Source organism: Holophagales bacterium (assembly GCA_016719485.1).
Taxonomy (GTDB): Bacteria; Acidobacteriota; Thermoanaerobaculia; order UBA5066; family UBA5066; genus UBA5066.
Window position 1 is genome coordinate 288,357 of sequence record JADJZB010000004.1, and the last position, 57,671, is coordinate 346,027.

At 71.6% G+C, this 57,671-nt stretch carries 38 protein-coding genes (2 of these 38 cut by a window edge); 26 read left to right on the plus strand and 12 right to left on the minus strand.

Translation table 11 applies throughout. From position 1 onward, the window contains the following. Positions 1 to 766, minus strand: the 5' portion of a protein-coding gene (locus IPN03_04265) for a pseudouridine-5'-phosphate glycosidase (protein MBK9372943.1). Its footprint begins 164 nt before the window's first position; 766 of the gene's 930 nt are visible here — the first part of the coding sequence; it begins with the start codon at positions 764 to 766; its stop codon lies beyond the left edge, outside the window. 129 nt (positions 767 to 895) lie between these two features. On the opposite strand from IPN03_04265, the gene lipA reads away from it, so the two are divergent. After that, positions 896 to 1,837 carry a lipoyl synthase gene (gene lipA / locus IPN03_04270; GenBank protein MBK9372944.1) on the plus strand — a complete coding sequence of 314 codons (942 nt, stop codon included), beginning with the start codon at positions 896 to 898 and terminating at the stop codon, positions 1,835 to 1,837. 12 nt (positions 1,838 to 1,849) lie between these two features. On the opposite strand, the gene IPN03_04275 is transcribed toward lipA, so the two are convergent. Continuing rightward, the gene (locus IPN03_04275) at positions 1,850 to 2,083 is read right to left on the minus strand and encodes a ferredoxin (GenBank protein ID MBK9372945.1); all 234 of its coding nucleotides are present in this window, start codon (positions 2,081 to 2,083) and stop codon (positions 1,850 to 1,852) included. A gap of 15 nt (positions 2,084 to 2,098) precedes the next feature. On the opposite strand from IPN03_04275, the gene IPN03_04280 reads away from it, so the two are divergent. Both IPN03_04280 and IPN03_04285 read left to right on the plus strand, forming a co-directional pair. After that, on the plus strand, positions 2,099 to 2,458 hold the full coding sequence (locus IPN03_04280; GenBank protein MBK9372946.1) for a cytochrome c: 360 nt from the start codon (positions 2,099 to 2,101) through the stop codon (positions 2,456 to 2,458). Next, positions 2,458 to 3,114 (plus strand): LON peptidase substrate-binding domain-containing protein, encoded by a 657-nt coding sequence (locus tag IPN03_04285; GenBank protein MBK9372947.1) that lies wholly within the window; start codon positions 2,458 to 2,460, stop codon positions 3,112 to 3,114. Before IPN03_04280 ends, IPN03_04285 begins: the two co-directional genes overlap by 1 nt. Positions 3,115 to 3,139: 25 nt before the next feature. On the opposite strand, the gene IPN03_04290 is transcribed toward IPN03_04285, so the two are convergent. Continuing rightward, the gene (locus IPN03_04290) at positions 3,140 to 4,642 is read right to left on the minus strand and encodes an AAA family ATPase (protein ID MBK9372948.1); all 1,503 of its coding nucleotides are present in this window, start codon (positions 4,640 to 4,642) and stop codon (positions 3,140 to 3,142) included. A gap of 31 nt (positions 4,643 to 4,673) precedes the next feature. Here IPN03_04290 and IPN03_04295 point away from each other — a divergent pair, with 31 nt between their 5' ends. Continuing rightward, on the plus strand, positions 4,674 to 6,158 hold the full coding sequence (locus tag IPN03_04295) for a pentapeptide repeat-containing protein (GenBank protein MBK9372949.1): 1,485 nt from the start codon (positions 4,674 to 4,676) through the stop codon (positions 6,156 to 6,158). Between the two features lie 65 nt (positions 6,159 to 6,223). Here IPN03_04295 and IPN03_04300 read toward each other — a convergent pair whose 3' ends face one another. Genes IPN03_04300 through IPN03_04315 form a run of 4 tightly spaced genes read right to left on the minus strand, consistent with a single transcriptional unit; the run spans position 6,224 to position 10,848 of the window. After that, positions 6,224 to 7,657: a DUF4340 domain-containing protein gene (locus IPN03_04300; protein ID MBK9372950.1), complete on the minus strand. Its 1,434-nt coding sequence runs from the start codon at positions 7,655 to 7,657 to the stop codon at positions 6,224 to 6,226. Between the two features lie 10 nt (positions 7,658 to 7,667). Further along, a complete protein-coding gene (locus IPN03_04305) occupies positions 7,668 to 9,107 on the minus strand; it encodes a GldG family protein (protein ID MBK9372951.1) in 1,440 nt (479 codons plus the stop codon). Next, entirely contained in the window at positions 9,107 to 9,844 is a 738-nt protein-coding gene (locus IPN03_04310; protein ID MBK9372952.1) for an ABC transporter permease, read from the minus strand. Before IPN03_04310 ends, IPN03_04305 begins: the two co-directional genes overlap by 1 nt. Then, positions 9,841 to 10,848 (minus strand): ABC transporter ATP-binding protein, encoded by a 1,008-nt coding sequence (locus tag IPN03_04315; protein MBK9372953.1) that lies wholly within the window; start codon positions 10,846 to 10,848, stop codon positions 9,841 to 9,843. The genes IPN03_04310 and IPN03_04315 overlap by 4 nt, the downstream gene beginning before the upstream one ends. Before the next feature lie 96 nt (positions 10,849 to 10,944). Here IPN03_04315 and IPN03_04320 point away from each other — a divergent pair, with 96 nt between their 5' ends. Further along, complete coding sequence (locus IPN03_04320; protein MBK9372954.1) at positions 10,945 to 11,862, plus strand: DMT family transporter; 918 nt, start codon at positions 10,945 to 10,947, stop codon at positions 11,860 to 11,862. Here the strand turns inward: IPN03_04320 and IPN03_04325 are convergent. From IPN03_04325 to gatC, 3 genes are read right to left on the minus strand one after another with little or no spacing between them, the layout of a single operon-like run. Beyond that, a complete protein-coding gene (locus tag IPN03_04325) occupies positions 11,859 to 13,838 on the minus strand; it encodes an N-acetylmuramoyl-L-alanine amidase (protein MBK9372955.1) in 1,980 nt (659 codons plus the stop codon). The two genes, IPN03_04320 and IPN03_04325, sit on opposite strands and share 4 nt — an antisense overlap. Beyond that, complete coding sequence (gatA, locus tag IPN03_04330) at positions 13,835 to 15,316, minus strand: Asp-tRNA(Asn)/Glu-tRNA(Gln) amidotransferase subunit GatA (protein ID MBK9372956.1); 1,482 nt, start codon at positions 15,314 to 15,316, stop codon at positions 13,835 to 13,837. Before gatA ends, IPN03_04325 begins: the two co-directional genes overlap by 4 nt. Beyond that, a complete protein-coding gene (gene gatC, locus IPN03_04335) occupies positions 15,313 to 15,606 on the minus strand; it encodes an Asp-tRNA(Asn)/Glu-tRNA(Gln) amidotransferase subunit GatC (protein MBK9372957.1) in 294 nt (97 codons plus the stop codon). Before gatC ends, gatA begins: the two co-directional genes overlap by 4 nt. A gap of 63 nt (positions 15,607 to 15,669) precedes the next feature. Here gatC and IPN03_04340 point away from each other — a divergent pair, with 63 nt between their 5' ends. The 21 genes from IPN03_04340 (at position 15,670) to IPN03_04440 (ending at position 55,022) form a co-directional block, all read left to right on the plus strand. Then, a complete protein-coding gene (locus IPN03_04340) occupies positions 15,670 to 16,923 on the plus strand; it encodes a CCA tRNA nucleotidyltransferase (protein ID MBK9372958.1) in 1,254 nt (417 codons plus the stop codon). 22 nt (positions 16,924 to 16,945) lie between these two features. Beyond that, on the plus strand, positions 16,946 to 18,397 hold the full coding sequence (locus IPN03_04345; protein MBK9372959.1) for a PilT/PilU family type 4a pilus ATPase: 1,452 nt from the start codon (positions 16,946 to 16,948) through the stop codon (positions 18,395 to 18,397). A gap of 64 nt (positions 18,398 to 18,461) precedes the next feature. Next, positions 18,462 to 20,213: a tetratricopeptide repeat protein gene (locus IPN03_04350; GenBank protein ID MBK9372960.1), complete on the plus strand. Its 1,752-nt coding sequence runs from the start codon at positions 18,462 to 18,464 to the stop codon at positions 20,211 to 20,213. A 1,026-nt stretch (positions 20,214 to 21,239) separates the two neighbouring features. After that, positions 21,240 to 22,109 (plus strand): hypothetical protein, encoded by an 870-nt coding sequence (locus tag IPN03_04355; protein ID MBK9372961.1) that lies wholly within the window; start codon positions 21,240 to 21,242, stop codon positions 22,107 to 22,109. Next, a complete protein-coding gene (locus IPN03_04360; protein ID MBK9372962.1) occupies positions 22,106 to 24,424 on the plus strand; it encodes a hypothetical protein in 2,319 nt (772 codons plus the stop codon). The genes IPN03_04355 and IPN03_04360 overlap by 4 nt, the downstream gene beginning before the upstream one ends. Then, a complete protein-coding gene (locus IPN03_04365; protein ID MBK9372963.1) occupies positions 24,424 to 32,013 on the plus strand; it encodes a hypothetical protein in 7,590 nt (2,529 codons plus the stop codon). Before IPN03_04360 ends, IPN03_04365 begins: the two co-directional genes overlap by 1 nt. After that, positions 32,010 to 33,527, plus strand: a complete 1,518-nt coding sequence (locus IPN03_04370) for a hypothetical protein (GenBank protein MBK9372964.1) — start codon at positions 32,010 to 32,012, stop codon at positions 33,525 to 33,527. Before IPN03_04365 ends, IPN03_04370 begins: the two co-directional genes overlap by 4 nt. Further along, on the plus strand, positions 33,524 to 35,239 hold the full coding sequence (locus tag IPN03_04375; protein ID MBK9372965.1) for a hypothetical protein: 1,716 nt from the start codon (positions 33,524 to 33,526) through the stop codon (positions 35,237 to 35,239). Before IPN03_04370 ends, IPN03_04375 begins: the two co-directional genes overlap by 4 nt. A gap of 9 nt (positions 35,240 to 35,248) precedes the next feature. After that, a complete protein-coding gene (locus IPN03_04380) occupies positions 35,249 to 35,752 on the plus strand; it encodes a hypothetical protein (protein MBK9372966.1) in 504 nt (167 codons plus the stop codon). A 148-nt stretch (positions 35,753 to 35,900) separates the two neighbouring features. Further along, positions 35,901 to 37,109, plus strand: coding sequence for a hypothetical protein (locus IPN03_04385; protein ID MBK9372967.1), 1,209 nt, complete (start codon positions 35,901 to 35,903; stop codon positions 37,107 to 37,109). Next, a complete protein-coding gene (locus IPN03_04390) occupies positions 37,102 to 38,112 on the plus strand; it encodes a DUF362 domain-containing protein (GenBank protein ID MBK9372968.1) in 1,011 nt (336 codons plus the stop codon). The genes IPN03_04385 and IPN03_04390 overlap by 8 nt, the downstream gene beginning before the upstream one ends. Positions 38,113 to 38,231: 119 nt before the next feature. Next, a complete protein-coding gene (locus IPN03_04395) occupies positions 38,232 to 39,965 on the plus strand; it encodes a 4Fe-4S dicluster domain-containing protein (GenBank protein ID MBK9372969.1) in 1,734 nt (577 codons plus the stop codon). A 35-nt stretch (positions 39,966 to 40,000) separates the two neighbouring features. Continuing rightward, a complete protein-coding gene (locus IPN03_04400; protein MBK9372970.1) occupies positions 40,001 to 41,212 on the plus strand; it encodes an aldo/keto reductase in 1,212 nt (403 codons plus the stop codon). Between the two features lie 531 nt (positions 41,213 to 41,743). Beyond that, on the plus strand, positions 41,744 to 44,662 hold the full coding sequence (locus tag IPN03_04405; protein ID MBK9372971.1) for a TonB-dependent receptor: 2,919 nt from the start codon (positions 41,744 to 41,746) through the stop codon (positions 44,660 to 44,662). A gap of 131 nt (positions 44,663 to 44,793) precedes the next feature. Then, entirely contained in the window at positions 44,794 to 46,965 is a 2,172-nt protein-coding gene (locus tag IPN03_04410; GenBank protein MBK9372972.1) for a sulfatase-like hydrolase/transferase, read from the plus strand. A gap of 149 nt (positions 46,966 to 47,114) precedes the next feature. Beyond that, on the plus strand, positions 47,115 to 47,306 hold the full coding sequence (locus IPN03_04415) for a hypothetical protein (GenBank protein ID MBK9372973.1): 192 nt from the start codon (positions 47,115 to 47,117) through the stop codon (positions 47,304 to 47,306). 120 nt (positions 47,307 to 47,426) lie between these two features. Next, positions 47,427 to 48,683, plus strand: coding sequence for a ChaN family lipoprotein (locus tag IPN03_04420; protein ID MBK9372974.1), 1,257 nt, complete (start codon positions 47,427 to 47,429; stop codon positions 48,681 to 48,683). Continuing rightward, on the plus strand, positions 48,680 to 52,129 hold the full coding sequence (locus IPN03_04425) for a M20/M25/M40 family metallo-hydrolase (GenBank protein ID MBK9372975.1): 3,450 nt from the start codon (positions 48,680 to 48,682) through the stop codon (positions 52,127 to 52,129). Before IPN03_04420 ends, IPN03_04425 begins: the two co-directional genes overlap by 4 nt. Before the next feature lie 52 nt (positions 52,130 to 52,181). Further along, positions 52,182 to 53,828, plus strand: a complete 1,647-nt coding sequence (locus IPN03_04430) for a mechanosensitive ion channel (protein ID MBK9372976.1) — start codon at positions 52,182 to 52,184, stop codon at positions 53,826 to 53,828. Positions 53,829 to 53,841: 13 nt separating this feature from the next. Next, positions 53,842 to 54,081, plus strand: coding sequence for an acyl carrier protein (locus IPN03_04435; GenBank protein MBK9372977.1), 240 nt, complete (start codon positions 53,842 to 53,844; stop codon positions 54,079 to 54,081). 5 nt (positions 54,082 to 54,086) lie between these two features. After that, positions 54,087 to 55,022, plus strand: coding sequence for a ketoacyl-ACP synthase III (locus tag IPN03_04440; GenBank protein MBK9372978.1), 936 nt, complete (start codon positions 54,087 to 54,089; stop codon positions 55,020 to 55,022). Here IPN03_04440 and IPN03_04445 read toward each other — a convergent pair. Next, positions 54,985 to 56,418 (minus strand): hypothetical protein, encoded by a 1,434-nt coding sequence (locus IPN03_04445; GenBank protein ID MBK9372979.1) that lies wholly within the window; start codon positions 56,416 to 56,418, stop codon positions 54,985 to 54,987. The two genes, IPN03_04440 and IPN03_04445, sit on opposite strands and share 38 nt — an antisense overlap. Positions 56,419 to 56,425: 7 nt before the next feature. After that, positions 56,426 to 57,671 carry the 3' portion of an MBOAT family protein gene (locus IPN03_04450; GenBank protein ID MBK9372980.1) on the minus strand. Its footprint extends 170 nt past the window's final position, so 1,246 of the gene's 1,416 nt are visible here — the last part of the coding sequence; the start codon falls outside the window, past its right edge; its stop codon occupies positions 56,426 to 56,428.

Here is a 57,671-nt window from a genome sequence, read left to right on the forward strand (position 1 = left end):
CCTGCGCCGCCCGGAGGCTCCGATCGATCGCCTCGTCGACGTCCTCCCTCGCGAGCGCCGCCTCCACCGGGACCGGGTTCGCGACGAGGACGCCACCCGCCGAGGGCCAGGCCCAGTGCGCGAGAACGGCCCGGGCGACGTCTCCGGCGTCCTCGCAGCAGGCCTCGAGAGGGAGCCCCGAACCACGGACCCAGAACGCCGGAAAGTCCGCCGTAGCGAATCCGTAGACCGGCACGCCGAGCGTCTCCAGGGCCTCGAGAGTCTTCGGAAGGTCGAGGACCGCCTTGGCTCCCGACGCGACGACGACGACGCGCGTGCGGGATAGCTCGAGGAGATCGGCCGAAACGTCGAAGGTGTCCCTGGCGCCGCGGTGGACCCCTCCGATGCCTCCCGTGGCGAAGACGCGGATTCCGGCGGCCGCGGCGATGGACATCGTCGCAGCGACCGTCGTCGCGCCGCTCTGGCGCCGCGCGGCGAGGAGCCCGAGGTCACGCGTCGTCGCCTTCGTCACCGTGCGCCCCGCCCGCGCGAGGCTCTCTGCCTCGGGGCCGGAGAAACCCGCGCGCGCGCGCCCTTCGACGACGGCGACGAGAGCCGGGACCGCGCCCTCCCGGCGCACGGCCTCTTCCGCAGCCCTGTGGGTCTCCAGGTTCGACGGGAACGGCAGGCCGTGGCAGAGAATCGTCGACTCGAGCGCCACGACGGGCCGCCCGTCGGCAAGCGCCTGCTTCACTTCGGCCGAGAGGGCGACCCTCCCGACGGGCATCGCGGACTTCCGTCCCGGGTCCGGTTCCGATGCGCCGTTCACGTTCCGCTCCTCTCGATTCCCCCGAGGAGGCCCGGGGCGTCTTCGGGGCGTGGGTACCGGAGGCTACACTCCGCCCGCGTGAGCGACCTGCCTCTTCCCCGATTCGTCCCGAGCCCGGAACGGCCCGTCTACGGGGAGACCCCCCGCCCCGACTGGCTGAAGGTGCGGCTCGTCGACAACGACGACACCCGCGGCATCCTCGATCTCGTGAAGCGCAAGCACCTCAACACGGTCTGCCAGGAAGCGCAGTGCCCCAACATCTTCGAGTGCTGGGGACGCGAGCGGACGGCGACGTTCATGCTCATGGGCGACGTCTGCACCCGGCGCTGCGGGTTCTGCGCGGTCACTCAGGGCATCGGCCGCGCTCTCGACCCCCAGGAGCCGCGGCACGTCGCCGAGGCCGTCCGGGAGCTCGGCGTGCGACACGCCGTCATCACGTCGGTGAACCGCGACGAGCTCCCCGACGGCGGTGCGGCCCATTTCGCCGCGACGATCCGCGCCGTCCGGGAGCTGAACCCCGGCGTGACGGTGGAAGTCCTGGTCCCCGATTTCCTGGGGAACGCCGCGGCACTCGAGACGGTCCTGGCGGCGGCGCCCGAAGTCCTGAACCACAACACCGAGACGGTGCCGCGCCTCTACCGCCGGGTCCGGCCCGACGCCGTCTACGAGCGGTCGCTCGAGCTCCTCGCCCGCGCCGCTTCGTGGCGCGACGGGCGCGTTCCTTCGATGCGCGTCAAGAGCGGGATCATGGTGGGGCTCGGGGAAACGCTCGACGAGGTGCTCGAGACCATGCGCGGCATCCGGGCCGCGGGGACCGACGTCCTCACCATCGGACAGTACCTTCAGCCGCACGCCAGGAGGCTGCCCGTGGAACGTTGGTGGACGCCGGCAGAGTTCGCGGGACTGCGCGAAGAGGGGCTGTCCATGGGATTCGCCGTGGTGGAAGCAGGCCCGCTCGTCCGCTCGAGCTACCACGCCCGGGCGGCGCTCGGCGCCGAAGGGGGCGGCGAAGCCGCCGCCCCGCTCTGAAGATGGGCGGCGCTACTCCCCGTCGTTCCCGATCGCCTCGACCGGGCAGGAGTCCATGGCCTCCTGGCACTGCGCCTCTTCTTCGGGCGTCTCGGCCTGCTTGGTCACGAAGGAGTAACCCTTCTCTTCCTCCCGGCCGAAGTTGTTCGGAGCGGTCACCCGGCAGACGTCACAGTCGATGCACTGCGTATCGACGTAGAACTTTCCGGGAGCGTTGTCGCTGTAACGGTCGTCCTTGTTCGCCATGGCCGAAAAGATAGCATGAGGAACGCGCTCCGGATGGCCTCTCTCTCGATCGTCCTGTCGACGGGCGTCCTCCCCGCCTGCGCGCCCGAGCCCGTCCCCGGCGCCCGGCTCTGGCGGAAGAAGTGCTCGGCCTGTCACGGCCCCGACGGCGCCGGCCGAACCCGCTTCGCCGAAGGGCGCCCGTTCGCCGACCTGACCGACGGCCGCTGGAAGCACGGCCCCGACAGGGATTCCCTCCGCCGGCTCGTGGCCGATGGCGACCCGGCCAGCACGATGCCCCCCTTCGCGGGCCGGCTGACCCCCGCGGAGATCGACGCCGTCGTCGACCACGCCCTGACGCTCGCAGCCGCCGGTCCCCCGGAAGCGAAGCCGTGATGCGCCTTCTCCCCCTCTTCCCCCTCGACGCCGTGCTCCTCCCGCAGACCCACCTTCCGTTCCACGTCTTCGAGCCCCGCTACCGGACGATGCTCGCCCACGCCCTGGCCGGTGAACGCCTGATCGGGCTCCACACGCTCGACCCCCAGGCCCCGCCGCTGCCCGATGGCGCGCCGGCGCTTCTTCCGTTCGGCTGCGCCGGGGAGATCGTCGAGCACGAGGCGCTTCCGGACGGTCGCTCGAACATCGTCCTGCGCGGCGCTTTCAGATACCGCCTCGGGAGGGAGAGACCGGGCCGGGTCTACCGCCTCGCGGAGGTCGAAGAGGCGCCGATCCAGCCCCTCCCGCAGGGACGGGAGGGAGGCCCGGGACGACGCGACCTCAGGAAGCTCCTCGCCCTGGCCGTGGAGCGGCTCGCCGTCTCGGTCGGCCGGACGGAGGCGCGCCACCTTCCGGGGAGCCTCTCCGACGAGGGGCTCGTCAACGAGGCCGCCAGCCGCCTCGGCCTCGGCTCGGACGACCGCTACGCCCTGCTCGGCATGGACGCCCTCGGAGACCGGTACGCCTGGGTCCTCGACCACGTCCGGAGCCTGCAGATGCGCGTCGACCTCCTCTCCCCGTTCCGCCGGGGGGAGATCGACCCCCGCTGGAACTGACACCCGAGAAGTCCGCCGGCAGCCCTCAGGTCGCGCTGTCGCGCGACGCCGAGACCGCCCGATTGTGGGCCCAGCTCTTGATCGCCTTGATCTGCTCGTCCATCGTCCGCGAGAGCGCGACCGTGTTGGTGATCACCCGCGACACGTCGTTCTCCGTGACCGCTCGCTTCTCGTTGTAGGCCTCGATCGCCGCCGACTGGACCATCGCCTCGATCTCCGCCCCGTTGAAACCCTTCGTCGCCTTGGCCAGGAAGACGGCATCGAACTGCCCGAGGTCGGCGTTCTGCTTCTTCAGGTGGACCGTGAAGATGGCCTTCCGTTCCGTTTCGTTCGGCAGGTCGAGGAAGAAGACCTGGTCGAACCGCCCCTTTCGGATGAACTCCGCCGGGAGGAGGTGGATCCGGTTCGCGGTCGCGGCGACGAAGACGAGCGCCTCCTTCTCCTGCATCCAGGTCAGGAACGTCGAGAAGATCCGGCCGAGGGCCGGGTCACCGCCCCCCGCTTCGCGGCCGCCCGTGATGGCCATCTCGATCTCGTCGATCCAGAGGACCGCCGGCGCGAGCCCCTCGACGGTCTTCAGCGCCCTGTGGAAGCTCGCCTCCGGATTCGAGGTCCCGAAAACGAGGTTCATGTCGAGGCGGAAGAGAGGGAGGTTCCAGAGGGCCGGGATCGCCTTGACCGAGAGGGACTTTCCGCAGCCCGACATCCCCATCATCAGGAGCCCCTTCGGGACCGGCAGTCCCGCCTCGGCCGCCTCCCTCGTGAAGAGGTGCTGCCTCTTGCGGAGCCAGTCCTTGAGGTTCTCGAGCCCGCCGATGTCGTCGAGCGTGAAACGGGGAGACACGTACTCGAGGACTCCCGCCTTGCGCGACGCCTGCTCCTTCTCTGCGAGGAGCTCGTCGAAGGTCGCCTCGTCGAACCTCGGTGTCCGGGCGAAGACCTTCGCAAAGACATGCTCCAGCTCGTCGAGCGTCTGGCCGCGGAGGACCGTGACCACCCGGTCGGCATCGACGGGCGAGAGCCCCCCCTCGCCGAGGTACCTCTTCCCGAGGATGCTGACCGCGTTCCTCACCTCCGCCTCGTCCGGCAGGTCGTAGTCGACGATGAAGACTTCCTTGTTCAGGTCCTCCGGCAGGAGGAGGCGCGGCGAGACCATGACGACGAACTTCCCTTTTCCCTTGAGCTGCCGGTAGGCGTCCCGGAGCTTTCGGACGACGTCGGGCCGGTCCTGGAGGAGGGAGGGGAGGTCCTTCATCAGGAAGAAACCGGGGCCGCTCGCCTGGAGGACGACGTCCAGGGCACGGAGCGGGTCCCGGGTGTCGGCCGGGGCGTCCGGGAGCCCTGTCCAGCCGTCGACGCACGTCCAGACGGCGAACGCCACGGGCTTTTCGTAGAACTTCTGGGCGAGAACCGACAAGGCCCGCTCGACGCGGCCCTCTTCCCACGACTGGACGTAGAGGAGGGGGTAGGAGCCGAGGAGGGCGCGGCGGATCCTCTCGGCCCCGCGGACGGGAACTGTGGCGCTCATGGAAGGATTCTAGACGTTAGACTCTCCCGCTATGGCGAGCACCGAGCACCTCGAGGTGCTGAAGTCCCCCGACTGGAACCAGTGGCGTGCCGGGCATCCCGGGATCACGCCCGACCTGACCGACATCTCCCTCGTCGAGCTCGACCTCTCGGGCCGGGACCTCTCGGGCGCCGACCTCTCGCGCTCGAAGCTCGACGGATCGAAGCTCGACGGCGCGAGCCTCGCCCGCGCCCACCTGCTGGGGACGTCCCTTCGCAGCACGAGCCTCCTTCGTGCGGACCTGTCCGACACCGACCTCGAGTACCAGACGCTCGACAAGGTGCAGCTCGTCGGGGCGTGCCTCAAGGGGGTGAACCTCAAGAACGCCTCGGTCCGCGAGGCGAACCTCACCGCGTGCGACCTCTCGGGTGCCAAGCTCGAGGGAACGACGTTCACGGGTACCGTCTTTTCCTTCGGCCGGCTCGTTGCGGCGAACTTCCGGGGCGTCACCATCGACGGCTGCGTCTTCGAGGAGTGCGACCTCTCGCAGGCCGTCTTCGACGGCGTCACCTACCAGCGGGGCCGGTTCGACAAGTCGACCCTGACGCTGGCGTTCTTTCGCGACGCCAAGCTCGCGGGTACGAGCTTCAAGGGAGTGAAGGGGCAGCGCATCACGTTCCGGGGCGCCAACCTCACGGGTGCCGATTTCGGCGGGGCCGACCTCGCGTCCTCGGACTTCGAGAGGGTCATCGCCCAGGCCGCCGATTTCTCCGACACCAATCTCAAGAAGGCCTGCTTCAAGGGAGCCGACCTGAGGCGCTCGATCCTCCTCGGGGCCGTCCTCGAGGAGACGGACCTGACACAGGCGAACCTCGAGAAGCTCGACCTCAGGACGCCGAAGCTGAAGTTCCCGAACTTCACGGGCGCGAAGCTCACCGAGGCCATCGGCATCGGCGCGAACCTGCGCGGAGGGAACTACACGGAGGCGGACCTCTCCCGCGCCGACCTGACCGAGGCGAACCTCGAGGGCGGCGTCTTCCAGCGCGCCCATCTCGACGGCGCTACCCTTCGACGGGCGAACCTGAAGCGGGCCCGGATGACGGGGGTCATGGCACCCGCTGCCGATTTCTCCGGGACGAACCTCGTCGGGGCCGAGTGTCAGGAAGCCGACTTCTCCGGAGCCGATTTCCGCTTCTCGAACCTCGTCGGTGCAGTCCTCGAAGGGTCGCTCTTCAAGGGGGCGAACGTCTCCCACGCCGATTTCTCCGAGGCGAAGCTCGGCGGGTCGAGCTTCGTCGGAGCGAAGGGCGAGGGGGCGAAGTTCACCGGCCAGCTGGGCCTGCGGCTCGTCCTGGCGGCCGGCTCCCTCCTGAGCTCGTCGAAGAAGAAGGTCGACAAGGTCGAGGACCGAAAGGAGCTCGAGAGAAAGGCGCGCGTCGCGCAACTCGAGCGGCAGGCCTCCGAACGCGACCGTTCCGTCGCGACGCGCCCGCCCAGGTCCGGCGAGGACGACGGGTCGCCGGGGCAGAAATCCTGACGGTCGCGGGAGGCTCTTCCCGCCCTCCGGGAGCCTGACGAGCCAAGGTCGCCGCGATGCGGCTCCTACCGGGGCTGCGCCTTCAGGGGAGCCTCCGGTCCCTCCGCGGGAAGGCTCGCCGGGGCCGTGGCCTCGGGCGCCTGCGCCGCCGAGGCGGTCTTCAGGCGGCTCGCCAGGGAACGGAGGTCGTCCCAGACGAGGGCGTCGACGACGAGGGTATCGCCACGGCCGGAGACCTGGACGGCGACGAGCTTGTCGGGTTCGAGCTCCTTCGGGACGAAGAAGACCGCCCGGACCGGCTCCTTCGCCTTCTCGAGGAGGACCTCCACCGCGCCCGCCGGGACCGGCGCCTTTCGGCGAACCGTCGCCAGACCGATCGAAGCCAGATCCTTTGCCGGCACGAACCGGCGGACCTCGGCCCTGGAAACCCGCTCGATCACGTCGTCCGCGAACCGGCCCTCGACCTCGCGCCCGGCCGAACGCCACGTGCCCTCGATCTTCTCGGCTCCTGCCCGGAGCGCACCGCTCTCGAAGACGACGCGGCTCACGAGCCACGGGTCGAGAGGGAGGAGCCTCACCTCGCGAAAGGCCGAGAGCTCCTTGCCGAGACTCTCCTGTGCGCGGTCGTCGACGACCATGACGACCCCGTCGCGGCTCGCGAAGAGCTTTCCGGCGGCATCCGCCCTCGCGGCTCCGAAGGCGAGCCGGGAGACGACCTCGCTCCCCTTCTCGAGGACGACTTCGGCCGTCGGCGGCGCGAGGCCTATCCGTGACATGTCTGCCGGCCCGACGGCCGGGAACTCGGTGGCGCGTACCCCGGCGAGATCGGCGAGGAGCTGGTCGACGAAGGACCTGGATGCGAGGTCGCTCACCGGCTGCTCGAGCCTCCAGCCTCCGGATCCGTCGCGGACCGCCACGACCCGGTTCGGGCCCCTGGCGACGGTGATCCGCGTGACGTCGGCCGTCGGGACGTCGACGAGGCTCCTGGAGCGGTACTCGTCGTAAGGCTTCGTCAGCTGGGCGATCGGGGCGAACTTCACGGACCCCAGCCGCCCCCCCTCGACGGCCGCGGTCGCGTCGGCGCCCGGGATCGCCTCCCCGAAGAGGATGGTCCGCGAGGAGCCGTCCTTGAGCTTCACCGTGACCTTCGCCTTCGGCGCGTCGAGCCCGAATTCCTTCGGATCGAAGCTCGACCGCGTCTCGCCGAGAAGGTCGAGACGCGCGAGGTCGGACACGAGTCCGTCCGCGGTCACCGCGTCGGCGGCGCCCCCCTTCGGCCCCTCGAGGATCCAGCGTCCGCCCTTCCTGACCAGGGTCACCGGCTGCTGGTCGGGACGCTCGACGGAGAGGCCCTCGAAGTCTTTCACGTCGAGGTCGAGAAATCGCTTCTGCGTCCTCGCCTTCTCTTCCGAGGTCGGCTGGTGCCGCTCCCAGAAGACGACGAAGGCGAGCAGCGCGAGGAAGACGGCGGTCAGGATCAGGAGCTTCCGAGTCGACATGGCGCGTTCCTCAGCGGCGCCTCTTGAACCAGACCACGATGCCGAGCCCGATCGCACAGGCGGGCAGAATGAGGAGGACGAAGAGGGTGATGCGGGCGATGTCGCCCCTCGAAAGGACGACGGCGACCTGGTCGGTGGATCTGGGCGGGATCGAGACCAGCGTCTCCCTCTCGAGCAGCCAGTTCACCGCCGAGGTGACGAGGTAGAGGTTCGCGGCGTTGGCGATGCCACCCGTCGAGGCGAAGTCGGCGTCGCCCATGGCCACCAGCCGGGTCTTTCTCCCGGTACCGGCCTCGACGGCGACCGCCAGCGGCACCGGACCGGCGACGTCCCTGTCGTCCTTCTCGACCTTCGTCTCGAGATCGGCGAGATTCGTCTCGCCCCAGCCCTCCGCCGAAGTCTCGATGACGACCTGGGCCGTGACACCCTCCGGGCTCGGCTCGACGACGCCGACGGACCGGGCGACCGGAAAGACGACCGGGAGCCCTTCGAGGAGCTTCGTGACCGTATGGCTGCGGAAGCTCCGCGCGACGACGGTCTCCGGCCCCATCAGGGGCAGGGCGTTCTTCGGGTCGACGACGATGTCGTCGCCGAGGCGGACGCCGTAGGCGTCGAGGACGGGCCCCAGCCCGAGGGCGGCCATCCGGTTCCCGGCTCCAGGAGCGAACTCCGGGTCGAGAAGGAGGAGCGCCCGCCCGCCGTCCGCGAGGTACGCCTTCAGGGCGTCGGTCTCGGGAAAGGTGAAGCCGGTCCGCGGTCCGGCGATGACGACGAGGTCGGTCTTGTCGGGGACCTTCTGGTCGACGAGGCTGTCCCACTCCTCCACGGAGCAGTTGTCCTGCTTCAGGGCCTCGACGAGCCGCTCGAGCCCCTCCCGCGAACGCCCGGCGACCGGGCGCTCGCCGTGACCCTTCGTGAAGACGACTCTCGGGCTCTTCTCCTGCGTCACGGTCAGGATCGCCGCCGTGAACTCCTGCTCGCCCTTGAACGCCTTCAGGGCGGGCTCGCCCCCCATCTGGGCGCGCTGGAAGTCGAACTCGGCGAGCTGCTCGAGGGAGACGGACTTCTTCTTCTCCCCCGAGCGGAAGACCACGGAGAGCTGCATGACCCCCGTCTCTTTCAGGAATGCCTGCGCGCGGGCCGGGTTCCGCTCGGGATTGAGGGTCTCGACGGTGACGAGCGGCGAGGCCGCCTGGTAGCGCCGGAGCAGCTCCTGGGTCTCGGCGTAGAGCGGCGATCCCTCGGTCATGAAGACCGTCACCGCGACGGGCTGCCTCAGCGCTTTCAGCACCTGGGTCGACTTCTCGGACAGCGTGTAGAGGCCGGAGCTCGTCCAGTCGAGCCTCCGGTAGTGGCGGGCACCGATCCAGTTGACGAGGCCCAGTATCCCGATGCCGAGGAGGATCGCGAGCCCGAGGTTGATGCGTGAGGCCGTCTTTCCCTCGCTCACTATTTCCCCTTGTTTCCCTTCAGGACCCTGGCGGCCAGGAGAAGGAAGAAGACGACGGAGGAGACGACGTAGACGATCCGGCGCGTGTCGACGATGCCGCGCGCGAAGTCGTCCATGTGCTCGATCAGGTTGAGGTAGGAGAGAGCCTCCTTCAGGTTCGGGTCCGTGGCGAGCTCCCGGAAGATCCCGGCGAGGAAGATGGCGAGGATCATCACGAAGCTGACGATCGCCGCGATGATCTGGTTCTTCGTCAGCGACGAGGCGAAGGTCCCCGCCGCGATGAAGAGCGCGCCGAAGAGGGCGATTCCGAGGTAGCCCGAGGCGATGGGGCCGAAGTCGATCCTCCCGTACCGCGAGAGAGCGACCGGGTAGAGAACCGTCGGCAGCCACAGGAAGAGGAAGAAGGTGAAGCCGCCGAGAAACTTCCCCGTCACGACGGTTCCCTCGCCCACCGGGGCCGTCAGGAGCGCCTCGATGGAGCCCGACTTGCGCTCCTCTGCGATCAGGCGCATGGCCACGATCGAAGAGATGAGCATCATGAAGATCCAGTAGAAGACGTTCTTGAAGAAGAGGGCCATCAGCTCCTGCCGCGACGTCTCCGGGCTGTTGAGCGACAGGAGGATCGCGTAGAAGACGTATCCGTTGATGAAGAGGAACGCCGTCAGGACGACGTAGGCCAGGGGAGAGAAGAAGTACGCGAGGAATTCGCGCTTGAGGATCGCCAGGAGCGCCTTCACGACCGGCCCTCCTCGCGGGACTCGCTCTCCTCGACGGCGGCGGGCAGATCCTCGGACCTCTCGGCCGCCTCGGCGTCCCGGGTCGCGAGGAGCCGGACGAAGACGTCCTCGAGGGTCGCCTGCCGGGGGAAGAGCTCGAGGACCGTCCAGCCGCGGGCGACGCACTCGCGGAAGACGCTCTCGCGCAGGTCGGCCCCGCGGTCCGCCTCCAGGAGAACCCGCGTCTCGCCCCCGGCGCCGATCCGCGCGGCGCGGACGACCCCCGGCAGCTGGCGGAGGATCCCGTCGGCGTCGGGGATCTCGCCCTTGAGGCCTACGGCCAGGCCCGGCGCCTGCGTCAGCTGCTGGCGGAGCGTCTCCGGAGTGCCGGTGGCGACGATCTTTCCCCGGTCGATGATGACCACGCGGTCGCAGACGAGCTCCACCTCGGGGAGGATGTGGGTCGAGAGGAGGATCGTGTGGTCTTTCCGGAGGTCGCGGATCAGCTCGCGGACCTTGACGATCTGCCTCGGGTCGAGGCCGACCGTCGGCTCGTCCAGAATGAGGACCTGCGGGCCGTGGACGAGCGCCGCCGCGAGGCCGACGCGCTGCCGATAGCCCTTGGAGAGGTTGCCGATCGGCTTCCCTGCCACGTCGTCGACGAAGCAGGTGGAAAGGGCTTCCTCGACCCTGGCCTTCGTTTCCCGCCGTGGAACGCCGCAGAGCTCGGCGCGGAACTTCACGTACTCCCGGACCCGCATCTCCGGGTAGAGGGCGAGGGTCTCCGGGAGATATCCGATCCGGGCCCTCGCCTCCCTGGGCCTGGCGGCGGCATCGATTCCGTCGACGGTCACCTTTCCCGAGCCCGGCTCGAGAAACCCGGTGATCATCCGCATCGTCGTGGTCTTCCCGGCACCGTTCGGACCGAGAAAGCCCAGGATCTCCCCGCTCTCGACCCGGAACGACACGTCGTCGACGGCCACCGTTCCGTAGAACGACTTGCGGAGCGCTTCAACCTCAAGCATCGTCGTGCAGTCCCTCCGCGGACGGGCAGAACGCGACGCGGGAGATGCGCCGCCTTCTACCGAAAAAGCCCCTGAAATATAGCAGAGGAACCCTCCGTGCCCTCACCCGCAAGCGCCCGTTCGAAGGCCCTCCTCGGCGTCGTTCTCTGCGTCGTCGTCTGGGGCGTGAACTACCCGGCGACGAAGATCGCCTACCGCGAGTTCTCGCCGCTCGCCTACACCGGATGGCGGTTCCTCATCGCAGGGGCGCTGATCCTCGGCTGGGCGTTCCGGAACGGCGCGCCGATCCTTCCCCCGCGCGGCCTTCGCCGCCACGGGTTCTTCCTCGCCATGGCCGGCATCGGCATCTACCAGCCGATCTTCGCCATCGGGATCGCCCGGACGAGCGGATTCGCGGCCGCGCTGATGAACTCGGTCTCTCCCCTCCTCGCGCTCCTCATCGTCGCCGCGCTCGGGTACGAGCGCATCTCCCGGTTCGCCGTCGCCGGCACGGCCGTGGCATGGTGCGGGGTGGTGGGGTTCCTCGTGGCCGCTCACGGCTCGGTCGACCTGGGCGGCCGCTCCGGGAATCTCCTCTGTTTGTGCTCCGCGGCCTTCTGGGCCGTCTACAGCGTGGCGTCCTCGCGCCTCTCGACCAGGATCCCGCACGCCACGGCGCTCGCCACGACCTTCGCGTTCGGGATCCCGGTCCTCCTCGCCTACTGCGCGCCCGCGATGCGTGCGCAGGATTACCGCGGCGTGTCGGCCCTGACCTGGGTCATCCTCGTCCTCTCCGCCGTCTTTCCCCTCTATGCCGCCTTCCGGCTCTGGGCGCACGCCCTTGCGGTTCTCGGCGTCGCGGCCACGACCCGGATCGGCGTCCTCGTCCCGGTCGTCGCGGGGATCTCCTCCGCCCTCTGGACCGGGGAACGCTTCTCGGGCGCGAAGGTCGCCTCTGCTGCCGTAGTCCTCGCCGGGCTCGCGCTCGCGCGGCTCGGGGCCTCCCGGTCCGAACCCCCGCGAGCCTCCGGCTAGCGGCGGCGGGGTGTTCTCTTCGGCGTCGGCGTACGCGTCGGCTTACGCGTCGGCTTACGCGCCTGCTTCAGCGTCGGCTTCGGCGTCGGTGTCGGCGATCGGACTTGCGCAGCGGCCGGGCCGGGCTCGACCCGGCGCGGCCACGGGCCGGCGATCTGGGGCCAGGGCCCGGCGATCTCGCGCGCGGGCGTACCGGCGGCCGGATCGGCGGGGACCGTCGGGACGACCGTCGGCCGACCGTTCGCGGAGGGGACCGGCGTCTCCTCTGGCGGTGGAGGCGGCGCGTCCCCTTCGGGGACTCCGGTCCCACCGAAGAAAGCCAGGAGCCCGTCCGCAAGGGCCTCCGCGGACTGCTGCCGGAAGGCGCGCGTCAGCGTGAGCCCGCGATCCTCGTCGTTCGAGAGGTTCGAGAGCTCGAAGAGGACGCGATTCGGGATCTTGTTGTAGCGCAGGACCGCCGGCACCCATTCCCGCCCCGAACGGATGACGTGCGTCCGCACCGGCCGGAACTGGTGAACGGGCAGGCTCCGGCGTCGGAACGCGCCGATCAGCTTCTCGGCCAGCGAGGTCGACGCCCCCTCTGCCAGGACGCGCTCCTTCTTCGTGAAGGAGACGACCGGCTCGTCGCGCACCTCGCGGAACCTCCGGTAGAACGGCGTCGCGCGGCCGTAGCTCGAGCGCAGGAAGCGCTCGCCCGGGACGTACGCCATGGCGCCCCGGACGGAGGGGTGGAGCGAGTCCGCGTGGAGGGAGAGGAAGACGGTGCGCTCCGGCGGGATCGGCCTGCCGCCGGGACCGGGCCGTCTCAGTATGGCGTTCGCCAGGTACCACCGGAGGTTCACTCCCGCCGTCGGGTCCGTGAGCGTGTAGGGAGGATCGGTCAGGAGGACCCGCGCCTTGCGGTCCGGTAGCCGGTCGCGATCCGGAACCTCCCAGCCGATTCCCGGCTCGCGCGTCATCATGACGACCTCCGCACGGGTCGTCTCGAGGAGGACCTTCCGAAGGCGCGAGGCGACGTCGTAGACGTAGGTCGACTCCCAGACGCCGTGGTGAAGAGTCCCGGTGTCGCGGCCGCCGTGCCCCGCGTCGATGACGACGCGCACTCCGGCGAGACCCCGGGCCTTCGCGGGAGCGGCGAAGAGAGCCGCCTCGGCCCGCTCCTTCTCCCTCGCCGCGGTCTTGGGGTCGTCCGGCGGGAGGTACTCCTCGGAAAGGAGCTCGAGCGGGATCTTCACCGGGAATCCGACGGGAATCCCGTGGACGTCGTCGATGCCCGACCGCAGGGCGATGTCGAGCGCGAGCTGGATGACGTCCTCGGCGTGAAGGCGTCCGGTGAACCTCACGACGACGGCGGAGTACAGCGCCTCCTTCCTCTTCAGGCGGTAGACGGCGTACTTCCCCTTCGCGTCGGAACCGTACTCGAGGCGCGGCGGCTCCTCGTCGGGAATCGGCTCGGCGTCGCGGAACGGCGCGAGCAGGTACTCGACCGGCACCTTCACCAGGGTCCCGCGAGTGACGGACCGACCCGTCAGGCCGTTCAGCTCCGCGAGCCGGCCGGCGAGGCGCTCGTCGCCCGTGAACCAGGAGGCGATCGACGCGAGCGGCTCGGTCCCCACGGCGACGTGCAGCCAGCCGATCGTCGCGCGCGCGTCCGAAGGAAAGAGGGCGCGGACGGCCGCGAGCCGGGTCTCGTCCGAGAGGCCCGCGTAGGGCAACAGGATCGTCCGCGTCCGCGACGGGGGCGTCGCGAGTCTGAGGAGCGTCGCGGCCGCCCCCTCGTCGCGGGAGACGCGCCGCGCGAAGTCCGCGACGGACTCGCCCTCCAGCGGACGCACCTCGACGACGATCGCGCCTTCGTCGAGGACGGCCGAGAAATCCTCGGAAACGTCGACCCGCTTCGGCGGCTCCTGCGCGCCGAGGAGACGCGAAAGGAGCAGCAGCGCCAGGGCGAGGAGCCGGAGGGGGGACCTCGTCAACGGATCGCGCCCGGTGGACGGCCCCACTCGCCCGCCGCCCGCTCGACCTCGTGGCCCAGGGCCAGGAGCAGGGGCTCGGAGCCCGCCGGTCCCGCGAGCTGCATCCCGATCGGGAGGCGGTCTCGCGAGAGCCCGGCGGGGACCGAGAGCGCCGGGAGCCCCGCGAGGCTCGCCGGCACGGTGAAGACGTCGGCGAGGTACATCGCGAGCGGATCCTCGGCCTTCTCCCCGATCCGGAACGCCGGCTCGGGCGCCGTCGGGCAGAGGATCGCGTCGCACGAGCGAAAGGCCTCCTCGAAGTCGAGCGCGAGCAGGGCGCGGACGCGCTGGGCACGCTCGTACCAGGCCTCGCGGTAGCCCGACGAGAGCGCGAACGTCCCGAGGAGGATCCGGCGCTTCACCTCCGGGCCGAAGCCGGCGGAGCGCGTCGAGCGGTAGAGCCCCGCGAGCCCCTCGCCTTCGCGCCTCGCCCCGTAGCGGACGCCGTCGTAGCGGGCGAGGTTCGACGAGGCCTCGGCGGTCGCGAGGATGTAGTACGCGGCGACCGCGAGCGCGATGCGCGGCACCGAGACCCGGACGAGCGTGGCACCCGCAGACTCGAGGAGCCGCGCCGTCACCTCGAGCGCCGCGGCGACGTCGGCGTCGAGGCCCCCCTCGGGCGCTTCCGCCTCCGCCAGAAGCCCGATGCGCGCTCCCCGGGCACCGTTTCCGACGCGGCCGAGGAGGTCGGGGGGGGCGGACGACAGAGACGTGGAATCGCGCGGGTCGGCTCCCGACATCGCGGCGAGAGCGAGCGCCGCGTCGCGCACGTTGCGGGCGAGCGGCCCGGCCTGGTCGAGCGAGGAGGCGTAGGCGAGAAGGCCGTAGCGCGGGACGCGCCCGTACGTCGGCTTGACGCCCACCAGGGAGCAGAAGGCCGCGGGCTGCCTGACGGAGCCTCCCGTGTCCGTCCCGATCGCGAGAGGTACCGCGAGGGCCGCCACGGCCGCGGCCGACCCGCCCGACGAGCCGCCGGGAACGCGAGCGAGATCCCACGGGTTGCGGACCGGCCCCCAGGCCGACGTCTCGCTCGAGGAACCCATCCCGAACTCGTCGCAGCTCGTCTTGCCGACGACGACGCATCCGGCAGCCTTCAGCCGGGACACGCACGTCGCGTCGTCGGCCGCGACGAAGCCTTCGAGGATCCTCGACCCGGCCGTCGACGGGAGGCCGGCCACGTTGATGTTGTCCTTGACCGCGAGCGGAACGCCGGCGAGCGGCAGGGTCTCGCCGGCCGCGGTCCGCCGGTCGACCTCGTCCGCCGCCGCGAGGGCCGCCTGCGGTGCGACGTGAAGGAAAGCCCCGTGGAGGGCCCGGCTCTGCTCCACGCGCGCCAGCGAGGCTTCCACGGCCTCGCGCGCGGAGATCCCGCGGGCAGAGACCGCGGCCGCCAGCGCGTGGGCCGGCCCGTCGAGAAGGCGGTCGAGGTCCGGCGTCATCCGTTCCTCGAGACGACGCGAGGGACGACGAAGTGCCCGTGCGCGGCCTCCGGCGCGTTCGCGGCGACGAACGCGCGCTCGCCGGGCTCGCCCGACGGGACGTCCTCGCGCAGTGGCGTCGCCGGAGGCGCCGGCAACGGGGGGAGGAGCGCGTCCGGCACGCGTCGCAGGGCCTCGAAGTGCTCGACCACCCGGGTCAGCTCCTCCGCGAGCCGGGCGTCTTCCCCGTCGGCGAGATCGAGCGCGGCGAGCCGGGCCACGCTGCGGACGAGCTCGCGGTCGATCTTCACGGAGTCGAGTATAGCCAGCGGCTTGACGGCGCCCTCGGCGCTCCCCTACCGTCGATTCCTGCCGTGAAAGCGCTACCCGACATCCGCGCGGCGCTGGGACGCCTCGCGCGCCGCCGGACCATCCGCCTCGCACGGTCCGCGTCGGCGGAGTCGGGCGTGCCGTTCCTCCTCGTCGGAGGCGCGGTCCGCGACGCCCTCCTCGCCCTGCCGTCGGGAGACGTGGACCTCGCGGTGGCACGCGAGGGAGCGGCGGCGTTCGCCGACGCTCTCGCTCTCCTCGGCGGTTCGCGCGCCGTCTCGATCGGGCAGTCACCGCGCCGCATCCTCCACGTTCCGCTCGGCTCATCGTCCGTCGACATCTGGGAAACCGACGGCGACCCCGTCACGGACCTCTCGCGCCGCGATTTCACGGTCAACGCGCTCGGCGTCGCCTTTCCCGGCGCGCGACTCGTCGCACCCGACGGCGCGCTCGACGACCTGCGCGCCCGTCGACTGAGACTTCCGCGGGCCGGAGTCCTCGTCGAGGACCCGCTTCGCGTCGTCCGCGCCGCCCGCTTCCTCGCACGCCTGCCCGGCTTTCGGCTCGACCCCGCGGCGCTTCCCGAGCTGCGCCGCGCGGCCGTGGGCCTCGGCTCCATCGCGCCGGAGCGCCGCCTCTCGGAGCTCGACGCCATCCTCGCGGCGGGTCCCATTCCGGCCGCGCTCGCCCTGGCACGACTCGAGGCGTGGGGGGCGCTCGAACCGCTCCTGCCCGGCCTTTCCGCAGCGTCGCGGCTCCGCGGGACCCGGCTCGTCCGCGCGGCCGAGGCCGGGGCCTCCGTTGCCCTGCTCAGGACGCTCCTCCTTTCGCCATCCGGCCCCGCACCCGCCGCCAGCGCCCTCGAGGCGCTCCGCGCGAGCCGCCGGGACCGCCGCCTCGCGCAGACGCTGCTGGCCCTTCCCCGACCGGCGCGTGCACCCACCCGTCGCGACGCGGTTCTCCTCCTTCGACGGGCCGCCCCGTTCTCCCTGGAGGCCGTCGCCTTCTCCGCCGCGGCGCGGGGTGCGGCGGGGCGGACACTGGCATTCGAGGCGCGTCGCCTCCTCTCCGGGAGGGGGGCCCTCGGCCGGATCCTCCATCCCCGGCGACCCCTCTCTGCCGAGAACGTCGCCCGACTTCTCGGAGTGTCGGGCGTCGCCCTCGGCATCGCGCTCGCGAGCCTCGACGAGGCCGTCGCGGCGGGCGAGGTCCACGACCGGCGCGAGGCCCGGACACTCCTGCTCGCCGGGGACCGCAGACCGGGCCGGGACGACCGGATCCCCCCCGGAACGGTATAAGCTTCGTGCGAGGATCTGGAACATGGACCTGACCGAACTGTTGAAGTTCGTCACGAAAAAGGAGGCGTCGGACCTCCACCTCAAGCCGGGGCGACCGCCGCTCCTGCGGATCAACGGCCGTCTCGTCCCTCTGAAAACGGACCCTCTCACTCCGAAAGAGATCGAGGAGATGGTCCTCACGATCCTCACGCCCCACCAGAAGGACAAGCTGACGGCGAACTACGCCGTCGACATCGGCTACGGCATCCAGGGGCTGGCGCGCTTCCGCGGCAACATTTTCCTGCAGCGCGGGAGCTGGTCGGCCGTCTTCCGGCGGATCCCGTTCACGATCCCGGGCGTCGCCGAGCTGCACCTGCCCGACGTCGTCAACACGTTCTGCGACTACCCCGCTGGCCTCGTCCTCGTCACCGGACCGACCGGCTCGGGCAAGTCCACGACGCTCGCAGGCATCATCAAGGGCATCACCGAGAGGCACCCGGTCCACGTCGTCACCGTCGAGGACCCGATCGAGTACCTCTTCCAGGACAACCTCGGCTCCGTCTGCCAGCGCGAGGTCGGAACCGACACCACCTCTTTCCAGGAAGCGCTCAAGAACGCGATGCGGCAGGACCCGGACGTCATCATGGTCGGCGAGATGCGCGACTGGGAGACCATGCAGACGGCGATCACGGCCGCCGAGACGGGGCACCTCGTCTTCTCCACCCTCCATACGAACAACGCCGCGCAGACGATCGACCGCATCATGGACAGCTGCCCCAACGGCCAGCAGAACCAGGTCCGGCGTCAGGTCGCCCTGGTCCTGCGCGCGATCTGCTCCATGCAGCTCATCGAGCGGATCGACGGCCAGGGGCGGATCGCGGTGATCGAGATCCTCGTCAACTCCCCGAAGATCACCAAGCTCATCGAGGAAGGGCAGACCAACGAGATCCTCGACGAGATCGAGTCCTCGGTCACCTACTACAGGATGCAGTCGATGAACCAGTCGCTCATCGCGCTCCTCGTGAACGGCGCGATCGACTACGACAAGGCGATGCAGCTGACGGCGGACCCCGAGGACCTCTCCCTCAAGCTCCGCAAGCTCTTCCCCCAGATCGAGGAAAAGTTCCGAGGAGGCATCATGGCCCCGACCGCAAACGACTTCTCCGCCATCACGGAGCTGATGGACATCAAGAAGCTCTACGAGGAGGCGGAAGAGAAGTGGAAGATGCGCATCCAGGAGAAGGAGGATGCGATCGTCAACCTCGAGTCCGACCTCCAGGCCAAGGACCGGATGATCGAGTCACACACGATGGGGAGCCAGGAGCTCGAGGGCGAGCTGCAGAAGGCCCGCCAGGAGAACGAGCGGATCCGCCAGGAGGCCGCCGCGCGCATCGCCCAGCTCAACGACCGGATCAAGGAGCTCAACAGCCGGATCATGGGCGGCTCGGGAGCGGCCCCGCCGGGAACGCCGCAGTCGGGCTTCTTCAAGCGGTAGAGACAGCCGCCCACGCCCCGGAACCCGTAGTGGGGCCTCCGGCGCAGGGTCTTGAATCCGCCACGTGCAGAAGAAGATCAGCGCGGTCCTTCCGGCAGCGGTTCTCGTCGCGCTCGTCGCCGCGTACCTGCCGGTGCTCCGTTCCGGGTTCATCTGGAACGACCACACGTACGTCACCGAGAACGCGACGCTGGACGGCCTGGCGGGTCTGGCGCGGATCTGGACCGACCCGTCGGCCAACGAGCAGTATTACCCTCTCGTCTTCACGTCCTACTGGATCGAGAAGCGGCTCTGGGGCCTTCACCCGCTCGGGTATCACCTCGTCAACGTCCTGCTCCACGCCGCCGGCGCGTTCCTCCTCTGGCGATTTCTCCGGCGCCTCGCCCTCCCCGCCGCCGGGCTCGCCGCGACGGCCTTCGCGCTGCACCCCGTCTGCGTGGAGTCCGTGGCCTGGGTGACGGAGCGAAAGAACACTCTCTCCCTCGTTCTGGTCCTGCTCTCGGCACACGCCTGGCGCGCGTCGAGGGACGCTCTCGCGGCGCGAGAGGCCCGGCAGGTGTCGAAGAAGAAACGGGCGCGTCCGGAAGCCCTCCCGCTGCTCGAACGGCCGGCCCTGCTCTATGCCGTGGCGCTGGCAGCGTTCACCCTCGCCCTCCTCGCCAAGACGACCGCGAGCGTCCTCCCGGCCGTTCTCCTCGTCCTCGTCTGGTGGATGGGCGGCCGGCTGCGTGCGTCCGACGTGCGGCCCCTGTTGCCGTTCTTCGCGGTCGGCATCGCGCTCTCTCTCCACACGGCCTGGCTGGAGCGGACCATGGTCCGCGCGACCGGGGACGAATGGGCCCACGGCCTCCTGGAGCGCGTCGTCCTCGCCGGGCAGACGACGACGTTCTACGCGGCCAAGATCCTCTGGCCGGAAAACCTCTCCTTCATCTACCCCAGGTGGGACCCCGACGCGGGGGACCTCCGGCAGTGGCTGCCCGTCCTCGGCTGGACGGCCGCGCTCGCGGTCGCAGGGCTGCTCGCGCGCCGGGGACGGCGGGGACCGCTCGCCGGGCTGCTGCTCTTCGGAGGTGTCCTCTTCCCGGCGATGGGGTTCTTCAACGTCTACGCGATGCGGTACTCGTGGGTCGCCGACCACTTCGCCTACCAGGCCGTGGCCGTGGCGGCGGCGAGCGTCCTGTGCGGCGCAGCGACGCTTCTCGAGCCCCTCCACGCGCGATGGCGCCGGTCGGCGGTGGTTTTCGCCTCGGCCGGTCTCTTCGTCCTCGCCGCGCTCACGTTCCGTCAAGGGCGGGCCTACCGGAACGAAGAGACCCTCTGGCAGCACACGCTCGAGAGGAACGCCGACTGCTTCATCTGCCTCACGAACTACGGCAACCTGCTTCTCGAGGCCGGAAAGACCGACGAGGCCCTTCCGCTGCTGACGCGATCCCTGGCGATCAAGCCCGACGCCCTGCCGACTCTCCTGAACCTGGCCCGCGTGGCCGAGGAGCGGGGACGCTTCGAAGAGGCCGCGTACCGCCTCCGGAGCGCACTCGCCGTCGAGCCCGAAGACGGGGAGGTTCGCGTCCACCTCGCCACGATCTACACGAAGGCCGGGCGGCTGGAGGACGCGATCCGGGAATACCGGGAAGCCCTGCGGGTCCCCTCCCAGGAGGACTTCCTGGCGCACAACGGGATCGGCGTCGCTCTGGTGAGGTCCGGCCGGCCCGCGGAGGGCGTGGAGCACCTCCGGACGTGCGTCCAGCTCCGCCCGGACTACACGCCCTGCAGGGCGAACCTCGAGGCGGTTCTCCAGGCCGCCGCCAGCCGCTGAGGGAGACGCCCCCGCGGGCGTTTCGCCGCTAGACTCGACGCAGCATGCCCGTCGTTTCCCGCCGAACGCTGGCCCTGGTGGCCGGTGTCTTCCTCGCCGCCGGCGCTGGCGCGGGCCTGACGCTGTACCGCCTCGACCGGACCGTGGCCCGGGAGGCGGCGCCCGGCCGCGTTCGCGCGGATCGGGTCCGGCCGCTCGCCTTCGTGACCAGCGAACGATCCGTGGTGAGGGGCGACGTCGCGGGCGACGGACAGGTCCTCGGCGCGGCCGAGGTGGCAGGCGTCCTCCACCTCGCCACCGGCTCGGGGCTCACGGCGGCAGACAGGCTCTTCGACGTCGGCGACGGCCTCCCCTCCCTGCGCGTCTCGGCCGTGGCCTCCTGGCGGGGCACGGCGGTCTTCGCGCTCGAGAAGGGAGGCTGGGGCCGGCTCGGCGCCACGGGGCCCGAGCTGGCGACGACGGGGTTCGGCGATCTCGAGGTGAGGGCCTTCGGCGAGACGGAGGGAGGCGAGCTTCTCGTCGGCTCCCGCCAGGGGCTCTACCGGGCTCCGTTCGGTGCCGGAGAGATCGAGAAGCTCGACGACGCTCCGGTCCGGTCCATCGCGCTGCCTCCGGGAGGCGAGATCGCCTCGGGCGGCGAGCAGGGGCTCCGGCTCGTCTCCCGCGGAGGCTCGGCCCCCCGCCTCGTCGCCACGCCCGACCCGTGGGTGGAGAGCGTCGCGGTCCTCGGGGACGAGCTCTGGGTCGCGACGGCCGCGGGCGCGGCGCGCGGACCGCGCGACGCAACGCGCCTGGCTCCCGTGACCCGAGGCGCCGACGCGACGTCTCGGCGTCGCCTGGGACGGCGCCCTTCGCTTTATCCCCTCCGGCGGCCCACCGCGCGTCTCGGCTCTCCTTCCCGACGGGTCGCGGCGCGAGACGCCGGCGCCAGAGCGGTTCCGCCGCCTCCTCGTCGTCGCGGGTCGCCTCCTCGCCGACGGCCCCTCGGGCCTCAGCCGCTTCGATCCTGCAAGAGGGTTCGAGCGCGTGCGGGAGGCGCCACCGTCGCTTCCGAATCCCCACGTCAACGCCCTCGCGACCGACGCGGCGCGCCTCTATCTCGGCTTCTTCGACGGCGGTCTCGCCGTCGCCGACCCGCGCGGGGCGCCGCTCAGCGCGAGCGCGTTCCCCTCGGGGGATGCCTGGGGCGTCAACGCGCTGCTGCCGATGGGCGGCGTCGTCTACGCCGCGACGCTTCGTGGCGCGTTCCGGATCGCGGAGGGAAAAGCCCGCCTGCTCGAGGGCGCAGGGGCGGCGTTCTCCCTCGCCGCCACCGGTTCCGGCCTCGCAGTCGGCTACGGCCAGGGAGTCCTCCTCCCCGGCCCGAGGCTCCTCTCGGCCTTTCACGGCCTCCCGGGAAACCAGGCCTACGCCCTCGCCGCGAGCGGCGAGGCGCTCTGGGTCGGCACGCCCACCGGCCTCGGGCGCGTCGAACGGCGGCGCGTGACGGAGCGCGTCCTGCCCGGCGAGGGGAAGCTCCCTCACCCGTGGGTCACGGCGCTCTGGACACGCGAGGACGGACTCTGGGTGGCGACCTACGGCGGCGGTCTCGCGGTCCGCCGCGCGGGGGACGAGGGCACTGCGTGGGAGAGCTTTCCGGAGACGCGCGGGCTGAAGGTGAACGCCGGCGCGCTCCTCGGCCTTCCCGACGGCCGCCTCTGCGCCGGGACGCAGGGCTCCGGCGTCTGGTGCTCCGACCGCTCGCGCTCGCGCTTCGCGCGCGTCGATCTCCCCCTTCCGTCGCCCGACGTCTTCGCCCTCGCGGCCTTCCCGAGAGAATCTCCCGACCTCCTCTTCGTCGGCACCTCGGAAGGGCTCCTTCGCCTTCCGGCCGACGCCCTTCCGGAGACACGATGAAAAGAGCCGCCCCGCTCCTCCTCCTCCTCGCCGGGCTCCCGGCGTTCGCGCAGACCGGCCTCCTCGTCCCGACCTCGACGGGAAGGCCCGACCCGCGCGTCCTCTCGCTCCGCGAGATGACCGTCGACGTCGGCGTGGCGCGCGGCGTCGCCCGCGTGAACGTGCGGCAGGTCTTCGAGAACCACACGGGGGAGATCCAGGAGGGAACCTGGCGCTTCCGCCTGTCTCCGTCCGGCGCCGTCGGCGACTTCGCCGTCTGGGACGGGCTCGTGAGGATTCCTGGCGTCATCGTGGAGAAGAAGCGCGCCCGCGCGATCTACGAGGAGCTGACGACGCGGCGGATCGACCCGGGCCTGCTCCAGCAGGGCGAGGAGGAGGACCCGGCGGGGGGCGGCTCTTCGCGGCCGTCCGGCGGCGCGGTCTTCTCGGTGAAGGTCGCGCCGATTCCCGCGTGGGGAACGAAGCGGCTCGAGATGCAGTACCAGGAGGAGGTGCCCTGGGCCGACGGCGTCGGGGAGCTCCGTATCCCGCTCCGTCCCGGCGAGGGAGAGCCGACGAGCGCGGGACGCCTCGAGGTGACCGTGACGCTCGAGGACGGCGCGTTCCTCGAGCCGCCCGCCGCGGCGCTTCCCCTCGCCGTCGCCGGAAAGACGGCGCGTTTCAGCGCGAGCGACGTGCCCCTCGCCAGGGACGTCGTCGTCCGCATCCGGCCTGCATCGTCCGCGCCGCTCGCCTTCTCGGCCTTCCGCAGCCCCGACGGCAGGCTCCCCGACGGCCTCGCCCTCGCGCCGTGGGAACGCCTCTCCGACGTCCCTCCCGAGAAGGACGGCTTCTTCCTCCTCGAGCACCGCCCCGCCGCGCACGCGGCGGCGCCAGGCGCCGCCGCCGCGCCGGCCCGAAAGCCGCTGTCCGTCGCGCTCCTCTTCGACACGTCCCTCTCGACCCGCTGGGGAAGCCTCGAGACGGGGTGGGCCTTCGTGAACCGGCTGCTCGCCCGCCTCGGACCGGCCGACCGCCTCGTCGCCGTCCCGTTCGACCGCTTTCCGGTGCCCGATCCGGCGGGCCTCCTCTCCGCCACCGATGCGACGAAGAGCGCAGCGCTGGCCACCATCCGCTCCCGGCTCCTCGCGCCGGGAACGGACACCGCCGCCGCGGTCCGCGCCGCCGCGGCGCTCCTCCCGAACGACCTCTCTGCCCGGCTCGTTCTCGTCACCGACGGAACCGAAGCGCCCGGCGACCTCGCGAAGGCCGCTCAGGGGCGGCCGCTCTTCACGGTCCTGACCGGCGAGGAGAGGCGCGAGGCCTTCCCCGCCGCCTCCCGCCAGGTCCTCCCTCTTCCGCCCGGCAGCGCGTCGCAGCCGCCGGCCGGAGAAGCGCTGTTCCTCGCGCAGCTCCTCGCCGACCTCCCGCGCGAGGGGGCGAAGGCACGCTCGGAGGCCGACCTTCCCTTCGCGGTGAAGGGGGCCGACCCGAAGCTGCGCGACGTCTACGGCGTCCTCACGCAGCCTCCTCTCGCCGGCTCCCTCTCCGGCTGGGTCGGCCGCTACGGACAGCCGGCGAAAACGACGATCGCGCTGGCCTCCGCGACGGTGCCGGCCGACTTTCCCGAGAAGGCCCTCGACGCGCGCGACCTGCCGCGCCGCTGGGCCCGGGCCCGGGTCGACGACCTCCTCCGCAGGATCGAGCTCGAAGGGGAGAAGCGCGAGTGGGTCGAGGAGATCCTCGAGCTCTCCCGCCGCTACAAGTTCGTCACGCCCTACACGGCCTTCCTCGCGGCTCCCCGCTCGCTCCTCCGGCCGCGCCGGATCCAGCCGGGAGACCCGATCCTGAGGATCGAGGCGCTCCCGGGAACGGCCGCGATCGCCGCCCTCCTCCCCTTCGGCCGGAAGCTCGACCTGACCCGCCGCCCGGGCTCGAACCTGTGGGAGGGGCGGTTCCTCGTTCCCGACCGCACCGCGGACGGACCGATGAACGTCCGGATCGTCCTCCGCGACGAAGGAGGCGCGACCACGGTCGAGACAAAGCGCGTCGTCGTCGACGGCACGCCACCGACCATCACGCCGACGCTTCCCGACGGCGCGACGGCGGGCTCGACCGTGACGCTCGCCGCGCGCGCCGACGCCGACGTCATCGCCCTCACCGCCCGCGTCGGCGACGGCCTGCCCGTGCCGCTCCGGTGGGACGGGCCGGCGAAGGCGAGCGTCGGCGAGCTTCTCCTTCCGCAGGGAATCACCGGCTCCGTTCCCGTCCTCTTCGAGGCGATCGACGGCGCGGGAAACCACGGGTTCGCCCGCGCGACGCTGAGGGTCCGCTGATGTCACGAACACTTCGCGCAAGGCGGCCGTTCTTCCTCCTTCTCGCCGGCTCGCTCGCCTTCTCGGCGGCCACGCGCCCCGCGGCGCTCGACGCGACGGCCTCGCTCGTTCCCTGGACCGACCTCACCGACGCCGACGCGCTCAGCTCGGCGCTCGTGAGGAAGGCGGTCGTCGACGGCCGGACCGTCCACTACCCGACCCCGACGAAGGAGCTCGCGGCCGAGCTCGAGGCACGCTCCGCCGCGGGAGGCGAGGTCGCCCTCGCCGCGCTGCGTCACCTCGCCGAGGCGCGCCGCGAGCTGGGCGATCTCGCGGGAGCCGAAGAGGCGCTCTCCCGCTGGGCCGCAGGAAGCGGTGGGAGGGCGTGGGCCGAGGCCGCCAGCTGGGGCGCCCTCTACCGTCGCTGGCCCTTCGCGTTCTCCGCCGCGAAATCGGCGATCGCCTCCGACGCCCCCGAGACGCTGCGACGCTCCGTCGCCACCGAGCGGATCGGCTGGGCCGACGCGGACCCGACGCTCGCGGACCCGCTCGCCCTCAGGGCCGAACGGGCCGCTCTCTTCCCGTCCGACGCCGGGTACGTCGAGGAGTGGATCCGTGCCCTCGAGAAGGCCGGAACGCTGAAGGAGGCCGACGACGCGCTCCGGGGCGCAAACGCGCTCCCCGAGGAGACGCGCCTCCTCGTCCTCTCCGACCTGAAGGGCGACCACGGCGATGCCGGCGGCGCCTTCTCCGTTCTCGAGGCGTTCGTCGCCGACCCGGCGAAGTCGCCCTCCTCGCGCGCCCTCGTGGCCTTCGCGCGCCGGGCCGACGCCGTGGCGCTCTCGCGGATGGAGGCCCTGCGCCTCGGCCTCGAGAAGGCCTTCGACGCGCGCTCCGTGACGCTCCTCGCCCGCTGGTTCGAGGGAAAGGGGCGGAGCGACCTCGCCCTCGAGCTCCTCGCGCAGGTCGAGCTGCGCCACGGGCCGGGCCTCGCCCGCGAGGGCCGCCTCGTCCTCGCGAGGCTCTTCGAGGCGCTCGACGCGATCCCCGAGGCCTTCCGCAGCCGCCTCGCCGCCGCGACGTCCGGGACGGAGGCGGAGCGGCTCGACGACCTCGCCGAGCTCGCCCGCCTCGCGCTCGCCGCCGGCTCGCGCCCCATTGCCTGGGGCGTCCTGAACGACGAGCCCTATCGCTGGGCGGCGCGCACCGACGTGACGCCCGGCTTCACCACGGCCGGGCTCTCCTTCCTCCTCACCGGCCTCGCCCCCGTGGACGCGCTCGCCGAGCTGGAGGCGCAGCGCCTCCCCGAGAAGACCCTCCGCGCCGGCCGGCTCCTCATCGCCGAGCTGCAGCGACGGAGCCCGAAGCACCCGGCACTGCCGGGCCTCTACGTGAAGGTGATGGACCGGCTCGTCCAGCGCGGCAAGGGCGAGGAGGCGCTCGGTCTCCTCGCGAGGGCCGAAGGCGGAAACGCGGCCACCCGCGCCGAGGCGCGCCGCGTGGCCCTCCTGGCGATGCGGCAGACGAAGGCGCCGCTCGAGCGGGAAACGCCGCTCTGGACCGAGCGGCTCGCGCTTCTCGCGCCGGACGGCAGCGTCCCGGGGTCCGGCGAGGGAGCCGGCGCCGAGACGGTTGAAGAGGGCACCGAGGGCGAAAGCGGCGAAGAGAGCGAAACGAAGAGCCGGCTCGCGAGCGGAGCCCGCGTGGACGCGTACGACCGGGTCCTGAACGAGGCGATCGTCCGCCTCGACGACCGCGACCGCTCGCACCGCGCGAGCCTCTCCCTCCTCCTCGGCGAGATGGACCGCCTGCCGGGCGCCGAATCCGTCTGGCTGAAGTCCGTCGACCGGATCTCCTCCTGGAAGCTCGACGACGACCTCGAGCCCCGCTATCGCAAGGCGATCGCCGCGTTCGAGGGGCCCGAATGGTGGAAGAAGCTCGCGCGGTGGTACGCGCGGCGGCAGAGGACGGCGGACCTGAAGGCTCTCGGAGAGGAGATCGTCGCGAGCTTCCGCGGGTCGGCCCTCTTCTCGCGCGACCCGATGCTCCAGGACGCCGTCGTGGCCCTGGAGCAGCAGCCGAACCCGTACGTTCTCTTCTCCGACTTCCTCGCCCTGCGCGCACTCCAGCGCTTCCCTTCGAGCCCGGCCGTCCTCGAGCGGGCCGAGTCCCGCCTGCTCGCGCGTTCGTCCTTCGACGCGCTGAAGGCGAAGCGGCCCCAGGACGTGAAGGACCGCGCCGTCGTCGACGACGCGCTTCTCGCGCTCCGCCGCGACGCCGTCCTCTGGGCCGACGCGCCGCGGCGCGGCCGCTTCCTCGACGCCCTCGTGCGGAAGGGAGCGCTCGAAGCGTTCCTGCGGCGTCTCGAGGAGACGCCCGCGAAGACCCCCGTCGAGAACCTCCTCCTCCTCGACGGCTGGGTGCGCCTGTCGCACTTCGAGAGGGCCGTGCCGTTCGCCGAGGCGCTCTCGGAGGCCTACCCGGGCGACCCGGTGCGGGCCTCGGAGGCGATCTCGCTCGAGCGTTCGCTCTCGGCGTTCTCCCCGGAGCGCGCCGCCGCCGCCGAGGGAATCGCCGCGCGGGCCGCCGCCGCCGCCGCGGACCCGTCGCCGTTCTGGACGCCGATCGGCGAGATGTGGCAGGACCTCGAACGCCCCGCCCCGGCGGGAGACGCGTTCCGGAGAGTCCTCGCCGCTGCGCCCCGGGATCCCGAGACGATCCTGGAGACGGCGACCGCATTCTGGGACTACGGCCGCTTCGGCGAGGCTCTCGCCGTCCTTTCCGAAGGCCGGGCACGCATCGGCAGGCCCACGCTCCACGCCTTCGAGGCGGGAGTCCTCAAGGAGGAGCTGCGCGACCGCGACGGCGCGATCTCCGAGTACGTCGCGGCGCTCGCCGACGAAGGGGACGGCGGCTGGCGGTCCCGGCAGCGGCTCGGCAGGCTCGTGGGCCGGGTCGCGATCCGCGACCTCCTTCTCTCCCGGATCGCCCGGCTCGGCCCGGGGAGACCCGCCGACGAGACCGCCCTCGTCTCGTTCATCCCGCTCGTCGGCCTCGATGCGACCGGGGAGAACGATTGGGACGACTGGATGGACCTGCCGAACGATCCGGTCGCCCGCGCCGCGCGAGCCTCCCGCCGCGAAGAGTCGACCCCTGCCGAGCGGCAGGGAACGGCCGCCGTCGGCGAAGCCCTCTGGAAGAAGACGCTCGACATGGCGCCGCAGGCGACGAGCCCCGCGTTCCTCTCCTCGGTCCGCACCTGGTCGGGCTCCCTCGCGAGCGCCCGCTGGGCCGGCGCCGACGGGGCCACCCGGCTCGAGAGCACCCTTCTCGCCCGCGAGGCCGAGCTCCTCCCGACGGAAGAGGCGCGCGTCCCGAAGGAGGCGGCCCGCGCCGCCTGGCTCCTCGAGCGCGGGCGCGCCGACGACGCGAAGGCCGCCTGGGCCCGGCTCCTCCCGCGCGTCGACGCCCTCCCCGACGGCGCGACGAAGCTCCGGACGCTCGCGACCCACGCCCGGTTCCTGGAGGCGGCGGGCGGGGACGCCGGAGGCGCCTTCCGCGACGCGACCCGGCGCTTCCCGTGGTCCCTCGGCCTCCTCGAGGATCAGGTCGCCTACCTCTTCCGGGCCCGGCGCGACACCGAGGGCCTCGACGCCCTCGAAGCGGCGGCCCGGCGCGCGGCCGAGGGTCACAGGGAGCACCTGACCGAGCGCCTCGTGAACGAGTCGCTCTCCCGCAAGGACCTCGTGCGCGCCCGCAGGGGCGTCGAGAGGCTCCTCTCCTTCACTCTCGAACCGCGCGCGCGCGTGAACGCCCTCGCCCTCTCGGCCCGCCTCGCCTGGCGCGAGGGTGGCCCGCTCGACCCGATCGCCTTCGCGAAGGCCGAGGCCCCGAGCCTCCCCGAGCCGCTGAGGCCGGACCTCTGGGCCGCCCTTGCCGGCGCCGCCCGGGACGAGGGCAAGCTCGACGTCGGCGTCGACCTCTACATCGAGGCGCTCAACCGCCGGACCGAAAGGGAATGGCTTCGCGAAGCGTGCCGTCTCGCCGTCCGCGCGCAGAAGGCGGACGTGCTCCTCGGCTTCTTCCAGAAGCAGCGGGCTCGCAGCCCGCGGGACGTGCGCTGGGCCGTGGCCGTCCGCGAGATCCGCGCGTTCCAGGGAGACCTCGAAGGCGCCGTCGCCGCCGCGCGCGAGGCCGTTTCCGTCGCGCCGGAGCGCGAGGAGCTGACCCGCGAGACGGTCGCGCTCCTCGAGCTCCAGGGGCGGTTCCGCGAGGCGGCCGATTTCCTCGAGGCCTGGGCGAAGACGCGGCTCGCGGACGAGGGCGTCGCCTCGTGGCGCGCGTCTCTCTACGTCCGCGCCGGCGACGTGCGGAAAGCGCTCGCCGTGGACCGCGCCTCCATCGCCGCCGTCCTCGCCACCGGCGCCGAGAACGCCGAGGAGGAAGCCGGGCGGCGGACGGCCCGCGCCGCGCGTCGCTACCTCCGCCTCGGCCGCGCCAATGCCGCGTGGGAGCTCGCCGCTCCCGGCGGCGACCCGGCCCGGGTCGTCGAGATTCCCCTCGGAAACGCCGAGCGCGCCGAGATCGCCCTGCGCGCCGGCGCCTTCCCGCGCCTCTTCGCCCGGTACGCCGCCGACGAGGAGTTCCTCCAGGAGACCGGGTGGGCCTTCTCGCGCATCGCGCTCCCCGAGCAGCGGGAGGCGCTCGAGAAGGACCTCCTCGGGCGGATCTTCCGTCCCGGCGGGACCGTCGACGATGCCGCCGTGGCGCGGCTGCACCCCTACGCCGAATCGGCGGGGCTCACCCGCTTCGACGAGGCGCTCTCCAGGAAGCTGCTATCGGCCGTTCCGCCGGCGAGGGCGTTCTGGGGAAGCGAACCGCCCGAAGCGTTCGTCGCCGGCCTGCGCCCCGTCGAGTGGGCGAGCGCGAAGGACGGCTCGAACCGCCTCCGCCTCGTCCGCTCCGATTTCCACGCCGACTGGGTGAAGTTCCTGGTCGAGCGCGCGGACGACGACGCGCTGCGCCCCGCGCTCGCGCCGCTCGTCGCCGACTTGAATGGGAGGATCCTCGGCGCCGCGCCCGTGACGAAGGCCGTGCCGTACGCCTCGTGGTTCCCCGTCGAGCCCTTCGCGCGCCTCGCCGCCCGCCCCGAGAACGCCGAGTGGAAGGCCGGCGTCGACGGCTGGTTCCGGACGACCGGCGCGTGGAAGCGGTTCCTCGCCGCCTCCGACTCCTCGTGGAGCGTGAAGCCTCTCGTCCCGCTCCTCTCGACCGCCACGCGCCGCGCGTACTTCCTGCGCGGCGCGCCGGCGCCTCCGCCCGGCGTTCCCGAGAGCCCGCAGCGGCTCGCGCGCCACGCCGCCGTCGACCGCGTCGCCGACGCCCTCGAGGCGCTCGTCGCGAACGCTGCCGGGGCCTCCGCCAGCCCCGACGTCGCCCGCCTCCGTGGCCCGCGCAGCGTCGACGAGGTCCTCGGCGCAGGTCCGCGCTTCACCTGGGCCGAGCTCGCCTCGCTCCCGGGCGACCGCGGCGACGACCTCGTCACCGGGTCGGGAGTCGACGCGGGCCGCGCCCCGGCCCGCCTCTGGGGCCTTCGCCCGTCCGCACCCTGGTTCGTCCTCGAATCGCTCTCCCGCCTCCGCGAACGCTCTGCCGACACGCCGGGTGTCCCGCTCGAAGCCGCCGCCCGTGGAGGCGAGTCGGCCCGCGCTCTCGCCGCCGGGCGCTCCGCCGAGGCGCTCGGCGATCTCCCGCTCGCCCTGGCCCTCGACGAAGCCTGGTTCAGCGACCTCTCGCAGGCCGACCGGCTCGCCCGCCGCCTCCGCCTCCTCGTCGCCACCGGCGGCGAATCCGGGAAGGAGAGGGCGAACGTCCTCCTGGGCGCGGAGGTCCGCGCCCGACAGGCGAAGTCCTCGGAGTCGCTGCTGCGGGCCTGGGAGCGCAGCGCCGAGCCGCTCGGGCTCGCCCCGCCGGTTTCTCACCTCGACCCGGCCCAGCCGGTCGCCGCCGGCCTCCTCGCGTTCCTCTGCGACCGCGAGGGACCGGCCGCCGTCGCGGCGCTGAAGCCCACCGACGAAGCCGAATACCGTGGCGCCCTCGGCGCCCGCTGGGGAAGCCGCATCGAGAGCCTCCCGGCCGATCGGCTCGACTTTTACCTTCGAGAGGTGTGGGCCCACGACGCGGGGGCCTTCCCCCTCGCGGCCGCGTCGAGGCTCCCCGGCTTCGTTCGGCATGCCGCGCCCGTTCTCGCTCGCCTCGACGCGCCTCTGCGCGCCGACGGCCTCGCGGCAGCCCGGGCCCTCCCCGACGCCACCCGCCTGGCCGACGTCGCCCGGCGCGCCGGAGATCTCGGCCCGGAGCTGGACCTCCTCCACCTCCGCGCCGACGTCGCCCGGGCCGACGACGCGGCGGCTCTGACGCGCCTCGACAGGATCGTCGAGCTGCCGGGCGGCCTCGTCGCCCCCCTCACCCTCGCCGAGCCCGACCTCTCCTCGTCGCTCGAGGGCACGGAGGCCCCGGTGGCGCCCCGTGAGGGCGGATCGCCCGTCCTGCGCGCCTTCCGGATCGTCCGCGACGCGAAACGTCCCGACCTCCTCGCGAAGGCGACGGCCCTGCTCCTTCCACGAGTCGAGACCAGGCTCGCCGCCGCGGCGGCGCCGCCAGACGTCTGGGAGCTGGCGTTCGAGCTGAAACCTCCTGTCGATCGACCCCTTCTCCTCGCCGAGCTGGAGAGAAGCTGGGCGCGGGGCGAGTGGTATGGCCGCGACCAGATCGCCGCGCTCGTCGCCGTCCTCGCGCGGAAGGAGCGTGCCGCCGGGCTGAAGTGGTTCGCGAGGATTCCCGAGCCGGTCTATTTCGCCGAGGCCCGGGAACGCGCCACGCTCCTCGTCGCCCTGAAGGACGTCGACGGCGCCCGCGGCGAGTGGGTCGCCGCCCGCGCGCGCATGGCACTCACGCAGGACCAGGAGCTCTCCGCGTTCGACGCCTGGCGGCGGCTCGGCGGCGACTCCGTTGCCGGCGCGCCGGCGTGGTGGACCACCGCGCGTCCCTTCTGGCACAGGAAGGGGTCCGACTTCGCGTCCTGGGGCGGCGACCTCGCGAAGCATCTCGCCCTCCACCCGTACGACCGCCACGCGGCCCGCGTCGTCTATCGGAGCCTCGCGCCCGCACCCGAGCGTTTCGTCGCGCCGGCCGCCCTCGCCTCCGGCGGAACGGAGGACAGCGTCACCCGTTGGCGCGTCGCGCGCGCGGAGCTCGCCCGCTCCCCGGCTGCGGCCCGCGCCGCGCTCCGCTCGACCTGGCTGGACCCCGACGAGCTTCGCCAGCGGCGCTTCCCCGCCGCCGAAGCCGAGGGGCTCCTCGGCGACCTGGCCCGCATCGGTGCGGCCACGCGCGACGAGAACCTCGCCGACCGGGCTCTCTCGGCGCTCGAGGACCGGCGCGCCGCCTCCGTTCCCACGCTGCGCGTCGAGCTCGCCGCGCTCCGGCTGAAGGCGGCTCCGCGCCCCGAGACCCTCCTCGGCAGCGGCGTCGCGTTGACGCGCCTTCTCCCCAAGGACCTGACCTGGGAGCTCTACGCCCGGGTCCTCAACGCGGAGGACGTTCCGTGAAGACGCTCGCCCTTCTCCTCGCGCTCGGCACGACGACGGCGGCGGCCGCCACCGAGCCGCTCCTTCCGCTCCCCGAGGCCCCCGTCGTCCTCTTCTCGAGCGACCCCGCCGCCCTCGACAGGGTCCTCGCGGGCGGGCTGCGAGCCGCGCTTTCCGGCAAGGCCGGCGCGGAAGACCCGGTCATGAAGGGCCTCCGCCAGACACGCGTCGGCGCCAAGCTCGACGAGCAGTGGGCCCTCTTCGCCGCCGATCTACCACTGTCCTGGACCGAGATCGCGGCGATGAAGCCCACGGCCCTCGGCCTCGCCCTCCTGTCGGCGGGAAACCTCGAGGCCGTCCTCGCCATCCGCACGCCGCTCGCGCAGCTTCCCGTCACGCTTCCGGCGGGCGAGGCGCGCTCGCGGGCTGGTGTGACCTATGCCGTCGTCGCGCGCGGAGCCGGCGACGAGCGGACGCTCGACCGCCGCATCGGCCTCGCCTGGGCGCGCGTCGACGGCACGCTCCTCCTCGCCACGAGCGAGCGGGCCCTCCTTCTCGCCCTCGACCGGGCCGCGGCGAAGCAGGGCTACGCCGCGTTCCTCCCCGGCCTCCTCTCGGCGCGTCTCGACCTCACCGCTCTCCGCGGCGACCGCTACTTCCGCCGGGAGTTCCTCTTCGCCGAAGGGCTGGAAGGATCAGAGAGCGGAATCCTCCTCTGCGCTTTGCGCGAGGAGAACGGCCGCCTCGTGGAGGTGCGTGAAGGAGAGGCGGCTGCCGGTCCCGCCGCGGCCCGATGGAGCCTCGACGGCCGGCGCGTCGCCGCCGCCGGCTGGGAGACCTCCGGCCGCCGCTTTCCTTCGGCCCTGCGTCGCGGCCTCCTCGAGCCGGTGCCGAGCCCGGCCTCTCGCCCCGGGCTCGCCCTGAAGCCGCTCCCCGATCCCAACGCAGCGCAGGGAGAGCGCTACCTCGTCGACCTCACGAAGCCCATTCCCGCCTCCGGTGAGGGCGACGCCGCGGAGCTGCCGCGCTGGGCGGCGTTCCTCGACGGCCTTCCGGTCGAAGGGTGGGGCTGGGAAGCCGGAGCGGACGGCTCCCGGCGGGTTCTTCTCAGAGTGCCTCCGGCGAAGGAGGACGAGCTCGTCGACCTCGCGAAGGCGACGCTGACGCGGCGCGCGGGCGCGGCGATCCCGGCGCCGTCCCGGCTCGACGTCGGCCCGGCGCTGCCGGGTCTCGCCTGGGCGCGACGGGGCGACTGGCTCTGGCTCGCCGCGAGCGAGAGCCATCTCGCGGGCGTCCCGGCCCCGGCGCAGGAGCCCGGCCTCGTCCGCTGGAGCCGCCTCGACCTCGACGCCGTCCGCGCCGAGAAGGGCCCGTGGCGCGACGCGGAGGGCGCCTCCTTCGAGGGGCGCGTCCGCCCCTTCTCCGACCGGATCCTCGGCCTCCTGGGCTGGGCGCCGAAGACGACGTCGGTGACCGTCGAGAGACGCCAGGAGGGGAGCCGCTTCCGGGAGCGGGTCGTCTTCGCCTCGAAGTGATCCTCGCCGCGCTCCTCGTCTTCCGCCTCGCGGGAGATGTGGTCTCCCCCGGGGCGGAGGCGGCAGTGCCCCGTCCCGTCGGCTCCCTCCAGAAGCCCTGGGTCGTGGCGGCCTGGGCACGAGCCCACCCGTACGACGAACCGCCCCGGCTGGACTGCACGGCCCGGTCCCGCTGCTGGAAACCGTCGGGGCACGGGCGCGTCGACCTGTCGCGCGCTTTTGCACAGTCGTGCAATGCGTATTTCCTCGCCCTCGCGCGCGCCACGCCGGAGGACGTCCGCGCGCGCACACTCGAAGGCGCCGGGTTCGCGCTCTCCCGCCCCCTCTCTCCCGAAGCCACGATCGGCCTCGGGCCGCTCGACGCCCTGCCCCGCGTCTCCCCCGCGACGCTCCTCGGTGCCTACCGCGATCTCCTGACGCGCCCCTGGCCGTCGCGCGACGCGCTCCGCCTCGCCCTCGTCGACGGAATGCGCGCCGCCGCCCTCGACGGGACGGGCGCGGCCCTCGCGCAACGCGGCACCTTCGTCAAGACGGGCACGGTCCCGGCGCTCGACGGCCGGCCGCTCGCGACCTCTGGCTGGGCGCTCGCGGCCTCGGCCGGGGGCGAGAGCCTCGTGCTCGCGCTTCTGCCCGACGGGACCGGCGCGATGGCGGCCGCCGCTCTCGGCGAGGAGCTGGGGAGAGAGGGACACACCGCGACGATCTCAGCCCGCGCCGAAGCCTCGCGCGGGCGCCCGATTCCCGCTCTCGTCCGCGTCCGGCTCCTCGAGGCGCTCCGTCCTGCCGAAGTGACCGTGTCGAACGCCGGCGAGGCCCCCGTCCGGATCCGCCGTCCGCGCCGCGGCGACGCGTGGCAGGGCCCCGGTGCGACCGTCGCCGCCGAGCCCGGTCTCGGGATCGGCCCGGGTCTCCTCCGTCTCGCCGTCGCGCCGTACGGGCTCGTCCGGTTCGTCGAAGGGACCCTGGAGATCTCGGGGAGAGCCGGCTCTCTCGGCGTCGTCCTCACCACGACGCCCCGCGCGTGGGTCGACGGCATCCTGCGCGGAGAGCTGCGCGACGGCTCACCCGGGCTGCGCGAAGAGCTCGGAGCGGCGGCGCTTCGCTTCCTGCGCGCCGGGACGCGCCATGGCCGCGACCACCTCTGCGACTCCACCCACTGCGCCGTCTTCGCGGGGCGCGGCCCCCTCGTCACGTGGGTGACGCCGCGACAGGCCGAGATTCCCGCGTCCGCCAAGGGCGCGCCCGCGCCGGCGCTCCTCGGCGAAGCCGCCTGGAGCCGCGTCCTCTCCATCTCCGAGCGGCCCGGTCCGTCCCAGTTCACCGGGCATTGCGGCGGGACGCCGCTCTCGTCGCACGAGGTCTGGGGAAGCGGCCCGCGCGAGGCTCCTCCCTGCCCGCGTCACGGGGCCGCCGACGACGCCCCGTGGGAGCGCCTTCTCCCGGCGTCCGCCCTTCGTTCCGCTTTCGGCGGGCCGGTCATCGAGCTGCGCACGCTCGTCGCTTCGGGCGTGCGGAAGACGCGCGTGACGACGGACGCGCGCTCGGTCGACCTCCTCTACGACGAGCTGCACCGCGCGCTCGCGCCGACTCTCGGGTGGGATGCGCTTCCTTCGCCTCCCGACGCGTTCCAGCGGACCCCCGGGGGGGTTATCGCCCGGGGTCGCGGGCGCGGCCACCGGGTGGGGCTCTGTCTCGCGGCCCCGTTCCGGTAGTCTCGGCGCGTGAGACCGATCCGGCTCCACTCCCGCCTCGCCAAGCGCTCCCGCCGCGGATTCCGCGGTTTCCCGGCGGCCACGGTCGCCTACTACGGCCCCGACGACACGAAGGCCACGAAGGCCGTGGTGACGATCGTCCCCGCAAAGGACGCCGAGCCGGCACACCAGACCATCTTCACCGCCGAGACCGGCGATCTCCGCGAAGACCCCTTCACCGGAGACCTGATCGTCGCATTCGTAGAGCGGCACGAAGCCCTCAGCGTTTTCGTCGCCGATGAGATCCTCGGCTGCCCGCACGAAGAGGGCGTCGACTTCCCTGGGGGCGGGACCTGCCCCGCCTGCCCCTTCTGGGCGGAGCGAGACCGGTGGGCCGCGACGAAGGAACGCCTCGGCGCGGCCAGGGGAGAGCTCCTGACGCGGGCCATCGCCGAGGTGCGGGCCGAAGAGGCCGAGGAAGAGTCGAAAGCGCAAGGTCCGTCGGAGGAGAGACCGGGAACGGGAAAAGCCTGACCGCCCTCTGTTCCGGCGCACGGGTCATGCAATTCATCGGTCGCCCGTTCCGGCCAACCAGCGGCCTGCTGCAGCGCGAAAAGCAAAGCGGCGCCGCGCCAGGGCACCGGTCTCGATGCTACGCTGACCCCCCATGGGAGCGGCAACCGTGCGGAGCGCGCCGGCCGGCCTCGACGCGACCGAGCGTCGCGTCCTGAATCCGCGCCCGTTCCGCGTCTTCCGGAAGTCGTATTCCGTCACGGAGGCGAAAGCCGGGGCGGTCGTCCTCGTCGGCCTCCTCGCTCTCGCAGCCTGGGTCGTGTGGCGGGGGGCGCACCCCGACCCCGCGCTGTTCGCGGATCCGGCCGCGACTGCGGTCAGTCCTGTCGCGATCGCCGAGATCGAGGGGCGCAGGGCGCCCGACGGGCCATCGGTTGCGGGCGCGTCCAACGCGGAAGCCTCGGGGGCCGCGCCGACCGGCGGCGCCGCAACAGCCGTCGACCGCGGCGCTCTCCCGGCCTCGCTCGCCGCGACGGGCTGGACGGAGCGGACCCCGTCCCGCTTCGACGCCGAGAACCTCTACGTGAAGATCAACGGCCGCGCCGACTTCTTCCTGTCGCGCGGCTTCCGCTCCCTCACGTTCGTCACTCTCGAGGGGCCGTCGGGCACCGCCGTCGACGTGGAGCTCTACGACCTCGGCTCTGCCGAGAACGCCCTCGGCGCCCTCGCGGCCGAAAAGCCGCCCGAGACGAAGGCTTCGAGCGGCGGCGGGACGTCGTGGTACGTCGCGCGCAACGCTCTCTTCCTCGCGCGCGGGGCAAGCTACGCGAGGGCGATCGGCTCCGACGAGTCGCCCGCGGTCCTCGCGCAGCTCGAGGCTCTCCGGAAGGCGTTCGAGGGAGGGATCGCGGCCGGCGAGAAGCCCTGGACCGTCGCGCTCTTCGCCGACGCGCTCGGCCTCCCGCCCGATCGCCTCCAGTACGCGGCGGAGAACGCGTTCTCCTTCGGCTTCGCGAAGAACGTCACGTCCGCCACCCTGGACGACGGAGAGACCGAGCTCTTCGTCCTCCCGGCGGGCGACGCGGCGAAGGCGAGGGCGCTCTCGGCGAAGTTCGAGGAAGGGTTCCTCTCCTACGGCGAGAAGGTCGCGGCCGCCGGAGCCTCGTGGGTCAAGGACCGCTACCTCTCGACGTTCTCGAGGACCGTCGCCGCCGGGACGATGGTCGTCGGCGTCCGCGGCGCCCAGGACATGGCGAAAGGGGCCGAGGCTCTTACCAGGCTCGAGAAGGCCGTCCTCGCCCTTCCGGCCGACGTCGCGAAGAAGGCCGCGGCGGGTCCGCCTGCCGCGGCGAAGCCGAAGGGAGGCGGATATGAATGAGGACCGGCGTCGCCTCCTGAAGCAGCTCGGCGCGGTCGCGGGGATCTCCCTCGGCGCCGGGTACGTGTCGCTCGCCCCGTCCGGCTGGCCGCTCTCGCTCTCGGACCCCGACGGCGAAAGCGGCAAACCGCGCGAGAAGGGGCTGCGCCTCCCGGAGAAGGGCTTCGCGGTCGACCCGTCGAACGTCCTTCCCCACCTCGGCGTCGCCCGCGGCGCGGACCTCGACGCGATGCTGAAGGCCGCCGTCGACGCCATCGGCGGAATCCGCCGGTTCATCCGGACCGGGGACGTCGTCCTCGTCAAGCCGAACGTCGCCTTCGAGCGCTCGGCCCCCCTCGGCGCCACATCGAACCCCGACGTGGTCGCGGCGCTCGTGAGGCTTTGCCGCGAGGCGGGTGCGGCGGAGGTGCGGGTCGCCGACAACCCGATCGAGTCCCCCGCGGCCTGCTTCGCGCGCAGCGGCGTCCAGCGCGCGGCGATCGACGCGGGCTCGGAGGTCTACCTCCCGACGCCGTCCGACTTCCGCCTCCTCGAGACGCCGGGCGCCACGCACATCGCCCGCTGGCCCTTCTTCTGGAGGCCGTTCGCGGGCGTCACGAAGGTGATCGGCGTCGCCCCGGTGAAGGACCACAACCTCTGCCGCGCGTCGATGACGACGAAGAACTGGTACGGCCTCCTCGGCGGCCGGCGCAACCAGTTCCACCAGGACATCCACGGCATCATCGCGGACCTCGCGCTCATGCTCCGGCCGACCTTCGTCGTCCTCGACGGGTCGCGGGTCCTCTGGCGGAGCGGCCCCACGGGCGGCAGCCTCGCCGACGTCAGGGAAGGCCGGACCATCGTCGCCTCGACCGACTCGCTCGCCGCCGACGCCTTCGGCTGGGACGACCTCCTCGGGAGAAAGGGCGAGCCCCTGCCGGCTTACTTCGGCAAGGCGGCCGAGCGCGGCCTCGGCAACCCCGACTGGAAGCTGACCAACGTGCGGGAGATCCAGGTCGGATGAGCGCCGCACCCACGCCCGGGCCGGCTGCCGCTGCCGGCAAGGGGCTTTCCCTCCCCTCCTTCCAGGCGCGGCTCGCCCCGAACCCCGACGGCTCGCCCTGGTGGGCGCGGGTCTTCCGGATCACGAACATCCGCGTCGCCTCGCAGGCGTTCTTCTTCGGCCTCTTCGTCTTCCTGCTGTGGGTGACGTGGCTCTCGCGGCTGAAGGGCTACCCCGCCTCTCTCTTCCTCGAGATGGACCCGCTCGTCGGATTCGCGACGGCCCTCTCGACGCACACCGTCTACCGCCACCTCTGGTGGGGCCTCTTCCTCCTCGTCCCGACGCTCCTCCTCGGCCGCGTCTTCTGCAACTGGGCCTGCCCGTACGGGACTCTCCACCAGGTCACCGGCTGGCTCTTCAACATCCGTAACAACAAGAACCGCATCGAGAAGAACCGCTACCGGCCGCTCTTCCAGACGAAGTACGTGATCCTGGGCGTGTTCCTCGTGATGGCGGCGTTCGGGTCGCTCCAGATCGGGCTCCTCGACCCGATCTGCCTCCTGGTCCGGACCTTCACCGTCACGATCATCCCGGCCGTCGACTGGGGCCTCGCCTCCCTCGCCGCGCAGGGCCTCACGGCGGCCTCGTCCATCGTCTTCAAGCCGGCGACGCCCGAGCCGCGCGTCTTCGCCGGGGCGTGGTTCGTCGGCGCGCTCATCCTCGGCCTCGTCGGCGCGAACCTCTTCATCCCGCGCTTCTTCTGCCGGGTCCTCTGCCCCCTCGGCGCCTTCCTCGGCGTCCTCTCGCGCTGGGCCCTCTTCCGGATCGACCGCGACGTGACGAAGTGCACCGACTGCGACCTCTGCCTGAAGGGGTGCGAGGGCGCCTCCGACCCGCAGGGCGCCCTGCGCAAGAGCGAGTGCTTCGTCTGCTTCAACTGCATCGACGACTGCCCCGAGGACGCGCTGACGTTCCGCTTCAACCCGCTCCCGTCCATCTCGCAGCTCGTGAAGGGATCGCCGAAGGACGGCACCGCGACGCTCGGCGGGCTTCCCGTCATCTCGAAGAACCTCGCCGTCGAGGTGAAGGCTCCCGACGTCCCGCGCCGCCGCTGGCTCTTCACGGCCGTCGCCGGCGTCGTCGCCTTTCCGTTCCTGCGCTTCTCCAAGGACGTCAACAAGCGGGGCTTCCACCACAAGGCGATCCGCCCGCCCGGCTCCGTCGCCGAGCCGGAGTTCCTCGAGCGCTGCATCAAGTGCGACCAGTGCATCAACGTCTGCCCGACGAACGTCCTGCAGCCGGCGAAGCTCGCGGTCGCGGGGCTCGAGGGGCTCTGGACGCCGGTGATGGACTTCTCCGTCGGCTTCTGCCAGCTGAACTGCACGCTCTGCAGCGAGGTCTGCCCGACGGGCGCGATCCAGAAGACGAGCGTCGAGAAGAAGCTCGGCCTCGGCGCGTACGCCGAAAAGGGCCCCGTCCGCCTGGGCACCGCGTTCTTCGACCGGGGCCGGTGCCTGCCCTGGGCGATGGAGACGCCGTGCGTCGTCTGCGAGGAAGTCTGCCCGACGACCCCGAAGGCGATCGGCACCTACGACGAGGTCTTCACCCGCTGGGACGGGAAGACCGTCACGCTCAACAAGCCCTACATGCGGCCGGAGCTCTGCATCGGCTGCGGCATCTGCCAGAAGGAGTGCCCGGTCGTCGACGACGCGGCGGTCTACGTGACCGCGATCGGCGAGTCGCGCAGCGACGACAGGACCCTCCTCCTGCCGCCCGGGGGGCGCTACTCGCCGCCCCCCGGCCCCCCCGCCTCCCGGAAGGACGCAAGGCTCGTCCCCGCCGCTGAGGCCCGGAACGGAAAGAAGACCACCTGAAACGGTGCCCGGCGCGCGCCGGCACGGAGGACGACATGGCGAAGCACGACGGAAACGGAATGACCCGGCGGCACCTCCTCGGCCTCGGCGGAGCGGCCGCGGGAGCGGCCCTCGTCGGCGGCATCACCCTGCCCTCTCACCCCGTGGAGGCCCAGGCGAAGGAGGAGCCGCCGCTGCCCCAGGTGCCGCGCCGGACGCTCGGAAAGACCGGGAAGACCGTTCCGATCCTCCTCGTCGGCGGCATGGCGCTCGACAAGAAGTTCGACCCGAAGCTCGCCGAGGCGGTCCGGTTCGGCGCGAACTACGTCGACGCGGCGGACTGCTACCTCGGCGGGCAGTCGGAGGCGGGCCTGGCCGACTACTTCGCCCGCGCGAAGAACCGCGACAAGGTCTGGGTGACGTCCAAGAGCGACAAGCACGACCCGAAGGCGTTCGAGCAGACGGTCTTCCGGAGCCTCGAGCAGCTCAAGTCGGACTACGTCGACATGTACTACCTCCACGCCCTGAAGGACGCGGACTACCTGAACGACGACCTCGCCGTCACCGTCTCGCGCCTGAAGAAGGCCGGGAAGATCCGCCACTTCGGCTTCTCCTGTCACGACGGCAACGTCGCCGAGCTCCTCCACAAGGCTGCGAAAACGCCGTGGGTGGAGTCGGTCATGTTCCGCTACAACTTCCGGAGCTACGGGAACAAGGAGCTGAACGCCGCCATCGACGCCGCCCACAAGGCCGGCGTCGGGCTCATCGCGATGAAGACCCAGGGCGCGGAGGCCGGCTTCCGCGACGCCTGGCAGAAGTTCGAAAAGACCGGGAAGTGGAACAAGCACCAGGCGGTCCTCAAGGCCGTCTGGGCCGATGAACGGATCTCCGCCGCCGTCTCGCACATGGACTCCTTCGAGAAGCTGCGCGAGAACATCGCCGCGGCCCTCGACCGAACGTCCCTCACTTCCGTCGAGACGGAGGCTCTCGACCGCTACGCGCAGGCCACTCGCCCATACGCCTGCGACGGCTGCGACCACATCTGCAATGCCGCGGTCGCGGCAGACGTCCGGATCGGCGACACCATGCGGTTCCTCATGTACCACGACGCCTACGGAGAGCCGGGGAAGGCCCGGGATCTCTTCGCGAAGCTCCCGGCCCCGGCCCGAGCGCTGTCACAGGTCGATTTCACCCCGGCCAACCGCGCCTGCCCGCACGGGGTCGACGTGGCGGGGCTGATGAGGAGGGCCGAGTCCGTCCTCGCCTGAGGGCCTTCCGGCCCGGCGCGGCGCCGGAGGACGAATCGCTCACCTCGAGGGACGATCTCGCCGTTGCTGGCATCGTTCTTCCTAGTCTCTTGGCGTGACCTTGCGAGCGGCGTCCGGCCGCAACCCCGCTCCGCTGGAACGAATGGCAGCAAACACTTTCCTTCCAGTTGTTTACGTTGGGCCGAGGGATTCAGCTTCCTCCGCCCCACCTTTACACCGTCTTCGCATAGAATCCGAAGGTTTGGATCGACCTCGGAATTACCGTATCCGCTCCGCACACCGGCCCGAATTCAGCTCCACCGACGAGGGGAGTCCATTCGGCGCGTCCTCACGGTGTCCGGCGCGACTCAGACATCACTACGCGAAGGGAGGAGCCCCGAACCCGTTGAGTTTGCACTTGAAGTCTCTTGCGCCCACGTCGCCGGCGCGCAAGGACCGAGTCCCGGCGGCGGCATCTACCCCGGTCGATTCCACCTGGAGTTCCGTCAACCCCTGTCAACCCATTCCCAGAGAGGAGAGAGGCATTACACGATGAGAACCCACCGTATCTGGCTGGTCGCGCTCATCCTGCCCGTCCTGATGGCGTCCATGTTGGTCGCCCAGATTCCGACGAGCATGATCTCCGGTCGCGTCATCAACGAGGGTCAGGGCCTTCCCGGCGTCACGGTGACTGCGAAGTCGCCCGCGCTGCAGGGCACCCGTACCGCGGTCACCTCGACCAACGGCGACTTCGTCTTCCCGAACCTTCCCCCGGGCGACTACACCATCTCCTTCACGATGTCCGGCTTCCAGACGGTCACCCGGACCGTCAAGGCGAACGCCGCCCAGCAGGCCGTCCTCAACGCCCAGATGAGCCTCGCCGCCGTCGCGGCCGAGGCGGTCGTCGTCGGCACGGCCGAGACGGTCTCGCAGACGACCCAGAACGCGACGACCTACTCGTCGGACCTCACGAAGAAGCTCCCGGTCACCCGGACGCTTCTCTCGTCGGTCCTCCTCGCCCCCGGCGCCTCCACGAGCCAGCAGACGGGCAACACGACGATCTCCGGCGGCCAGACGTTCGACAACCTGTTCATGGTGAACGGCGTCAACGTCATGGACAACATCCGCGGCACGCCGAACAACCTCTTCATCGAGGACGCGATCGCCGAGACGACGACGTCCAGCTCGGGCATCTCCGCCGAGTACGGCCGCTTCACCGGCGGCGTGATCAACGCGATCACGAAGTCGGGCGGCAACAACTTCAGCGGCTCCTTCCGCGTCAGCCTCGACAACGACAACTGGAACGACAAGACCCCGTTCGGCGAGAACCAGGTCGACAAGACCATCCCGACGTACGAGGGCACCCTCGGCGGGCCGATCTGGAAGGACAAGGTCTGGTTCTTCGCCGCCGGCCGCCTCCGCAATTCCGAGGTCGGCAACCAGACCCGCTTCACGAACATCCCGTTCGCGCAGACGGACGACGAGACCCGGCTCGAGGGCAAGCTCACCGTCTCGCCCTTCCAGAACCACACGTTCACCGGCTCCTACCTCGAGGTCGCGCGTGAGCAGGGCAACTACTACTACACGCCGATCCCGATCCTCACCCTCGACCAGCTCTACACGCGGCAGCTCCCCCAGTCGCTCCTGGCGCTCAACTACAACGGCGTCCTGACTGACAAGCTGTTCGTCGAGGCGCAGTACTCCCAGAGGAAGTTCGAGTTCCAGAACTCAGGCGCGCTCTTCACCGACCTCATCGGCGGGACGGCGATGTACGACCTGAGCCTCGGAGCGATGTACAACTCGCCCGTCTTCTGCGGCGTCTGCTCCCCCGAGCAGCGCAACAACGAGGCCTTCCTCGTCAAGGGGACCTACTTCCTCTCGACGAAGGGGCTCGGCTCGCACAACATCGTCCTTGGCTACGAGGACTTCACCGGCGTCCGCAAGTCGAACAACTACCAGTCGGGCAACAGCTACTGGTTCTATTCGGCGGACGTCATCATCGACGGCCAGGACGTCTTCCCGATCATCGACTCGTCGTCCTACCTCGAGTACTGGCCCATCCCGACCCTCTCGCAGGGCTCGAACGTCAGGACGTACTCCTTCTTCCTGAACGACACCTGGCGCCTCAACAACAACTTCTCGTTCAACGTCGGCGTCCGGTACGACAAGAACGACGCGCAGGACTCCAGGGGCGCCACGACGGCTGACGACGCGGCCTTCAGCCCCCGCCTCGGCGCGACCTGGGACGTCTTCGCGGACGGCCGGCTCCGCTTCAACGCGAGCTACGCCCGCTACGTCGGCGGCATCCAGGAGAACCAGGTCGGCGCAGGGTCCGCCGCTGGCAACCCGGCCTACTTCCAGTACTACTACGAGGGCCCCGAGATCAACACGGGCGCCGGCCCGTACCTCACCCCCGCGCAGACCCTCGAGTCCGTCTTCCGCTGGTACGGCATCACGGGTCCCGGGCAGTACCCGACGAACAAGACGGCCGACGCCGTCTCCGTCCCGGGCGTCAACGTCCAGTTCGACGGCGTTCTCAAGTCGCCCTATGTCGACGAGTTCACGGCCGGCATCGCCGGCTCCATCGGCACCCGCGGCAACTTCCGTGTCGACGGCGTCTACCGCAGCTGGGCCGACTTCTACGGCGAGGTCCGCGACATGTCGACCGGCCAGGTCACGGACTCGCTGGGCAACGTTTTCGACCTCTCCCTCGTCAAGAACGAGAACGACCCGCTCGAGCGGACCTACTACGGCCTCCAGGTGTCCGGCAACTACCGGATCTTCGACTCCCTCAACATCGGCGGCAACTGGACCTACTCGCACCTCTACGGCAACGTGACGGGTGAGACCTCCGGTTCCGGCCCGGTCCGCACCGGTTTGAACTACTACACCGAGTACAGGGACCTCGCCTGGGCGATCCCGACCGGCGACCTCCCGGAGGACCAGCGCCACCGTGTCCGCATCTACGGCGGCTGGGACGCTCCCCTTCCGAAGGCGTTCGGCGCCCTCAACCTCTCCATCATCCAGACCTACGACACCGGCCAGGCCTACTCTGATTCCGGCACCGTCCGGATCCAGCCGTACGTAACGAACCCCGGCTACCGCACCCCCCCGACCTCCCAGACCTACTACTTCAGCGGCCGTGGCGCGAACCAGTGGGACGACGTCTGGAGGACCGACCTCCAGCTGAACTACAGCTACTTCTTCGGTCCGGTCGAGCTCTTCCTCTCGCCGCAGGTCTTCAACGCGTTCAACAACGACGCGCAGATCAACGGCAACACGCTCATCGAGACGAACGTCAACCGTTCGGCGAACTACGCCGCCTTCAACCCCTTCACGACCACCCCGACGTTCGGGGCGCGCAACACGGGCGCGAACTGGGGCTACGGACCGTCCTACGGGCAGGCCACGGCCTCCACGCACTACCAGACCCCGCGCACCTACCGCGTGTCGGTCGGCGTCCGCTTCTAGTCCTTTCTCCCCCGGTCTTTCGGGCCCCGGTCTTCGGACCGGGGCCCTTTTTCTTTTTCCGTCGTCCGCGCGCCGCCGGCCGTTCGCCTTCCCGCCTCAAACCTCCTGCTACTCTCGCCGCCGGAGAGCCGATGAAGACGCCCCGACTGCTCGCACTCCTCGTCGTCGCCCTGACGCTGCCAGCCTGCCCGGGCCGCCGGCCGGAGGGCCCACGGACCTTTCCCGGGGCACCCGTCGTCCTCGTCTGCGTCGACACGCTCCGTTCCGACCGGCTCCCCTTCTACGGCTACGCGGGTGTCGAGACCCCGGCCCTGACGGCCCTCCGCAACGACGCGGTCCTCTTCGAGAGGGCCTACAGCCACGTCCCGCTCACCTTCCCGGCGCACGCCTCGATCTTCACCGGGACGCTCCCGGGAGCCCACGGCCTCCTCGACAACGCCGGCTATCGGCTCGCGGCGGGTCTGCCGACCCTGGCCGAGATCCTGAAGAAAGAGGGCTACGCCACCGGCGCGGCGGTCTCGAGCGTCGTCCTTCAGGGAACCAGCGGCATCTCGCGCGGCTTCGACCTCTGGGACGACGCGATCGAGCCCGAGAAGGCCGGCCTCCCGATGAACCGGGTCCAGAGGTCCGGCCTCCGGAGCGCCGCGATCCTCAACACGTGGATCGACACGCAGAAGGCGTCGCCCTTCCTCGCGTTCCTCCACGTCTACGAGCCCCACAGCCCGTACGAGCCGCCCGAGCCTTTCCGGAGCCGGTACGCCCAGCCCTACGACGGGGAAGTCGCCGCGTCGGACGCCGTCGTGGGAGCGCTGATCGACAGGCTGAAGGCGCTCGGCCTCTACGACAAGAGCCTCGTCGTCTTCCTCTCCGACCACGGCGAAGGGCTCGGTGAGCACGGCGAGAACGAGCACGGCGTCTTCCTCTACCGCGAGTCGCTCCAGGTGCCTCTCCTCGTCAAGCTCCCCGGGAACGCCCTCGCCGGGACGACGGTCTCCTCGCCGGTGCAGATCAGCGACGTCTTCGCCACGGTCGTGGAGGCGGTGGGAGCGAAGGGCGCTCCCGCGCGCCCGGAGCTCGCGAACCTCGTGGCCCTCGCGTACGGTGCGCAGGCGCCCGAACGGCGGATCTACGCCGAGACCTTCTACCCCCGGATCCGCTTCGGCTGGAGCGAGCTCGCCGCGGTCCTCGACGGGAAGTGGCACTACGTCGACGCCCCGAAGCCGGAGTTCTTCGACCTCGAGAAGGACCCGGGCGGAACGAAGAACCTGGCCGCGGAGAAACCCGGCCCGTTCCGCTCCTTCGTCGTCGAGGCGAAGAAACGCCGCACGCCGTTCCAGGCCCCGTCCGCCGTCGACCCGGAGCACGCGAAGAAGCTCGCCTCGCTCGGCTACCTGAGCATGACGACGTCCGGCTCATCCGGCGCCCTCGCCGACCCGAAGGACGAGATCGCAAGCCTCACGCGGCTCAAGGAAGGCCTCGGGTACCTCCAGTCCGGCCGTCCCGCGGAGGCTGCGGCGGCGCTGAAGGAGCTCCTCGAAAGGAACCCGCGCGTCATCGACGCCTGGGAGCTCCTGGCACAGGCGCTCGTCCAGCTCGGGCGCCCCGACGACGCGCTCGCGGCGATGAAGAGGACGGTAGAGCTGTCGCCGCCCGAGAAGACGAACTACATCCTCGCCGTGGCGAACCTCTGCCTTCAGATCGGCCGACCCGACGAGGCGCTCGCGCAGGCGAATGTCGCGCGGGAGCTGGGAGACCCGAGCGCCGACGAGGTGATCGCGCGGGCCGAGCTGGCACGGGGGAACCTGTCCGGAGCGGAAGTGGCCGCGAAGCGGGCCCTCTCGGGCGGGCGCATGCCGAAGAGGGCGCTTCTCGTCCTCGCCAGGATCCAGGGCCTCAGGGGCGACCTCGCCGGCGCTCTCGCGCGCACCGACGAGGTCCGGGCCCTGGCAGGAGGGGACGAGGAGCTGGGGGGCCTGCCCGGATTCCACTACCTCCGCGGCGACCTCTTCGCCCGGATGAACAGGCCCGCGGACGCCGAGAAGGAGTTCCTCGCGGAGATCCAGGTCTTTCCGCAGGGCCTCGACGCGCGCGTGGGGCTCGCCGTGACCTACGCCTCGATGGACCGGAGGCCCGACGCGATCCGCGTCGTCCTGGAGATGGTCCGCGACGTCCCGCGTCCCGACAGCTACGCGACCGGAGTCCGGGCTCTCCGGATCCTGCAGGAGCCGGCCGCCGCGGCGCGCCTCCGGGCCGAAGGGCTCGCGCGGTTCCCGCGGGACCCGCGCCTCGCCGGCGGGGCCTGACCTGCCGCGTACCGGCCCGGCCGGCGATCGCCGGAGATGAGCCGCACACATTCGACCGGGGCCTGCTATCCTCCGCTGCGCAGTTCGGGGCGCTGCTTCCACCAGGCAGCCCGCCCCACGTTGCGAAGCCATATTCAGGAGGTGGGCATTTGGGCCGTCCCAACTACTCGCACAGCAAGCGGCAACGGGAAATCGTCAAGAAGCAGAAGCGCGAGGAGAAGCTCGCCAAGAAGCTCGAGAAGAAGAGCGGGACCCCCGAGGCCGCCACCGACGAGACCGGCGGGATCGTCGAGAACGCCGAGAACGTCGAGCCGACAGAAGCTCCGAATCCGGACGCCTGAGCGCCGGAACCGACCGGGATAGAAGAAGGCCGCCCCTCGGGGCGGCCTGATGCTTTCCGGGGCCGGCGTCGAGGTCAGGCGCACCGGGCGGTGAGCCGGGTTTAGGATCGCCTCGCCGCCATGAGACGCCACACCTCGCTCGCCGCCGCCCTCCTTCTCGCTCTCGCCACCGCTCCGCTGGGCGCCGAGGACGCAGCCCTCGACCTCCCGCTCGGCGATGCCGCCCGCCGGGAGAAGACGCTCGCTCCCGCTCTCGACACCGTGACCGACGCCCGGACCGCGGCGGCGCTGACGCCGGCCGAGGTCGCGAAGAAACTCTCGAAGGCGAGCCTCGTCTTTCTCGGCGAGAGCCACACGAGCGCCGAGTTCCACCGCGTCCAGCTGCAGGTGATCCGGGAGCTGCACCGGGCGGGGAGGAAGGTCCTCGTCGGCCTCGAGATGTTTCCCGTCGCCGAGCAGCCGGCCCTCGACCTCTGGAACGGAGGGACTCTGTCGGAGGAGGAGTTCGTCGAGAAGTCCCGCTGGTACAGGAACTGGGGCTACCACTGGAACTACTACCGCGACATCTTCCTCTTCTGCCGCGACGCGAAGATTCCGCTCCACGGAGTGAACGTCCCGCGCGAGCTCGTCTCCGACGTGCGCAGGAAGGGGTTCGACGGGCTCACGGCCGAGCAGAAGGCCCTCCTGCCACCGAAGATCGACGCGGAGAACGCCGACCACCGCCGGCTCTTCAAGGCGTTCTTCGACGAGGCGGACTCGATGCACGCGGCCTCGATGCCCGAGGCGATGTGGGACGGGATGTTCCGCGCGCAGTGCACCTGGGACGCCGCGATGGCGTGGAACGCCGTCTCGGCGCTGAAGAAGGCGAACGATCCGAACGCCGTGATGGTCGTCCTCATCGGCTCCGGGCACGTCGCGTACGGGCTCGGCGCCGAGCGGCAGGCCGCGCTCTGGTTCTCCGGGGCCTCGGCCTCGATCATCCCGATCGCCGTCCTCGACGAGAAGGATCGCCCGGCGAAGGTCCGCGCCTCGTACGCGGACTTCGTCTGGGGCGTGCCGAAGGAAACCGATCCGGCCTACCCGGTGCTCGGCTTTTCCACGCGCGACCCGAAGGACGGCTCCGAGGGCTGGCCAGTCATCAACGTCGAGAAGGACTCGGTCGCCGAGATCGCGGGCTTCAAGGTGGGCGACCTCCTTCTCGCGATGGACGGGGCATCGCTCAAGGAGAAGGGAACGCTGAACCGGCTCATGGCCCAGAAGCGCTGGTCCGACACGGCCTCCTTCGACGTGAAGCGGGGCGATGAGAAGGTGACGCTCGTCGCCAGGCTCGCGCGCAGGCTCCCCGAGCCGGCGAAGCCCGAAGGCGAGAAGAAGTGAGGAGAAGCGGCGCGCGCCTTACCGGTGCCCGTGCAAAGGCCCTCGCCGTCGCGCTCCTGGGCGCTGCGCTCCTCCCGGGGCCTGCCGCCGCAGAGGGACAGCCCTCTCCCACGGCGATCCCGGTCTCCCCCGCCGTTGCCTGGGAGCTCGACGTGTCGTTCATCCCCGGGACGGGCCACCTCCGGGTCGCAGCCACCGCCACGCTTCCCGCGGGCGCGAAACCGGAGTTCCTCCTGAACGCCGCGCTGAAGGTCGTGAAGTCCGAGCCGGCGGTCGTGGAGGTTGCGCTCGGCGACGTGAGCGCGTTCTTCGGGAACAACGCGGCGGCCACCGAGGCCCCGCGGCGCGTCCCGCTGAAGCGTTTCCGCGCGAAAGGGTCGCCCGCGACGATCGGCCTGACGTACGAAGGCGTCGTCAGAAACGACCTTTCGGCGCCGAAGGAGGAGTACCAGCGGGGCTTCCGGGAGACGCCCGGAACGATCGGCCCCGAGGGGATCTACCTCGCCGGGAGCACCTTCTGGATTCCCGCCTTCGGAGAGGCGCTCGTCAGCTTCCGGATGACGGCGAAGGCGCCCGCGGGCTGGCAGGTCGTGTCCCAGGGGGACGGGACCGCCCGCGACGCCGGCGGCACGGCGCGCTGGGACTCGAAGGGCCCCGTCGACGAGGTCTACCTCGTGGGAGGACCGCTCCACGCCTGGCGCGACCGCGCCGGCGAGGTCGAGACGCTCGCCTTTCTCCGCGAGAAGGACGACGCGATCGCCGCGAAGTACCTCGCCGCCACGGCGCAGTACCTCGAGATGTACCGCGGCCTGATCGGCCCCTACCCGTACGGGAAGTTCGCGCTCGTCGAGAACTTCTGGGAGACGGGGTACGGGATGGCCTCGTTCACGCTCCTCGGGCCTCAGGTGATCCGCTTCCCGTTCATCCTCACCTCCTCCTACCCGCACGAGATCCTCCACAACTGGTGGGGAAACTCGGTCTTCGTCGACTACGCGAAGGGGAACTGGTGCGAGGGGCTGACGGCCTACCTCGCCGACCACCTGATCCAGGAGCAGCGCGGCAAGGGCGAGGAGTACCGCCGCGGGACGCTCCAGAAGTACCTCAGCTACGTCCGCGACGGCCGCGACTTCCCGCTCACCGAGTTCCGCGGGCGCGAGAGCGCCGCGACGGAAGCGGTCGGCTACGGCAAGGCGCTCATGGGCTTCCACATGGTCCGGCGCCACCTGGGCGACGCCACGTTCCGCAAGGTCCTCTCCCGCTTCTACGCCGACCTCCGCGGCAGGCGCGCGACGTTCGACGACTTCCGGCGGACGGCCGAGGCCGTTTCCGGCACGCCGCTCGCCGGCCTCTTCGACCCGTGGGTCACGCGGGCCGGGGCGGCCGAGCTCGCTCTCGGCCCGGCGACGACCGCGAGAGCCGGCGCGGGCTGGACGGTGACCGGGACGCTCCGGCAGGCCCAGCAGGACGCACCGTTCGCGCTCGAGGTCCCCGTCGCCGTCGTGACGGCCACGGGGACCGTCCGGCAGGTCGTGAAGCTGGACGGGCGCGAGGCCTCTTTCGAGGTGCGCACCGACGCCGAGCCGCTCGGCCTCGCGGCCGATCCGCAGTTCGACGTCTTCCGCAAGCTCGACCCGAGGGAGATCCCGCCGTCGATCGGGCAGCTCTTCGGCGAGCCGAAGGTCCTCGCCGTCCTCCCGTCGGGCCTCGCCAACGAGGAAGAGGCCGCGTGGCGCGCGCTGCTGAAGGGGTGGGAGACGCCCACGCACGGCATCGAGGTGAAGCGCGACGCCGAGGTCGAGGCGTTCCCCGCGGACCGCGCCGTGTGGGTCGTCGGGAAGGGGAACAGGCACGCGTCCCTCTTCGGGGAGCAGGAGGGGCTCACGCTCGACGCCAGCGACCTGACGGCGCTCGGCGAGAAGACCGCGCTCGCGGGGCACACGTTCGTCTTCGTCGCGCGCCACCCCGGGAACGCGGCGAAGGCCGTCGGCTGGCTCTTCGGCGATCCGCCCGCCGCGCTCCCCGGTCTGGGTCGCAAGCTCCCCCACTACGGCAAGTACTCGTACGTCGGGTTCGACGGCACCGAACCGGTCAACGTCCTGAAAGGACAGTGGCCGGAAAGCGACTCGCCGCTGCGCGCCGACCTGCGCCCCGCCCAGAAGCGCGGCGCGGCGATGCCGGCGTTCGCGCCGGAGACGCGTCGCGCCCTCGCGGAGCTGCCGCCTGCGTTCTCCCAGGCGCGCCTCGCCGCGCACGTCGCCGCACTCGCCGCGCCCGGACTCGAAGGCCGCGGCCTCGGGACCCCCGGCGAGCGCGCGGCCGCGGAGTACGTCGCCGCGCAGATGAAAGCGGCGGGCCTCTCGCCGGCGGGAGACGACGGCGGTTTCCTCCAGCGCTTCCGGGTCGAGAGGACCGCCGCGGGCGGACCGGCCGACGTCGTCAACGTGGCGGGCCTTCTCCCCGGGACCGACCCGGCGTGGAAGGACCAGTCCGTCGTCGTCGTGGCGCACTTCGACCACCTCGGCCGGGGATGGCCCGACGCGCGCAAGGGTTCCGAGGGGCAGGTCCACCCCGGAGCGGACGACAACGCGAGCGGCGTGGCCGTGCTCCTCGAGCTGGCGCGGGCGATGAAGGACGAGAAACCGAAGAGGAACGTCGTCTTCCTGTCCGTGACGGGCGAGGAGGCGGGGCGCCTCGGCTCGAAGCGGTGGGTCGCCGGACCCTCTCCGTTCCCGGCCGCCAGGACGCTGGCCGCGGTGAACCTCGACACGGTCGGACGTCTCGGCACGGGAAAGCTGCAGGTCCTCGGCACCGGGACGGCCGGCGAGTGGATCCACGCGGTGCGCGGCGCCACCTGGGTGACGGGCGTCGAGACGAAGGCCGTGCCGGAGACACTCGAGTCCTCGGATCACGTCAGCTTCGTCGAGGCCGGCATTCCGGCGGTCCAGCTCTTCACGGGACCGCACGCCGACTACCACCGCCCCTCCGACTCCGCGGAGAAGATCGACGTCGCGGGCCTGGCGAAAGTCGCCACGGTGACGAAGGAGCTCGTCTCCTGGCTGGCAGGGCGCGCGGAACCGCTGACGGTGTCGATCGCGCCGAAGACGGCTCCGGGCGCGCCCGCTTCTCCCGCCGTTCCGGTGGCGGGATCTCCGGTTCCCGCCGGGAGCGCCGCTCCCCCGGCCCGGAGGGTCAGCTTCGGGACGATGCCCGACTTCTCTTTCGAAGGGCCCGGCGTGAAGGTCGAGGGCGTCGTTCCCGGGTCCCCCGCGGAGAAGGCCGGCGTGAAGCCGGGCGACGTCGTTCTGAAGCTCGACGGGAGGGACGTTGCGAGCCTTCGCGACTTCTCGGAGCAGCTGAAGGGGATGACCCCCGGGCAGATCGTGAAGACGACCCTCCGCCGCGAAGGCAAGGACCTCGAGGTCCCCGTGACGCTCGTCGAGAGGTGACCCCTCGCGACCGGCCTTGACCGCTCCGGTGCGCACGTGCTGTATTGACGCGGTGCGACCTCGTCCCGTGCCTGCCTTCGTCCGCGCCGGCCTCGCCGGCCTCTTCGCTCTCGCCGCCGGCCTGACGTCGGCCGGACCGGCCGCGGCCCAGCTTCCCGGCCTGCCGAAGGGGTTCTTCGGCTCTGCCACCCCGACTCCGACACCCGTTCCCGAGACCCTGCCGGACGCTCCGCGCTCGGCCGTCGCGGAGTACCTCAGCCTGGCCCGGATGGGTCGGTACGAGGAGGCCGCGCGCTTCCTGGACGTTCCCGCGAGCCTCGAGAAGCGGGGCCCCGAGCTCGCCCGCAAGCTCAAGCTCGTCCTGGACCGCAACCTCTGGATCGACCTCACGAAGGTCTCTCCCCTTCCCGGCGGCCACGACGACGACGGCCTGCCGCCGGAGCTCGAGGAGCTCGGATCGATCACGGGCCTCACCGGCAAGCCCGAACCGGTCCGGCTCGCCAGGAAGGTCCGGGGCGAAGGGACGATCTGGGTCTTCTCCCGGAGCACGGTCGCCCGCGTTCCCGCCTGGTACACCGGCCTCGACAACCACACCGTCCTCGACCGGATCCCCGCCGCGCTCCTGCGGCCCGGTCCGATGGAGCTCCTCTGGTGGCAGTGGATCGTCGTCCTCGCGCTCATCTACCCGGTCTGGCTGGCCGGGCGCGTCGTCGGCTGGGCCTCGAGGAAGGCGCTTCTCAGGCTCGCGGCCCGCACGAAGACGGTCTGGGACGAAGCGCTCCTCCGGCGGATGAGGGGCCCGTTCGCCCTGGCGTCGACGCTCGTCCTCATGCGCGCCGGCCTCTCCTTTCTCGGCCTCTACGACCCGGCCGAGGAGTTCGCCGTCCAGATCCTGAAGGCCGCGGCGATCGTCGTCTTCTTCTGGGCGGCGCTGCGCGCCGTGACCGTGACCGGAGACGTTCTCGCCGAGGCGCCGTGGGCGACGGCGAATGCCGGGGCGCGCTCGTTCCTCCACTTCTCGGTGACGTTCGGAAGGGTCTTCATCGTCAGCATCGGCGCGCTCGCCGCGCTCGGCGCGCTCGGCATCCCGGTCAACAGCGTCCTGGCCGGCCTCGGCATCGGCGGCATCGCCATCGCCTTCGCCGCGCAGAAGACCGTCGAGAACTTCTTCGGCGCGATCTCCATCGGTGTCGACCAGCCTCTGCGCGTCGATGACTACGTGAAGGCCGGCGGGGTCGAGGGAACGGTCGAGAGGATCGGCCTGCGCTCCACGAGGATCCGGACGCTCGACCGGACGGTCGTGACGATCCCGAACGGCAAGCTCGCCGACATGCAGATCGAGACGTTCGCCGAGAGGGACCGGATCCGCCTGAACGCGGTCCTCGCGCTCCAGTATTCGACGACGGCGCGCCAGCTGAGGGAGGTCCTGGCCGGCATCGAAGAGATCCTCCGCGCGCACCCGAAGGTCTGGCCCGACGTCGTCGTCGTCCGCCTTCTGGCGTTCGCAGACTCGTCCCTGAACGTCGAGGTGATGGCGTGGTTCCAGACGACCGACTTCGGCGAGTTCCGCCAGATCCGCCAGGAGATCCTGCTCGGTGTCATGGAGGTCGTGGAGCGGGCCGGAACGAGCTTCGCCTTCCCGACCCGCACCGTCCACCTCGTCGGACCGGACGGCGCGGACGCTCCGCCGGTCCGATAGACTGCACGGCCGCATGACGCCCAGAGGAGAGAAGATCCGCCGGACTCTCGAGCCCCTCGCCCGGGCTCCAATTCCGGACGACGCCGACGCCTCGCTCTTCGAGCTCGGCGTCCTCGACTCGTTCGGGCTGATGGACGCGGTCGCGCGCCTCGAGGAGGCCTTCGGCGTGAAGGTCCCCGACGCCGACCTGACGCCGCGCCGGTTCGAGACGCTCGCGAAGATCGAAGCGTACTTCGCGGCGCGCGCCGCCTGACGGCCGTGGCGCACCTCGCCGGCCTCGGCCACGCCCTGCCCGAGCGGGTGGTCCCGTCGTCGGAGCTCGCGGCGCGGCTCTGCGTCACGGAGGAGTGGATCCTCGGCGCCTGCGGCATCCGCGAGCGGCGTTGGATCTCGGAAGGAGAGACGGCCGCGTCGCTGGTGGAACGGGCCGCGCGGAACGCTCTCGCGCAGGCCGACCTCGCGCCCGCGCGGCTCGGGGCGATCGTCGTCGGGACGGGAAGCGCCCCGCGGGCCTTTCCGGGAGTCTCGGCCGACCTGCAGCGGCTTCTCGGGGCTCCCGGGATCCCGGCGTTCGACGTTCCGCTCGCGAGCGTGGGCGGCCTCTTCGCCCTCGCGCTCGCGGTCGACCTCTGCCCCCGGACCGGGCCCGTCCTCGCCGCGGGCGCCGAGGAGATGTCGCGCGTCCTCCTCCGCGCCCCGCTCGCGAAGGAGACGGCGATCCTCTTCGGCGACGGCGCGGGCGCGTGCGTCGTCGCGCCGGGGGACGGGCCGATCGCCGTCGTCGACGTCCGGCTCGGGAGCGACGGGACGTTCGCCGACGCTCTCGCGCTCTGCGCAGGCGGGCCGCTCGTCATGGACGGCCGGACGGTGATCCTTCAGGCGAGCCGCAAGCTCCCGGCGGCGATCCGGTCGGTCCTCGAGCCGCAGGGGCTCTCGCCCGCCGACGTCGACCTCTACGTCCTCCACCAGGCGAACCTGAACCTGCTCCGGGGTGTCGCCCGTTCGCTCGACCTCGGCGAGGAGAAGCTCTTCGTGAACGTGGACCGGGTCGGGAACACGTCGGCGGCCTCGGTCCTCCTCGCGCTCTCCGAGGCGTCGGAGCAGGGCCTCCTCCGGCCCGGCTCCCGCGTCGTCCTGGCTGCGTTCGGCGCCGGTTTCAGCTGGGGGGCGGCCCTGCTGCGCGTGACGGGCTGACCGCCCGCGCGGCGCGCAGCGCTCCGACGAGGAGCCTCGCCACGCGGTCCGAGCCCGCCTTCGTCGTGTGGGTGAAGTCTCCCGTGACGAGGCGCGGCGCGCTCTCGTACCAGCGTCCCATCGTCCCTTCTCCTCCCATCGCGGTAAACGTGTCGAAGAACGCGCAGGCGTTCTCCCGCGCGATGCGCCGCTGGACCGCGACGAGGCGCCGGATCGACGGCATCGTCCCGACGCTTCCGTCCGCGAGCCGCACCCCGCGGTCCATCGGCGCCATGACGAGGACGGATGCGCCCGGCAGCGCCCTGCGCACCCGGCCGATCGTGCGGGCGTACTCCCGCTCGTAGCGCGGCCCTCCGATCCCTTCCATGCTGCTCTCGTTCGTCCCGTAGTTCAGGATGACGAGGTCGCTCCCGCGCAGCGCGAGCGCCTCGACCCAGCCTTCCTCGTCGAGCAGGTTCAGCGCGTGGATCGAGGCGCCGTTCGCGCCGATGGCGTCGTAGACGACGCCGGGTCCGCCGGTCTCGAGGACGACACCGTGCAGCGTCACCTCTCCGTCGCCCTTCGGCCGAAGGACGATGCGTCCCGCACCGCCCGGAGCGGCCGCAGCGAAGTGTCCCGTCCCTCGCCGGGAAGCCGAGGTGGAGACCTCTTCCTCCGGGCCTCCGTCGAGCGAGACGAGGAGCGTGCCCCCTCCGGGAGCCGCGGTGAACGTCACGTCCGCGCGGGCGAACGTCCCGGCCTCGCGCCGGATCTCGCTCCGGGCCGAGCCGGACGCGCTCGTGAACGACACGAGGCCGAGGCCGTGGTGCCCTCCGTTCCCGGGCGAGAGGAGCGGGCTCCTCGCGACCCACCCCTTCGCGTGGATCGAGATGCCCTGGTGACCGTACCAGCCCCACGGCTTCGCGACGAGGACGAACCCCGGCCCTCCGTCTCCCAGCTCCGCCTGGAGTATCTGACGCGCCTCTCCCGAGATGAGGTCGCCGGTGAGCGGCGAGTCCCCGAGGTGGGTGATCCGCACGAGGGCGCCGGTCCGCCTCTCCTCGACCGGCTCGAGCCTCGCGAAGAAGCGTCCGAGCTCGTTCGACGGGTCCTCGATCGGCACGAGGGGCGGTGCCGCGGCGTGGACGCGGCGGCGTTGGCTGTATGGCAGCGGCGGTGCGGCAACCTCCTGTGGGCGTTGCCCGGGGGCCGGCCCCGTGACCACAATCGCGGTTTCGTTTCGCTTCACGAGCGGGGCGCGCGGCGCGCCGCGGAAGGACCCCGTCACGCGGGCGAGGTCCGCGGGGGAGACGAGGCGAAGGCGCTCCATCCCGGGCGCCAGGTACGGAACGAGCGCGCCGAGAGCGACGAGGAGCGCGGTGCCCGCGAGCCTGGGGAACCGGTCCGTCTCTCGCACGACGTCCTCAGAACCTGAAGTAGACGAACGGGGCGACGGAGGCCCCGGCCGACAGACGGATCGTGGCGAGCAGGGCGAGGAAGAGCCCCGCCTGGGCGACCGACGGGAGGACGGCGAACCGGACCTCGGCCGCCCCGTGCCACCGGGCGGGGACGAAGTGCGCCGCGAGGCCGAGGACGAGAGCCGCCGCGGCGGCGAAGGGCACGTTCCCGACGCCTCCCGTGCCGGCGAAGAGGACCCTGAGGAACGCACGTGCCGCCTCGGTGCTCTCGCTGCGGAAGAGGATCCAGGCAAACGAGACGACGTGGAAAGTCACGACGATACCCAGGGCGCGCCTCCACCCGGAGCGCGGCGCCACGCCGCGCCGCCGTCGCGATTCGAAGAGCCTCTGGATCGCGAGGCCCGCGCCGTGGATCAGGCCCCAGCCCGCGAAGGCCCACGTCGTCCCGTGCCAGAGGCCGCCCAGGACGAACGTGACGACGAGGTTCGCGTAGGGCGCCGCGCCCCCGCGCCGGTTTCCCGGGAGCGAGAAGAAGAGGTAGTCGCGCAGCCACGTGGAGAGCGAGATGTGCCAGCGCCGCCAGAACTCCGCCAGGTCGGCGGAGCGGTACGGGGAGTCGAAGTTCTCCTTCAGGCGGAAGCCGAGAAGGAGGGCCGACCCGAGGGCGATGTCGCTGTAGCCGGAGAAGTCGGCCCAGATCTGGACGGCGTAGCCGTACGTCGCGAGGGCCGCCTCCGCCGACGTGAAGAGCCCCGGCACCTCGAACACGCGGTCGACGAGGTTCACGGCGAGGACGTCGGCGATCAGGAGCTTCTTCGCCAGGCCGAGGCCGATCCGGAAGAGGGCGCGGCTCCCGTCGGCGTCCGAGAGCGGGACGAGAGGACGTGCCGCCTGCGGAAAGAACGTCCCCGCGCGGGTGATCGGCCCCGCGAGAAGCGTGGGGAAGAAGGAGACGAAGGCGAGGTAGTCGAGGAAGCGGGCGGGCGGCTCCTCGTCCCGGCGGTAGACGTCGAGGACGCAGCCGAGCGACTGGAACGTGTAGAAGGAGATCCCCGCGGCGAGGACGAGGGTGAACGGCGGCCACGCCGCGTCGTCCGCACGCCCGACGAGCGGGGCCGCCGCCCGTGCGAGGAGCCCCGAGTACTTGAAGGCGGACAGGAGTCCGAGGTCGACGACGACGCTCGTCGCCACGAGCGCACGGCGCAGGGCCGGCCGATCCGTGCCCACGAGCGCCCGCGAGACGTGGAAGTCG

What these genes read in the sequence shown, in the direction of transcription:
- IPN03_04300 (MBK9372950.1), bottom strand. Translation starts at nt 7,657, where the DNA reads ATGTCGACTCGGAAGCTCCTGATCCTGACCGCCGTCTTCCTCGCGCTG.
- IPN03_04315 (MBK9372953.1), bottom strand. Translation starts at nt 10,848, where the DNA reads ATGCTTGAGGTTGAAGCGCTCCGCAAGTCGTTCTACGGAACGGTGGCC.
- IPN03_04405 (MBK9372971.1), top strand. Translation starts at nt 41,744, where the DNA reads ATGAGAACCCACCGTATCTGGCTGGTCGCGCTCATCCTGCCCGTCCTG.
- IPN03_04365 (MBK9372963.1), top strand. Translation starts at nt 24,424, where the DNA reads ATGTCACGAACACTTCGCGCAAGGCGGCCGTTCTTCCTCCTTCTCGCC.
- IPN03_04390 (MBK9372968.1), top strand. Translation starts at nt 37,102, where the DNA reads ATGAATGAGGACCGGCGTCGCCTCCTGAAGCAGCTCGGCGCGGTCGCG.
- IPN03_04275 (MBK9372945.1), bottom strand. Translation starts at nt 2,083, where the DNA reads ATGGCGAACAAGGACGACCGTTACAGCGACAACGCTCCCGGAAAGTTC.
- IPN03_04435 (MBK9372977.1), top strand. Translation starts at nt 53,842, where the DNA reads ATGACGCCCAGAGGAGAGAAGATCCGCCGGACTCTCGAGCCCCTCGCC.
- gatA (MBK9372956.1), bottom strand. Translation starts at nt 15,316, where the DNA reads ATGACGCCGGACCTCGACCGCCTTCTCGACGGGCCGGCCCACGCGCTG.
- IPN03_04400 (MBK9372970.1), top strand. Translation starts at nt 40,001, where the DNA reads ATGGCGAAGCACGACGGAAACGGAATGACCCGGCGGCACCTCCTCGGC.
- IPN03_04295 (MBK9372949.1), top strand. Translation starts at nt 4,674, where the DNA reads ATGGCGAGCACCGAGCACCTCGAGGTGCTGAAGTCCCCCGACTGGAAC.
- IPN03_04285 (MBK9372947.1), top strand. Translation starts at nt 2,458, where the DNA reads ATGCGCCTTCTCCCCCTCTTCCCCCTCGACGCCGTGCTCCTCCCGCAG.
- IPN03_04345 (MBK9372959.1), top strand. Translation starts at nt 16,946, where the DNA reads ATGGACCTGACCGAACTGTTGAAGTTCGTCACGAAAAAGGAGGCGTCG.
- IPN03_04410 (MBK9372972.1), top strand. Translation starts at nt 44,794, where the DNA reads ATGAAGACGCCCCGACTGCTCGCACTCCTCGTCGTCGCCCTGACGCTG.
- IPN03_04280 (MBK9372946.1), top strand. Translation starts at nt 2,099, where the DNA reads ATGAGGAACGCGCTCCGGATGGCCTCTCTCTCGATCGTCCTGTCGACG.
- IPN03_04360 (MBK9372962.1), top strand. Translation starts at nt 22,106, where the DNA reads ATGAAAAGAGCCGCCCCGCTCCTCCTCCTCCTCGCCGGGCTCCCGGCG.
- IPN03_04420 (MBK9372974.1), top strand. Translation starts at nt 47,427, where the DNA reads ATGAGACGCCACACCTCGCTCGCCGCCGCCCTCCTTCTCGCTCTCGCC.
- IPN03_04290 (MBK9372948.1), bottom strand. Translation starts at nt 4,642, where the DNA reads ATGAGCGCCACAGTTCCCGTCCGCGGGGCCGAGAGGATCCGCCGCGCC.